Origin of the sequence: Thermopolyspora sp. NPDC052614 (genome assembly GCF_040678635.1) — a bacterium.
Lineage (GTDB): Bacteria > Actinomycetota > Actinomycetes > Streptosporangiales > Streptosporangiaceae > Thermopolyspora.
Genome location: NZ_JBFATZ010000006.1, coordinates 339458 through 397128, shown reverse-complemented (window position 1 = coordinate 397128; position 57671 = coordinate 339458). Strand labels below are relative to the sequence as shown.

At 71.2% G+C, this 57671-nt stretch carries 47 protein-coding genes (2 of these 47 running past the window's edge); 32 read left to right on the top strand and 15 right to left on the bottom strand.

The features are described 5' to 3' along the window. From AB0K60_RS16265 to AB0K60_RS16195, 15 genes are all read left to right on the top strand, one after another. Positions 1-225 carry the 3' portion of an ATP-binding protein gene (locus AB0K60_RS16265; protein WP_364054495.1) on the top strand. The gene continues 1365 nt to the left of window position 1, outside the view, so 225 of the gene's 1590 nt are visible here — the last part of the coding sequence; its start codon lies beyond the left edge, outside the window; its stop codon occupies positions 223-225. Next, positions 222-896, top strand: coding sequence for a response regulator (locus AB0K60_RS16260; RefSeq protein WP_364054492.1), 675 nt, complete (start codon positions 222-224; stop codon positions 894-896). The genes AB0K60_RS16265 and AB0K60_RS16260 overlap by 4 nt, the downstream gene beginning before the upstream one ends. A gap of 373 nt (positions 897-1269) precedes the next feature. After that, positions 1270-2196, top strand: a complete 927-nt coding sequence (locus AB0K60_RS16255) for a DUF6282 family protein (protein ID WP_364054489.1) — start codon at positions 1270-1272, stop codon at positions 2194-2196. Continuing rightward, positions 2193-3128: a 3-keto-5-aminohexanoate cleavage protein gene (locus tag AB0K60_RS16250; protein ID WP_364054486.1), complete on the top strand. Its 936-nt coding sequence runs from the start codon at positions 2193-2195 to the stop codon at positions 3126-3128. The genes AB0K60_RS16255 and AB0K60_RS16250 overlap by 4 nt, the downstream gene beginning before the upstream one ends. 21 nt (positions 3129-3149) lie before the next feature. Further along, positions 3150-4067 (top strand): hypothetical protein, encoded by a 918-nt coding sequence (locus AB0K60_RS16245; protein ID WP_364054483.1) that lies wholly within the window; start codon positions 3150-3152, stop codon positions 4065-4067. A 183-nt stretch (positions 4068-4250) separates the two neighbouring features. Continuing rightward, positions 4251-5030, top strand: coding sequence for an SDR family NAD(P)-dependent oxidoreductase (locus tag AB0K60_RS16240; protein ID WP_364054480.1), 780 nt, complete (start codon positions 4251-4253; stop codon positions 5028-5030). Between the two features lie 245 nt (positions 5031-5275). Beyond that, the gene (locus AB0K60_RS16235; RefSeq protein ID WP_364054477.1) at positions 5276-6136 is read left to right on the top strand and encodes an ABC transporter permease; all 861 of its coding nucleotides are present in this window, start codon (positions 5276-5278) and stop codon (positions 6134-6136) included. After that, entirely contained in the window at positions 6133-7005 is an 873-nt protein-coding gene (locus tag AB0K60_RS16230) for an ABC transporter permease (RefSeq protein ID WP_364054474.1), read from the top strand. Before AB0K60_RS16235 ends, AB0K60_RS16230 begins: the two co-directional genes overlap by 4 nt. Positions 7006-7012: 7 nt before the next feature. Continuing rightward, positions 7013-8146: an ABC transporter ATP-binding protein gene (locus AB0K60_RS16225; RefSeq protein WP_364054471.1), complete on the top strand. Its 1134-nt coding sequence runs from the start codon at positions 7013-7015 to the stop codon at positions 8144-8146. A gap of 264 nt (positions 8147-8410) precedes the next feature. Further along, entirely contained in the window at positions 8411-9487 is a 1077-nt protein-coding gene (locus tag AB0K60_RS16220; RefSeq protein ID WP_364054468.1) for an extracellular solute-binding protein, read from the top strand. 64 nt (positions 9488-9551) lie between these two features. Then, positions 9552-10331 (top strand): helix-turn-helix domain-containing protein, encoded by a 780-nt coding sequence (locus AB0K60_RS16215; protein ID WP_364054465.1) that lies wholly within the window; start codon positions 9552-9554, stop codon positions 10329-10331. Next, a complete protein-coding gene (locus AB0K60_RS16210; RefSeq protein WP_364054462.1) occupies positions 10318-11295 on the top strand; it encodes a cyclase family protein in 978 nt (325 codons plus the stop codon). The genes AB0K60_RS16215 and AB0K60_RS16210 overlap by 14 nt, the downstream gene beginning before the upstream one ends. A 246-nt stretch (positions 11296-11541) precedes the next feature. After that, positions 11542-12774, top strand: a complete 1233-nt coding sequence (locus AB0K60_RS16205) for an iron-containing alcohol dehydrogenase (RefSeq protein WP_364054459.1) — start codon at positions 11542-11544, stop codon at positions 12772-12774. Further along, entirely contained in the window at positions 12771-14249 is a 1479-nt protein-coding gene (locus AB0K60_RS16200) for an NAD-dependent succinate-semialdehyde dehydrogenase (protein ID WP_364054456.1), read from the top strand. The genes AB0K60_RS16205 and AB0K60_RS16200 overlap by 4 nt, the downstream gene beginning before the upstream one ends. Before the next feature lie 198 nt (positions 14250-14447). Further along, the gene (locus tag AB0K60_RS16195; protein WP_364054453.1) at positions 14448-15032 is read left to right on the top strand and encodes a hypothetical protein; all 585 of its coding nucleotides are present in this window, start codon (positions 14448-14450) and stop codon (positions 15030-15032) included. Between the two features lie 50 nt (positions 15033-15082). Here AB0K60_RS16195 and AB0K60_RS16190 read toward each other — a convergent pair whose 3' ends face one another. Beyond that, positions 15083-16642 carry an MDR family MFS transporter gene (locus AB0K60_RS16190; RefSeq protein WP_364054862.1) on the bottom strand — a complete coding sequence of 520 codons (1560 nt, stop codon included), beginning with the start codon at positions 16640-16642 and terminating at the stop codon, positions 15083-15085. Positions 16643-16787: 145 nt separating this feature from the next. Here AB0K60_RS16190 and AB0K60_RS16185 point away from each other — a divergent pair, with 145 nt between their 5' ends. Next, complete coding sequence (locus AB0K60_RS16185; RefSeq protein ID WP_364054450.1) at positions 16788-17384, top strand: TetR family transcriptional regulator; 597 nt, start codon at positions 16788-16790, stop codon at positions 17382-17384. Positions 17385-17466: 82 nt separating this feature from the next. Here the strand turns inward: AB0K60_RS16185 and AB0K60_RS16180 are convergent, their stop codons facing one another. After that, entirely contained in the window at positions 17467-18369 is a 903-nt protein-coding gene (locus AB0K60_RS16180; RefSeq protein WP_364054447.1) for an ion transporter, read from the bottom strand. A gap of 313 nt (positions 18370-18682) precedes the next feature. Between AB0K60_RS16180 and AB0K60_RS16175 the strand changes: the two genes are divergently transcribed. The 5 genes from AB0K60_RS16175 (at position 18683) to AB0K60_RS16155 (ending at position 23618) form a co-directional block, all read left to right on the top strand. Further along, positions 18683-19633 carry an ABC transporter ATP-binding protein gene (locus tag AB0K60_RS16175; protein ID WP_364054444.1) on the top strand — a complete coding sequence of 317 codons (951 nt, stop codon included), beginning with the start codon at positions 18683-18685 and terminating at the stop codon, positions 19631-19633. A gap of 65 nt (positions 19634-19698) precedes the next feature. Continuing rightward, a complete protein-coding gene (locus AB0K60_RS16170) occupies positions 19699-19866 on the top strand; it encodes a hypothetical protein (protein ID WP_364054441.1) in 168 nt (55 codons plus the stop codon). Positions 19867-19874: 8 nt separating this feature from the next. Continuing rightward, the gene (locus tag AB0K60_RS16165) at positions 19875-20693 is read left to right on the top strand and encodes a hypothetical protein (protein WP_364054438.1); all 819 of its coding nucleotides are present in this window, start codon (positions 19875-19877) and stop codon (positions 20691-20693) included. A 355-nt stretch (positions 20694-21048) separates the two neighbouring features. Beyond that, on the top strand, positions 21049-21750 hold the full coding sequence (locus AB0K60_RS16160; RefSeq protein WP_364054435.1) for a response regulator transcription factor: 702 nt from the start codon (positions 21049-21051) through the stop codon (positions 21748-21750). Between the two features lie 323 nt (positions 21751-22073). Beyond that, entirely contained in the window at positions 22074-23618 is a 1545-nt protein-coding gene (locus tag AB0K60_RS16155; protein WP_364054432.1) for a HAMP domain-containing sensor histidine kinase, read from the top strand. 197 nt (positions 23619-23815) lie between these two features. Here the strand turns inward: AB0K60_RS16155 and AB0K60_RS16150 are convergent, their stop codons facing one another. Together AB0K60_RS16150 and AB0K60_RS16145 are read right to left on the bottom strand one after the other, a co-directional pair. Next, positions 23816-24061, bottom strand: coding sequence for a hypothetical protein (locus AB0K60_RS16150; RefSeq protein WP_364054428.1), 246 nt, complete (start codon positions 24059-24061; stop codon positions 23816-23818). A 45-nt stretch (positions 24062-24106) separates the two neighbouring features. Continuing rightward, complete coding sequence (locus AB0K60_RS16145; protein WP_364054425.1) at positions 24107-25474, bottom strand: S8 family serine peptidase; 1368 nt, start codon at positions 25472-25474, stop codon at positions 24107-24109. A 234-nt stretch (positions 25475-25708) separates the two neighbouring features. On the opposite strand from AB0K60_RS16145, the gene AB0K60_RS16140 reads away from it, so the two are divergent. Beyond that, positions 25709-27763, top strand: a complete 2055-nt coding sequence (locus tag AB0K60_RS16140) for a spermidine synthase (RefSeq protein WP_364054422.1) — start codon at positions 25709-25711, stop codon at positions 27761-27763. A 155-nt stretch (positions 27764-27918) separates the two neighbouring features. Here AB0K60_RS16140 and AB0K60_RS16135 read toward each other — a convergent pair whose 3' ends face one another. Together AB0K60_RS16135 and AB0K60_RS16130 are read right to left on the bottom strand one after the other, a co-directional pair. Then, entirely contained in the window at positions 27919-29556 is a 1638-nt protein-coding gene (locus AB0K60_RS16135; protein WP_364054419.1) for an LCP family protein, read from the bottom strand. 293 nt (positions 29557-29849) lie between these two features. Next, positions 29850-31496, bottom strand: coding sequence for a neutral zinc metallopeptidase (locus tag AB0K60_RS16130; protein ID WP_364054416.1), 1647 nt, complete (start codon positions 31494-31496; stop codon positions 29850-29852). A gap of 176 nt (positions 31497-31672) precedes the next feature. Between AB0K60_RS16130 and AB0K60_RS16125 the strand changes: the two genes are divergently transcribed. Beyond that, positions 31673-32542 carry a LysR family transcriptional regulator gene (locus AB0K60_RS16125; protein WP_364054413.1) on the top strand — a complete coding sequence of 290 codons (870 nt, stop codon included), beginning with the start codon at positions 31673-31675 and terminating at the stop codon, positions 32540-32542. Between the two features lie 61 nt (positions 32543-32603). Here the strand turns inward: AB0K60_RS16125 and AB0K60_RS16120 are convergent, their stop codons facing one another. From AB0K60_RS16120 to AB0K60_RS16105, 4 genes are all read right to left on the bottom strand, one after another. Further along, a complete protein-coding gene (locus AB0K60_RS16120) occupies positions 32604-34109 on the bottom strand; it encodes an aspartate aminotransferase family protein (protein WP_364054410.1) in 1506 nt (501 codons plus the stop codon). A gap of 349 nt (positions 34110-34458) precedes the next feature. Continuing rightward, positions 34459-35517 carry a T3SS effector HopA1 family protein gene (locus AB0K60_RS16115; protein WP_364054407.1) on the bottom strand — a complete coding sequence of 353 codons (1059 nt, stop codon included), beginning with the start codon at positions 35515-35517 and terminating at the stop codon, positions 34459-34461. A gap of 314 nt (positions 35518-35831) precedes the next feature. Further along, positions 35832-37244 carry a HAMP domain-containing sensor histidine kinase gene (locus tag AB0K60_RS16110; protein ID WP_364054404.1) on the bottom strand — a complete coding sequence of 471 codons (1413 nt, stop codon included), beginning with the start codon at positions 37242-37244 and terminating at the stop codon, positions 35832-35834. A 69-nt stretch (positions 37245-37313) separates the two neighbouring features. Further along, positions 37314-37988, bottom strand: a complete 675-nt coding sequence (locus tag AB0K60_RS16105; protein WP_364054402.1) for a response regulator transcription factor — start codon at positions 37986-37988, stop codon at positions 37314-37316. 189 nt (positions 37989-38177) lie between these two features. Here AB0K60_RS16105 and AB0K60_RS16100 point away from each other — a divergent pair, with 189 nt between their 5' ends. The 4 genes from AB0K60_RS16100 to AB0K60_RS16085 all read left to right on the top strand — a co-directional run bounded on the left by AB0K60_RS16100 (position 38178) and on the right by AB0K60_RS16085 (position 42708). Then, a complete protein-coding gene (locus AB0K60_RS16100; RefSeq protein ID WP_364054399.1) occupies positions 38178-39380 on the top strand; it encodes a DUF2092 domain-containing protein in 1203 nt (400 codons plus the stop codon). A 403-nt stretch (positions 39381-39783) separates the two neighbouring features. Beyond that, positions 39784-40662, top strand: a complete 879-nt coding sequence (locus AB0K60_RS16095; RefSeq protein WP_364054396.1) for an ABC transporter ATP-binding protein — start codon at positions 39784-39786, stop codon at positions 40660-40662. Then, positions 40649-42004, top strand: a complete 1356-nt coding sequence (locus tag AB0K60_RS16090; RefSeq protein WP_364054393.1) for an ABC transporter permease — start codon at positions 40649-40651, stop codon at positions 42002-42004. Before AB0K60_RS16095 ends, AB0K60_RS16090 begins: the two co-directional genes overlap by 14 nt. Before the next feature lie 224 nt (positions 42005-42228). Continuing rightward, the gene (locus tag AB0K60_RS16085) at positions 42229-42708 is read left to right on the top strand and encodes a hypothetical protein (RefSeq protein ID WP_364054390.1); all 480 of its coding nucleotides are present in this window, start codon (positions 42229-42231) and stop codon (positions 42706-42708) included. 76 nt (positions 42709-42784) lie between these two features. Here the strand turns inward: AB0K60_RS16085 and AB0K60_RS16080 are convergent, their stop codons facing one another. From AB0K60_RS16080 to AB0K60_RS16070, 3 genes are read right to left on the bottom strand one after another with little or no spacing between them, the layout of a single operon-like run. Beyond that, on the bottom strand, positions 42785-43594 hold the full coding sequence (locus tag AB0K60_RS16080) for an ATP-binding cassette domain-containing protein (RefSeq protein ID WP_364054387.1): 810 nt from the start codon (positions 43592-43594) through the stop codon (positions 42785-42787). Positions 43595-43613: 19 nt separating this feature from the next. Next, entirely contained in the window at positions 43614-44414 is an 801-nt protein-coding gene (locus AB0K60_RS16075) for an ABC-2 family transporter protein (protein WP_364054384.1), read from the bottom strand. Positions 44415-44416: 2 nt separating this feature from the next. Next, a complete protein-coding gene (locus tag AB0K60_RS16070) occupies positions 44417-45088 on the bottom strand; it encodes an ABC-2 family transporter protein (RefSeq protein ID WP_364054381.1) in 672 nt (223 codons plus the stop codon). Positions 45089-45743: 655 nt separating this feature from the next. Here AB0K60_RS16070 and AB0K60_RS16065 point away from each other — a divergent pair. Then, the gene (locus AB0K60_RS16065) at positions 45744-47396 is read left to right on the top strand and encodes a protein kinase (protein ID WP_364054378.1); all 1653 of its coding nucleotides are present in this window, start codon (positions 45744-45746) and stop codon (positions 47394-47396) included. Positions 47397-47766: 370 nt separating this feature from the next. Here the strand turns inward: AB0K60_RS16065 and aceA are convergent, their stop codons facing one another. After that, on the bottom strand, positions 47767-49074 hold the full coding sequence (aceA, locus tag AB0K60_RS16060) for an isocitrate lyase (RefSeq protein ID WP_364054375.1): 1308 nt from the start codon (positions 49072-49074) through the stop codon (positions 47767-47769). A 395-nt stretch (positions 49075-49469) separates the two neighbouring features. Between aceA and AB0K60_RS16055 the strand changes: the two genes are divergently transcribed. After that, positions 49470-50939 carry a helix-turn-helix domain-containing protein gene (locus AB0K60_RS16055; RefSeq protein ID WP_364054372.1) on the top strand — a complete coding sequence of 490 codons (1470 nt, stop codon included), beginning with the start codon at positions 49470-49472 and terminating at the stop codon, positions 50937-50939. Positions 50940-51304: 365 nt separating this feature from the next. Then, on the top strand, positions 51305-52531 hold the full coding sequence (locus tag AB0K60_RS16050; RefSeq protein WP_364054369.1) for an acyl-CoA dehydrogenase family protein: 1227 nt from the start codon (positions 51305-51307) through the stop codon (positions 52529-52531). 203 nt (positions 52532-52734) lie between these two features. Here AB0K60_RS16050 and AB0K60_RS16045 read toward each other — a convergent pair whose 3' ends face one another. After that, positions 52735-56913 (bottom strand): CHAT domain-containing protein, encoded by a 4179-nt coding sequence (locus AB0K60_RS16045; RefSeq protein WP_364054366.1) that lies wholly within the window; start codon positions 56911-56913, stop codon positions 52735-52737. Between the two features lie 236 nt (positions 56914-57149). On the opposite strand from AB0K60_RS16045, the gene AB0K60_RS16040 reads away from it, so the two are divergent. After that, positions 57150-57551 carry a hypothetical protein gene (locus AB0K60_RS16040; protein ID WP_364054363.1) on the top strand — a complete coding sequence of 134 codons (402 nt, stop codon included), beginning with the start codon at positions 57150-57152 and terminating at the stop codon, positions 57549-57551. Next, positions 57552-57671, top strand: the 5' end (the start) of a protein-coding gene (locus AB0K60_RS16035) for a hypothetical protein (protein ID WP_364054360.1). Its footprint extends 894 nt past the window's final position; the window shows 120 of its 1014 coding nt (coding positions 1-120); its start codon is at positions 57552-57554; its stop codon lies beyond the right edge, outside the window.

Here is a 57671-nt window from a genome sequence, read left to right as displayed (position 1 = left end):
GGCCCCGGCATCGCGCCCGAACTCGCCCGGGAGGTGTTCACCCGCGGCTTCACCACCAAGGCCGCGCAGGGTGGCGAACGCGGCATCGGCCTGGCGCTTACCCAGCTCGTCTGCCGCCGGCGCGGCGGCGAGGTCGCGGTCACCAACACCGCGGACGGCGCCATGTTCATCGCCCGCATGTCCGTCGGACGGCACGCCCGCGAGAGGATGGGAGTCTCCCGATGATCGACGTACTGGTCGTGGACGACGACTTCATGGTGGCGAGGGTCAACAGCGGCTTCGTCAACCAGGTCGACGGCTTCCGCGTGATCGGCACGGCCTCCACCGGCGAGCAGGCCCTCGAACGCATCACCGAGCTGCGCCCCGACCTGGTGCTGCTCGACCTCTACCTGCCGGATTTGTTCGGCTTGGAGGTCATCACCCGCATGCGCGCCGCCGGGCACGACTGCGACGTCATCGTGATCAGCGCCGCCCGCGAGCTCGACACCGTACGCCGCGCCGCGCGCCAAGGCGTCACCAACTACCTGCTCAAACCCTTCGACTTCGACGACCTGCGGATCCGGCTGGATCGCTACGCCGCCCAGCGCGCCGGCCTCGGCACCACGGTCATCACCAGCCAGGCCGACGTGGACCGGCTGCTGTCCGCGGGCGGCCCGCCCAGGTCCGCCGCGCTGCCCAAGGGCATGAGCATCGAGACGGCCGAGCTGGTCAAACGGGCGCTTCGCGAGGCCGGCGACACCCTGTCGGCGACCGAATGCGCCAACCGGGTCGGCATCTCCCGCGTCAGCGCCCGCCGTTACCTCGAACACCTCGCCGCCGTCGGGCACGTCGAGGTCTCCCTGCGCTACGGCGGCACCGGCCGTCCGGAACGTCGCTATCGGTGGCGCCGGGCGTAGGCCGGACGGCGATCGGGGGACGGGCGTCGCGGCCGGGCGCGGACGTGCGCGGGCGCTCGGCGCGTGCGTGAGACCCGGCTGCCCGTTGGTTCGCAATGCAATGCTTCGTTTCGGATAGTGAAGCGTGAGCGACTCCAGTGGCCCGTGTGGCGTGCCGCTTTCGCGTCCCCCTTGGGGTCTGTCGCCCGTTTGTCCGGATCTGGACAGCGGGCCGCAACGGGCGCGAAGAAGCGCCGACCAGGGGATGACCAGGGCGGATGCGCAGCCCGCGCTTCTTCCGGAGATGGCCGTTCGCTCCTTTTGCGGCATAGACACGACACATCGGTGTTACGTATCATGAACGGCCAGTTCATACTCCGCACTTTTGGAGCGCATGTTGCTTGCAGCCGAGGATGCCAAGCCCGTTCCCCCCGCCGTACTCAAGGTCCTGAACGGTGCCGTGGACCTGCACTGTCACTCGGGACCCAGCCCCTTCCCGCGACGGCTGAACCACGTCGAGGCCTCCTACGACGGGGCGCGCATCGGGATGCGCGCGATCCTCGTCAAGTCGCACCATCACAACACCGTCATGGACCTGCTCGCCATGAGCACCTGGCTCGCCGACGCGCCCACCCCGGTGTACGGGGGGATCGCGCTCAACAGCGAGATCGGCGGCATGAACCGTTCGGCGGTGGCGATGAGCCTGCGGATGGGCGGTCGGTGCGTGTGGGCGCCGACGACGTGCGCCCGTCAACACATCGATCACCACCACCACGGGGGCCAGTTCCCCGCCGCCGGCGTCGACCTGCTCGAATCGGAGGTGTCGGTCTTCGACGCGTCCGGGGCGGTGTCGGCGGACACCGAGGCGGTCGTGGACATCGTCGCCGAGACCGACACGCTGCTCACCGGCGGGCACCTGGACGTCGAGTCGATGAAGGCGCTGTTCGAGGTGGCCCAGCGCAAGGGCGTACGGCGCCTGCTCGTGCAGCACCCGGACTTCATCATCGGCGCGTCCGAGGAGGACATCGAGGAGCTGATGCGGTTCGGCGCCTACATCGAGCACGAGATCGCGATGTACCACCCCGAGGTGACCGCCATCGGCTGGCCCGTCGAGCAGCTCGTGAACTGGATCGACCGCGTCGGCCCCGAGCGGACCGTCATCTCCTCCGACCTCGGGCAGCAGGGCAACCCGCTGCCCGTCGACGGCTACATCTACCTCATCGGGGCGCTGCTCGACCACGGCGTGCCGGAGAAGGACATCCGCCGGATGATCGCCGCCAATCCCGCGTTCCTGCTCGGGCTGGAGGAGGCGCCGGAATGATCGCCGCCGACCGTGTGATCATCAGCGTGGCGGTGACCGGATCGGTGCACGTGCCGTCGCAGAGCGACCACCTGCCGATCACGCCGGAGCAGATCGTCGCGGAGTCCCTCGCCGCGGCCGAGGCGGGGGCGGCGATCATCCACCTGCACGCCCGGCACGCCGAGGACGGGCGGCCCGCGTTCGAGCCGAGCGTCTTCGAGAAGATCATCCCGCCGATCGCCGAGGGATGCGACGCGGTCATCAACATCTCGACCGGTGGGGCGTCGTCGATGACGATCGAGGAGCGGCTCGCCGGGGCGACCCGGTTCAGCCCCGAGCTCGCCTCGCTCAACATGGGGTCGATGAACTTCGTGTCCTCCGGCATCGCGGACCGGATCACCCACTGGAAGTACCCGTGGGAGAAGCCGTACGTGGAGAACACCTACGGCCACCCCTTCATCAACACCTTCAAGCAGATCGAGTACGCGCTGCGGGAGCTGGGCGAGCGCGGCGGCACCCGGTTCGAGTACGAGTGCTACGACATCGGCCACCTCTACACCCTCGCCCACTTCGCCGACCGGGGGCTCGCCAAGCCGCCGTTCCTCATCCAGGGGGTCTTCGGCATCCTCGGCGGCATCGGCGCCGACCACGCCAACCTCACGCACATGGTCGCCATCGCCGACAAGCTCTTCGGCGACGACTACCACTTCTCCGCCTTCGCCGCCGGACGCCACCAGATGCGGTTCTGCACGCACAGCGCCTGGCTGGGCGGGCACGTACGCGTCGGCCTGGAGGACAACCTCTACATCGGCAAGGGCGAGAAGGCGACGAGCAACGCGCAGCAGGTGCGCAAGATCCGGGAGGTCCTCGCCGACCTGGGCAAACAGATCGCCACCCCCGCCGACGCCCGCCGGATGCTGGCCCTCAAGGGCGCGAAGAACATCACGCTGTAACGGCTAGGAGAGGCAACCCCCATGACGATGTACGCCAAGGACGACCTCCGGTCCCAGTTGGCGAGCACCCCGCCCCCGCAGGCCGCCGTTGACCCGTCCACCCCCATCCGGGCGGCCCAGTACCTGGAGTTCTCCGCGTTCGAGCCCGGCGAGGTCGGCCCGGCCGGGAGCCGGACCTGGCTGGCGCGCGGGCAGAACGCCGTGCTGGCGTGGATCGACGCCGTCGCCGGCGACCGGTTCGCCCGCGAGGGGCAGCCCGACGAGTACGCCGTCCTGCTGTATTCCGACAGCGCCTCCATCCGGGTCACCGCCGCGGGGGAGGAGCAGGAGGTGGGCGAGGAGGCGTTCGTCGTGGTGCCGCCGGGGGACAGCGTCGTCGAGGCGCTCACCGACGGCCCTGTCATTCGCGTGTTCTCCACGCTCGCGCGGGATCTGAGCGACGCGGCCCTCAACGCCGCCGCCTACGCCGAGCCGGACCCCCGCTGCGCCCCGCTCGTGCCGTGGCCGGACCCGGTGGACGGCTTCCGGCTGCGCGTCTACCGGCTCGCCGACACGCCGATCACCGAGGGACTGTTCGGCCGGATCTTCCGTACCACGAACCTGATGGTGAACTTCCTCGCCGAGGAGCCCGCGCCCCGCAACCCGCTCAAGCTCTCCCCGCACTCCCACGACGACTTCGAGCAGCTCTCCCTGGGGGTGAAGGGGGAGTTCGTCCACCACATGCAGTACCCCTGGGGGCCGGACTCGACGACGTGGCGGCCCGAGGAGCACGGCCGCGTCGGCACGCCGTCGCTCACCGTCATCCCGCCCCCGGCGATCCACACCACCCAGGGTGTGGGCCCGTACCAGCAGCTCATCGACATCTTCTCGCCGCCGCGCAAGGACTTCTCCGCCCGCCCCGGGTGGATCCGCAACGCGGACGACTACCCGGCGCCATGATCGCACCACCTGCCGCCGGGGCGATCGAGGCCGCGCGACAGGGACGGGCCGCCGATGGCGAGTGAAAGCCGTCCCGGATCGGATCCGGCAGCCCTCGCGCCGTACCGGGGCGAGCCCATCGCGTTCCGATAGCGGCCCGGCGCCCGCGCATCACCTCTTATTGATAAGCGAGAAGGAGACATCTTGTCCGATAACCAACGCGTGGCCCCCGGAGTCGGGCTGCTCGCCGGGAAGGTCGTGCTCGTGGTCGGTGGCAGCACCGGCATCGGGGCCGATGCCGTGCGGGTCTTCGCCGAGGAGGGCGCGTCCGTCATGGTCGCCGCGCGGTCGCGGGACACCCTCGCCGCGCTCACCGAGGAGCTCACCGCCGCCGGTCACGACGTCGCCTACACGGTCGGCGACGTCAGCGTCGGCGCGGACGTCGCGCGGTTCGTCGACGACACGCTCGCGCGGTGGGGCCGGCTCGACGGCGCGTTCAACAACGCGGGCATCAACCAGCTCGGCCGGCTCGACGAGGTCACCGAGGAGGACTTCGACCGCGTCATGGCGGTGAACGTCAAGGGCGTGTGGCTGTGCCTGCGCGAGGAGATCCGCGCCATGCGCGACAAGGGCGGGTCGATCGTCAACACCAGCAGCGTGGGCGGGTTCCGCGGCAACACCGGCCTCGGCGCGTACCAGGCGACCAAGCACGCGGTGATCGGCCTCACCCGTACGGCGGCGCACGACAACGGGCCGCTGGGCATCCGGGTCAACGTCATCGCCCCCGGCCCGACCGAGACGCCGATGTTCGTCAAGTGGCGGCGCGACGACCCGGCGGCCGTCGAGCGCCGGATCGCCGCCGTACCGCTGCGGAAGGCCGGCACGACGACCGAGGTGGCGAACGCGGCGGCGTGGCTGCTGAGCGACCGCGCGAGTCAGGTCAGCGGCGTGGTCCTGCCCGTCGACGGCGGGTACAGCGCCTAGCTCCGAAACGATCGCGACGAAACTTTCACGATGCGGAAGGCAGGCGCGACGACCGAGGCGGCGGGACGCCGCGGCGTGGCCGCCGGGCGATCGCGCCGTTCAGGTGGGCGTCGTCCGGGCGGCCGACGGCGGGCACGGCTCCCGGCCCTCTCTGAAATGTTCACGATCCGGACACAAGAATTGTGATATGAACAACGGCTTGCTTTACTGACCGCCTGAGCCGTACGAGCTGGAAGGGGACGAGGATGTCCTCGAACAAGATCAGATGGTCGAGTTGGCCCCTGCTGGTACCCGCGCTCGCCCTGCTGGCCGGGATCCTCCTGGTGCCGCTGGCCGGCACGTTGATCCGCAGCGTCTCGGACCCCGAGTGGACGCTGGCCAACTACGGCAACCTCTTCACCGACGGCGTGACCCTCACCGTGCTGTGGCGCACGGCGGTGACCGCCGCCACGGTGACGATCGCCACCCTGCTGATCGGGTACCCGTATGCGTACCTGATGACCCGGGTGGGCCCCCGCGCCCGCGGCCTCCTCCTGGTGATCGTGCTGATCCCCTTCTGGACGTCGGTGATGGCACGGAACTTCGCGTGGATCATCATCCTGCAGGACGGCGGGCCGGTGCAGAGCCTGTTCGCGTTCTTCGGGGCCGACGACGTCGTCTTCTACGGCACCACCGTCGGCGTGACGATCGCGATGACCCAGGTGATGCTGCCGTTCATGGTGCTGCCGCTGTTCAGCACCCTCGGCGCCATCGACCGCAGGCTGCTGCTCGCCGCGCGCGGGCTCGGCTCGTCGCCGACCGCCGCGTTCTGGAAGGTGTTCTGGCCGCTGTCCCGCGGCGGGGTGATGGCCGGAGTGATCCTGGTGTTCACGCTCAGCCTCGGGTTCTACGTGACCCCGGCGCTGCTCGGGTCGCCGCAGGAGTCGCTCGTCGCCCAGCTGCTCGCGCAGCGCACCACCCTGCTGCTCGACTTCGCCGCCGCGGGGGCGCTCGGCATGCTCGTGCTCGTCGTCACGCTCGTGCTGGTGGCGTGGGCGAACCGGCTGGGCGGCACGGTGTCCGCGATCGGCGTGGTCGCGGGCGGTGGAACTGGAGGGCGTCGATGACCGGCCCCAATTTGGCCGGCCCCGTGATGACTCGGGACCCGGCGACGACCGGCGTGCCGGCGGCGGGCCGCCGCCGATATAAGAAGGTCGATCCGATCCCGTGGTGGCTCAAGGCGTTCGGCGGGCTCGTCGTCGTCTTCTTCATCCTGCCGACGCTGTTCGTCGTCCCGATGAGCTTCAGCGACGCGGCGACGTTCGAGTTCCCGCCGCGCGGCTTCACCTGGCGGCTGTACGAGAACTTCTTCACCAACCCGATCTGGCTGGAATCCCTGGGCAACTCGTTCCTGGTCGCCACGCTCACGGCGGTGCTGGCCACGACGGTGGGAACGGCCGCCGCCGTGGGGCTGTCGCAGATGCGGGGGAGGGTGGCCGCGTTCGTCCGGACGCTGCTGATGGTGCCGATCGTCGCCCCGGCGATCGTCGTCGCGGTCGCGGTGTACATCGCCTTCCTCGGCTGGCAGCTCACCGGCACGGTGCTCGGGTACGTGCTGGCGCACACGGCGATCGCGGTGCCGTACGTGCTGGTGTCGGTCACCAGCGCGCTCGGCGGCTTCGACCAGCGGCTGCTGCGGGCCGCGGCCTCGCTGGGATCCTCGCCCGCGCGGGCGTTCGTCCGGGTGACGATGCCGCTGATCAGCCGGGGCATCCTGACCGGCGCGATCTTCGCCTTCATCGTCTCGTTCGACGAGGTGGTGCTGGCGCTGTTCCTGCGCTCGCCGTTGTTCCAGACCATGCCCGTGCAGATGTACAACAGCGTGACCGTCGAGATCGACCCGACGATCTCGGCGGCGTCGAGCCTGATGGTCGTGGCCGTGACCATCATCTTCCTGCTGCCCCAGCTGCTTCGCGGCAGGGGTCGCCGCCGATAGGAGAACCATGACGACGACACCTGAGACGGCGGCGCGTACCGCCGGATCGTCGGCCAGGAGCGGCACCGAGATCCGCCTGGACCATGTCACCAAGGACTTCGGGCTCGCGCACCCCGCGGTGGACGACATCTCGCTCACCATCCAGCCCGGCGAGTTCATGACGCTCCTCGGGCCGAGCGGCTCGGGGAAGACGACCACCCTGAACCTCATCGCCGGGTTCGAGACGCTCACCGTCGGCACGATCTCGCTCAACGGGACCGACGTGAGCGACGTGCCGCCGCACCGGCGCAACCTCGGCATGCTGTTCCAGAACTACGCGCTGTTCCCGCACCTGACGGTGGCGCAGAACGTCGCCTATCCGCTGCGCGAGCGCAAGATGCCCAAGCAGGAGATCGCCCGCAAGGTCGCCGAGGTGCTGGAGCTCGTGCAGCTCACCGGGCGCGACGACCACCATCCGTCGCAGCTGTCGGGCGGGCAGCAGCAGCGGGTGGCGCTGGCGCGGGCGATCGTCTTCGAGCCCAGGGCGCTGCTGCTGGACGAGCCGCTCGGCGCGCTCGACCGCAACCTGCGCTCGGCGCTGCAGGCGGAGATCCGCCGCATCCACCGCGAGGTCGGGTCCACGTTCGTCTTCGTGACGCACGACCAGGAGGAGGCGATGAACCTCTCCGACCGCATCGCGCTGTTCAACAACGGGCGCATCGAGCAGGTCGGCACGCCGCAGCAGTTGTACGCCTCGCCCGAGACCCTCTTCACGGCGAGGTTCCTCGGCGACTCCAACGTCTTCGAGCTCGGGCAGGGCGCCCCCGGCGGGAGCGTCGTCTGGGACGGCGAGACCTGGGGCATCGACCCCGCCACCGTCTCCCCGCATCCCGGCGTGCGCGCGAACAGCGCGATCGTCGTACGGCCCGAGGACGTCGAGGTCGCCGCCGGGCGCGACGAGGTGCCGTCCGGGGCCAACGCGGTGCGGGCCACCGTGCGCGACGTGGAGTACATGGGCTCGTACCGGACGCTGCTGCTCTCCATGGGCGAGCGGGGGCTGCCGGGCCGTACCCGGGTCAGCCCGCTGCGCGGCGACTACGCCATCGGCGACCGGATCGTGGTGTGGTGGCGGCCGGCGTCGCAGCGGATCGTCGCGGCCTGACCTGCGCGCCTGCCGTCGGCCCGGCCGCCTGAGGCGCTCGGAAACGCGCCGCCGCCCTGCCGCGGCGCGTTCCTTCCGCATGTCTTCAGACCCCCTGTAAACCCGCATTGTGAACTCGCATTACGGTTTATGCACAAACATGAACGATCATGGTGCGGACTCTGTACCTCTCGGGATATGACCGGGTACTTTGTTCGCATCTCGGGGGCCATGAATCGCATTGTGAACAATTTTGGCGACAGAATCCTCATGAGAGGTAAGATCATGGTTTCTCGATCAAGAACCGCCCTCGCGGGCGCCGGTTTCACCGCGGCCGTCCTCCTGCTCGCCGCCTGCGGCGGCGGTGGCGGCGCGGCGGGCACGGACGCGTCCGGCGGGCCGGTGCGGCTCACCTACGTCTCCTACGGCGGGTCGGGCCAGGACGCCCAGATCAAGGCGTTCCAGGAGCCCTACACCGCGGCGCACCCCAACGTCACCTTCGTCAACTCCTCGCCGGCCGACGTCGCCCAGGTGAAGGCGCAGGTGACCTCCGGCGTCGTCCAATGGGACGTCGTCTCGGTGGCGCCCGCCGCGGCCAAGCAGCACTGCGGCACCCTGTTCGAGAAGCTGGATCTGAGCGGCCTGAACGAGCAGGACTACATCCCCAACACGCTCGGCGAGTGCTACATCGGCAACTTCGCCAACGCCAGCCCGTTCGCCTACAACGCCGACAAGTGGCCGGACCCGGCGACCGCGCCGAAGACGATCGCCGACTTCTTCGACACGGCGAAGTTCCCCGGCAAGCGCGGCGTCATCACCAACCTGCAGAACGGCATCCTGGAGTACCCGCTGCTCGCCGAGGGCGTCGATCCCGAGAAGCTGTACCCGCTGGACGTCGACCGCTCGCTGGCCAAGTGGGCCACCATCCGCAAGGACACCCTCTTCGCGCCGAACGTCGGCGCGCTGCAGCAGGCGGCCAGCTCCGGACAGGTCGACATGTTCCTGCTGTCGGACTCCCGGCTGATCGCGCTGCTGAACGAGAAGAAGAACATCAAGATCGTGTGGGACAAGACCGTGGTGTCGGTCAACGGGCTCGCGGTGCCGCGCGGCTCCAAGAACAAGGCGACCGCGAACGACTTCCTGCGATCGGTGGTGCAGCCCGACCCCGTCGCGACGATCACCGAGATGCTGGGCACGGTGCCGGTCAACCGCAACGCCAAGCCGAACCTGACCGAGAACGGCAAGGCCGTGGAGGTCTACGGGCCGGTCAACACGGGCACGACCGTGGTCCAGGACATCGACTGGTACGCCCAGAACTGGGATGCGATCACCACCAAGCTCAACAACTGGCTGGTGAGCTGAGAGTTGTCTCACATGCTCGCCTCCCGTTTCGACCCGGGTTCTCCATGTGAACTAGAGTTCAGCCATGGCGAACATTGACGGGAGCGGCGAGGCCTCCGGCTCCGACATCCAGGCGGTCCAGCGGGTCGGGCAGATCTGCGCGCTCTTCGGCCCGCACACGACCGAGCTGACGGCGGCGGACGTCGCCGAGCGCCTGGGTCTGAACCGGACGACGGCGTACCGGTACTGCGCCTCGCTCGTCACCGCGGGCATTCTCGAACGTGGGCACCGCCGGGGCACCTTCGTCCTGGGCGGCCTGATGGTGCAACTGGGGATCTACGCCCTGGGGCGGCGGCGCGTCGTGGAGATCGCGCCGCCGTACCTGGCGGAGCTCACCGCCACCGTCCGCATGACCTCGGTGCTCGGCGTGTGGGGCGCGCGGGGACCGGTCGTGGCCCTCGTCAACGAGGACCTCAGCCGGACCCTCGTCGTGACGGTGCACGCCGGCACGCAACTCGACCACAACTCCTCGCAACTGCGGGTCTTCCTCGCCAACAAGGACCAGCAGGCGTTCGAACGCGCCACCGAGGGCATGTCGGCGGCCCGGCGGGCGGAGCTGGAGGCGGGGGTCTACATGGCCCGCCGCAACGGCTACAGCATCACCAGCCACCCCGACGGGCTCTTCGCTGCGGCGGCCCCCGTGTACGACGAGTACGGCATCTGCGCCACCGTGGCGGTGCTCGGAGCCGACCAGATGGCCGATCTCTCGCCCGGGTCGCCGGCCCTCACCAAGCTCCTCAGCACCGCCGCCGCGCTCAGCGAGGAGCTGGGCGGCCAAGAGAGGAAACGTATTGCCGAACTATGACGAGCTCGCCGAGGCCGACGTCCCGGGGTCCAGCTGGGACGTCTTCGGACGCGACGACGAGCTGGGCACGGTCAACCTCCTGACCCCCGAGCGCGTGGCCGCGGCGGCCCGCCTGGTCCGCACGGGGCGGCGGTTCAACCTCGACTACCCGATCAACGCCTTCGAGCCGTATCCGACCGGGACCAGGCGGCGGACCGAGCACCACGTGTTCGCCAACAACGAGTTCCACCGCGACGACTGGCTCGACTCCTTCTACCTGCAGTCCACCTCGCAGCTCGACTCGCTGCGGCACATCGGGCATCCCAAGCACGGCTTCTACGGCGGGCTGCCCGCCGACCAGAACAACGAGACCTCCACGGCGCTCGGCATCCACGCCTGGGCGCAGGCGGGGATCGCCGGGCGGGGCGTCCTGCTCGACGTGCCGCGATTCTTCGAGCGGGAGGGCCTGCCGTACGACTGCGAGCAGACGATCGCGCTCGACGAGGTGACCCTCGACGCGATCGCGCGCTCGCAGGGCGTCACCTGGCGCGGCGGCGACATGCTGCTGCTGCGTACCGGCTGGGCGGAGAACTACGTCGCCAAGTCGCACGTCGAGCGCGTCGAGTTCAACCGGCGCAACAAATCGCCGGGGCTCGCCCAGCGGGAGTCGGTGCTGCGCTGGCTGTGGGACCACGAGATCGCGCTCGTCGCGGGCGACAACCCGGCGGTCGAGGCCGACCCGGTGATCGAGTCCGACTTCCGGTCCGGGGACGACCGGCCCCCGGAGCGGGGCGTGGACCACAGCGGGATGCTGCACCGCCCGCTCATCGCGCTGCTCGGCATGGCGATGGGCGAGCTGTGGAAGCTCGACGACCTCGCCGCCGACTGCGCGGCCGACGGGGTGTACGAGTTCTTCTTAACGTGCAAGCCGCTCAACCTGATCGGCGGCGTGGGCTCGCCGCCGAACGCGCTCGCCATCAAATAGCGGGCCTCCAACTAGCGGGCCTCGGGCGGAGAGGGCGGCGCCGCACATCGGCCGCCCATTAACCCCCCTCCCCGCGGTCCTCCCTTCGCCTCGTATCGGCCCTCCTCATCCGCCCCTCGACCATCGGCCCTCACGATCGGCCCCTCAACCACCGGCCCCTCACCACCGGCCCCTCACCATCGGCCCCCCATCATCGGCCCCCCATCATCGGCCCCCCACCATCGGCATCGCACCGGCAGGAGAAACATGAAAGACCTCATGGCCGGGACACTCCGGCTCCCGGCGCGCGTGCACTTCGGCTACGGGTCGCGCGCACAACTGAGCGAGGTGCTGCGCCTCAACGGCCGCCGGGTGCTCGCCGTCGTCGATCCGTTCCTGATCGACACCCCGATCTTCGCCGAGATGCTCGCGGCGCCGGCCGCCGACGGGTTCGACGTCGCCGTGTACAGCGACATCAGGCCCGAACTCCCGACCGAGTCGCTGGACGACGCGGCGGCGTTCGCCCGCGAGCACGCGCCCGACGTGATCCTCGCCGTCGGCGGCGGAAGCGCCCTGGACGCCGCCAAGCTCGTCGGGCTGCTCGTCACGCACGGCGGACCGCTCAGCCGGTACTACGGGGAGAACCTGGTGCCGGGACCGGTGCTGCCCCTCGTCGCCGTCCCCACGACCGCCGGAACCGGGTCGGAGGTGACGCCGGTCGCGGTGGTGTCCGACCCGGAACGCGAGACGAAGGTCGGCGTCTCCAGCCCGTACCTGATTCCCGTCGCCGCGATCGTGGACCCGGAGCTCACCCTCGGCGCGCCCCGCAGCGTGACCGCGTTCGCGGGCATCGACGCCCTCGTGCACGCGGTCGAGTCGTTCACCGCCGCCCGGTTCGAAGGGACGTGGGACGGCGGCCTTCCCGTCTTCACCGGCAGGAACGCGTTCACCGACATGATCGCGCTGCGCGCGGTGGAGCGCCTCGCGCCCGCGCTGCCGGTGGCGGTCGGCGAACCGGGCAACCGGCGGGCGCGCGAGGACGTCGCCTTCGGCAGCCTGCTCGGCGGCATCTGCTTCGGGGCGACCGGCACGCACCTGTCGCACGCCCTGCAGTACCCGATCGGCGCGTTCACCAAGACGCCGCACGGGCTCGGCACCGGGCTGCTGCTGCCGTACGTGCTGCAGGCCTGCCTGCGCGAGCCCGAGGCCGTCGAGCGCATCGCCGCGGTCGGCGTCGCGCTCGGATCCACGGCGGCCACCGACGACGGCAGGGCCGGGGACGCCATCACCTCGATCGCCGCGCTCAACGACGCGATCGGGGTGCCGCCGTCGCTGCGGGAGATCGGGATCATCCGGGAGCAGTTGCCGCAGCTCGCCGAGCTGGCGTCGCGCTCCACCCGCCTGATCGCGATCGCGCCCATCCCGGCGCCGCCGGAGACGCTGCTGGAGATCCTCGAACACGCCTACACCGGCGACCTCACGGAACGGAGCGAACCATGACTCACCTCGCCGACCCCTTCGTCGCCGACCTCTTCGTCGCCGACCTCTTCGTCGCCGACCTCTTCATCGACGGCGTGTGGCGCCCGGGCGGTGGCGGCGAGCGCTTCGACGTCATCGACCCCTCCGACCTGTCGGTGATCGCCCGCTTCGCCGCCGCCACCGAGGACGACTGCATGGCCGCCGTCGACGCCGCCGCTGGCGCGCAGGATGCCTGGGCGGCCACCGCGCCCCGCGAGCGCGGCGAGCTGCTCCGCGCCGCGTACGAGATCCTCACCGCGGAGGTCGAGCGGTTCGCGGAGATCATCGTGCGGGAGAACGGGAAGTCCTGGTCCGACGCGATCGGGGAGGCGAACTACGCCAAGGAGTTCTTCCGCTGGTTCTCCGAGGAGGCCGTGCGCATCCCGGGGGAGTATCGCCTGTCACCGGCCGGGGACAAGCGCATCGTCGTCGACCGGCAGCCGATCGGCGTCTCCCTGCTGATCACGCCGTGGAACTTCCCGGCCGCGATGGCGACCCGCAAGCTCGCCCCCGCGCTGGCCGCCGGATGCACGACGATACTCAAGCCGGCCCGGGAGACCCCGCTGACGGCCGCGTACATGGTCGAGGTGCTGCGCCGCGTCGGCGTCCCCGCCGGCGTCGTGAACCTGGTGACGCCGGTCCCCACCGGCCCTCTCGTCGCCAAGATGATCAACCGGCCGGAGGTGCGCAAGCTCTCGTTCACCGGATCGACCGAGGTCGGCCGCGACCTGCTGCACGCCTGCGCCGACACCGTGGTGAGCACCTCGATGGAACTCGGCGGAAACGCCCCGCTCATCGTGCTCCCCGGCGCCGACATGGACGAGACCATCGAGGGCACCCTCATCGCCAAGATACGCAACGGCGGCGCGGCCTGCACCGCCGCCAACCGCGTCTACGTCCACAGCTCCCGCCACGACGAGTTCGTCGAGCGGATGACCGCGGCGCTGTCCGCCCTGTCGGTCGGCCCCGGCCTCGACCGCAGCCGTCAGGTCGGGGCCCTCGTCTCGGTCGCCGAGCGGGACAAGATCGCCGATCTCGTGGACGGCGCGGTCGCCGACGGCGCGACGCTCGTCTGCGGCGGCAAATCCTCCGAACTCGGCGCGTTCTACGACGTCACGCTCCTGACCGGCGTACGGCACGGCACCCGCATCAACACGACCGAGATCTTCGGCCCGGTCGTCGCGGTCGTGCGGTACGACGACGTCGACGAGGCCGTGCGCATGGCCAACGACACCGAATACGGCCTGATGGCCTACGTGTTCGGCGAGGAACGCGAGGCCATGGCCGTCGCCCGCCGCCTGGAGGCGGGCATGGTCGCGATCAACCGCGGGGTCGTGAGCGACCCGGCGGCCCCGTTCGGCGGCGTGAAGCAGAGCGGCCTCGGCCGGGAGGGCAGCTCGGAGGGCATCCTCGAATTCCTGGAGGAGAAGTACATCGCCCTGAACCCCCTCCCGTAGTCCGCACGCGCCGCCGGGACGCGCGTGACCGCCCGGCCCCTCGCCGTGACGCCGGTCCCGTGCCCGGTGCCGGCGCGAGCCGATCTAGCATGGTGACGGGGCCGGGCCTCCCGGCCGGGGGTGAAACCGCCGCCGTGGGAGGGGAATCGCGGGTCGCCGGGACCGCGGACGGTGCGGGCCCAGAAGTGGGAGGTCATCGTGCCGGATTCGCCACCGGCCGCGCCGTTGTCGCCCGGGGAACTGCGCGGGTGGGCCAAGGCGCGCAGCCGCGAGCGCCGCATCAGCGTGTACGAGGCCGAGAACCAGATCGCGCGCGAGTACGGCCACTGCTGCTCGTCGTCGATGCTTCAGCACATCCGGCACCACGAGGCGGCCGGGTTCGAGCGGGCGCTGCTGTTCGCCGACGCCGAGGCGCTGGAGCGGGAGTTGCGTGCCGATCCGGGGGCGGCGACCAGGCCGTTCCAGGGGCTTCCACCGTTGTTGGCGCTGCTGCGGCGGTCGGTGGGCTGCCGATTCCACGCCGACGACGACGTGCGCCGGTGCGCGCGGCTGCTGCTGGACGCGGGGGCCGACCCCGGCAGCCGGAGCGGGAGCATGAGCGCGCTTGAGCAGGCCGTGCATCGGGTCGATCCCCTGCTCGTGCGGATGCTCGTCGAGCGCGGGGCCGTCGTGGATGAGGACGTCTTCCACCTGGCGTGCGACAACTGCGGCGACGGGTGGACGGACGGCCCGGAGGCGGCGATCGCCGACCTCCTCTGGACGTACTTCAAACCGTCCCGATGACGGCGACGGCCCGGCCGATCGGGTCGGCCGGGCCGTACGGGGGAAGGTCGTCAGTTCGCGTCGGCGCGGGCGGTGGCGGCGGGAGCCGTACCGGCGTCGTCGTCGGCGGCGGGGGCGAGGTCGAGCGTGTCGCGCAGGCGGACGCGCGGCAGGAACAGGGCGGCGATGAGGCCGAGCAGGGCGATGCCGATCGAGACCAGGAAGATGTGGCCGGTCGCGTCGCCGTAGGCCGCGCGGACGATGAGCTTGATGGGCTCGGGCAGGGCCTCCAGGTTGAGGCTGCTGCGGCCGGACGAGGCGGACGGCTTGATGCCCATCTTGGCGAGGCCCTCGGCGATGCCGGTCGCGACGCGGTTGGCGAGGATCGCGCCGAGGACCGAGACGCCGATGGTGCCGCCGAGCGAGCGGAAGAACGTCAGCGCGCCGCTCGCCGCGCCCAGTTCGTGCAGCGGCACGGTGTTCTGCAAAACGAGCATGAGGTTCTGCATGGACATGCCGACGCCGATGCCGACCGCGGCCATGGCGAGCATGACGAACCACAGCGGGGTCTCGTGGTCGAGGGTGGAGAGCCCGGCGAAGCCCAGGGTGAGCACGACGAGGCCGGTGATGATGTACGGCTTCACCACGCCGCTCTTGGAGATCATGCGCCCGGAGATCGTCGAGGAGAACAGCACGCCCGCCATCATCGGGATGGTGAGCAGGCCCGCCTCGGTGGGGGTGTAGCCGCGGCCGATCTGGAAGTACTGGCCGAGGAACACGGCGCCGCCGAACATGGCCATGCCGACCGCGAGGCTGGCGAGGATGGACAGGGCGGGGGTGCGGCGGACGATGATGCGCAGCGGGACGATCGGCGCGGGGACCCGCGACTCGACCCAGACGGCGAGGGCGAGCAGCACGAGGGAGCCGCCGACCATGGCGCCGGTCTGCCAGGAGATCCAGTCGAAGTCGTTGTCGACGAAGGTGACCCAGATCAGCAGCAGGCTCACGCCGGCCGCGATCAGGGTGGCGCCCAGGTAGTCGATCTTCACGTCGGTACGCCGGACGTCGGCGATGTGCAGGGTCTTGCTCAGCAGCAGGAAGGCGGCGATGCAGAACGGCACGGCGATGAAGAAGCACCAGCGCCAGCCCAGCCAGGAGGTGTCGGCGATCAGGCCGCCGAGCAGCGGGCCGGCCACGGTGGCGACGGCCATCACGGCGCCGAGGTAACCGTTGTAGCGTCCGCGTTCCTTCGGGCTGATCATCGCGGCGATGACCACCTGCACCAGCACCTGCAGGGCCCCCATGCCGAGCCCCTGGATCACGCGGAAGCCGATGAGCTGCCCGGTGCTCTGGGCGAGGCCGCAGGCGAGCGACCCCAGCATGAAGAACACGACGGCGATCTGGATCAGCAGCTTCTTGCTGAACAGGTCGGCCAGCTTGCCCCAGATCGGGGTGGTGGCCGTGGAGGCGAGCAGTGAGGCGGTGACCACCCAGGTGTACTGGGCCTGCGTGCCGTTCAGCGACCCGACGATCTGCGGCAGCGCGACCGACACGATGGTCGCGCTGATCATCGCCACGAAGAGGACGAGGAGCAGACCGCTTAGGGCTTCGAGTGTCTCCCGGCGCGACATCGGCTCCGGAGGTGCGGCCGTAGCCGTGGGTGCGCTCACGTGTAAGGCCTTTCCTTGGTGTTGGAGGTACGTGGACCAGAATATATGCTCAATGGGAAAAGTTGCGCACCGGGCATGCTTTAACTCTGGATAGACTGGCTCGATCATGAACACCACGCTGGGCCTGCGGGAACGCAAGAAGGCCGAGACACGGCAGGCCGTGCACGAGGCCGCGCTACGCCTGACCGTCGAGCTCGGGCTCGACACCGTCACCGTCGAGGCCATCGCCGACGCGGCCAACATCTCCCGGCGTACCTTCTCCAACTACTTCGCCGGCAAGGAGGACGCCGTCCTGTACGGCGAGGAGCGGCGTTACCACCTCCTCATCGAGCGGGTCCGCGCCCAGCCCCCGGAGCTGCCGCCGTGGGAGGCGCTGTGCGCCGCCGTCGACGAGCTGTGGCTGGAGATGGGCGAGCCGGACCGCGAGTGGGCCCTGCGCACCCGCCTCGCCAAACGCCACCCGTCGCTGCTCGCGCGCCAGCTCGCCAATCAGTCCGCGCTGGAGCGCGAACTCGCCGACGCCGTCGCCGAACGCTGCGGTCGCGGGGAGGCCGCCTGCGTCCAGCCTCGGGTGCTGGCGGCGGCGTTCATCGTCGCCCTGCGCCTGTCCATGCACATCTGGATCGAGGAGCAGGAGCGCCGCACTCTGCGTGAGGTCATGGCCGACCTCTTCGAGCAGATGGCGCGGCCCTTCACCGCCTGACTCCGCGCCCCGGATCCGGCCGGTCCGGGGACACCCGTCAGCGCCCGACCCGTCAGCGCCTCACCCGTCAGCGCCTATCCCGTCAGCGACCGCGACGGCGATCCTTCCTGTTTGACGCCCGCCGGTTCCCGTTGCCGTTCCCGCCGCCGTTTCCGTTGCCGTTTCTATTGCCGTTTCCGGCGCCGTTCACCATCGCCCCGGCCTGGGCCGTCGCCACCGCGGCATGGCCGTTCAACTCGCGCATCTCCCGGAGCTCGGCGCGTAGTTCGGCGATCTGGGTGAGGATCGCGTCGTCCACGGCCTCCTCCGCCTTGTGCTCCTCCTCCATCGCGTTGACCACCACCGCGATGAACAGGTTGAGCACCACGAAAGTGCAGATCAGGACGAAGACGATGAAGAACACCCACGCCATGGGGTGCTGGGCCATGACCTCGCGGGCGATGTCGCTCCAGGCGTCGCCGGTCATCATCTGGAACAGGGTGAACAGCGACGTCGGCAGGTCGCCGAAGAACTCCGGCGAGGTGGCGCCGAACAGCTTGGCGGCCATCACCGCCGCGACGTACAGCACCAGGGCGAGCAGCAGCGCGATCGAGGCCATGCCGGGGATCGCGCTCAGCAGCGCGGCGACCACCCGCCGCAGGCTCGGCACCGCCGAGATCAGGCGCAGCGCCCGCAGGATGCGCAGCGCCCGCAGCACCGACACCTCGCCGGCCGCCGGTATGAACGAGATCGACACGATGGCCGCGTCGAACAGGTTCCACGGATCGGTGAAGAAGCGCAGCCGGTAGACGTACAGCTTGGCGAGCATCTCGACCACGAAGACGTACAGCGCGATCTGATCGAGCACGTGCAGGTACCAGCCGTAGCGATCGACCATCGTGGCCGAGGTCTCCACCCCGAGCGTCGCCGCGTTGAACAGGATCACGCCGATGATCAACCGCTGGAACCAGCGTGCCTCCACCACCTGCCGAACCCGCTCGCGCACCGGCACTTGCCCCCCGAACCCTCCGTACCGCGATCAATGCGGAAGATCTTAACGAACAGCTCCTTATCGCCTTGCCTGTGGGAGCGGAAGCGCCGCGCCGTCTGGGAATGTCCTGGGAGCGTTCGTCGGCACGTCCCGGGCGGGGGACCTGTGACCTGCCGCGCGCCCGGCACCCGGGCGCGACCCCTCACAGAAAACTCCCAGAACCTCCCCGATCACGTTCAGCCCGCCTCGGCACGCTGGCCGCGAAGCCACTTGAACCGAGAACGGGAGACATATCAATGATCGTCGTCGGGGCCCGCGCGGAGGGCCGATGATCCAGGTGCGCGGGCTGACCAAACGCTACGGGCCGGTGCCGGCCGTGGACGATCTCACCTTCGACGTACGGCCCGGCGTCGTCACCGGCTTCCTCGGCCCCAACGGGTCGGGCAAGTCCACCACCTTGCGGGTGATCCTCGGGCTCGACGCGCCGACGGCCGGGACCGCGACCATCCGGGGCCGCTCCTACACCGGCCTGCCCGTGCCGATGCGCGAGGTCGGCGCCCTGCTCGACGCCGGTGCGGTGCATCCGCGCCGCAGAGCCCGCGACCACCTGCTGTTCCTCGCCCGCAGCAACGGCCTGCCGGCGTCCCGCGTCGACGAGGTCCTGGACATGACCGGCCTGGAGCGCGCCGCGAGGCGACGGGCGGGCGTGTTCTCGCTCGGCATGCGCCAGCGGCTGGGCATCGCTGCCGCCCTGCTCGGCGACCCCGAGGTGCTCATCCTCGACGAGCCGGTCAACGGGCTCGACCCCGAGGGCATCCGCTGGATCCGGGCGCTGCTGCGCGGCCTCGCGGCCGAGGGCCGTACCGTGCTGCTCTCCAGCCACCTGATGAGCGAGATGGCCCTCACCGCCGACCACCTGGTGATCATCGGCCGCGGCCGGCTCATCGCCGACGACGGCCTGGACGCCTTCACCGACGCCGGCGGCTCGGTCCTGGTCCGCACCCCCGCCGCGCCCCGGCTGCGGTCCCTGCTCACCGGCGCCGGCGCCACGGTACGACCCGGCCCCGACGGGGCGCTGACCGTGCGCGGCCTGGACGCCTCCCGGATCGGCGACCTCGCGGCCGCCGAGGGCGTGCCGCTGCACGAGCTCACCCCCCAGCGGGTCTCCCTGGAGGACGCCTACATGGCGCTGACCCAGCAGGCCGTGGAGTACCGGGCCACGTCCGAGCCGCCGCGTCAGCCGGACCGCGAGCGGGCCGAGGCCGGAGCCGTGCGATGAGGCGGATCAGGACCGCCGCGCGGGAGCGGGCGGGCGTCGGCGCGCGAAACGGAGGACGCACGAACATGACGGCGGACGTGGCGGCGGACATGACGGCGGACATGACGGCGGACATGGCGGCGGACATGGCGGCGGACATGGCGGCGGACATGGCGGCGGACATGGCGGCGGACATGGCGATGGACATGGCGGCGAACACGGCACGGCATGCCGGAACAAGGGGTGCGGAATGAGCCAGACGATGCACGACAGGACAACCGCAGTCGGCGTGGCCGCGGGCCGGGCGGGCTTCGCCGAGGCGGTGCGCGCCGAATGGGTGAAGTTCCGCACCGTCCGCGGCACCGTGATCGCCACGCTGGTCACCATCACCGTCGGGGTCCTGTTCGGCTTCCTGCTCGGATCCAACACCGTGCGGAGCTACCTCGAGTCCACGCCGGCCGAACGGGCCGATTTCGACCCCATGATGGCGACCCTCCGGCCCTTCATCATGGCGATGATCGCCGTCGCCGTCATCGGGGTGCTCGCCGTCACCTCCGAGTACGCCTCCGGCACGATCCGGGTGAGCGCGGTCGCGGTCCCGTCGCGGCCTCGGCTGTTCGCCGCCAAGACGGCGGTGGTCGGCGCCGTGGTCCTCGCCGCCGGGCAGGTCACCACCTTCCTGGCATTCTTCGTGTCCCAGAGCGCACTGGCCAGGGCGAACCTCCCGTCCCTCACCCTCGCCGGACCAGGGGTCATGCGCGCGGTCGCCGGCGGCGGCCTCTGCCTGACGCTGATGGCCCTGTTCGGCGTCGCGATCGGCTTCCTGGTGCGCTTCACCTCGGGGGCGGTCGCCATCACCACGGTGGTGACGATCCTGCCCGCGCTGGCGGACGCGCTCTTCCCGGAATGGCTGCGGGACCTCGTCGTGAAGTACTGGCCGTCGAGCGCGGGCCTCCGCATGGCCGCACTCCGTCCCAACCCGGACCTGCTGACTCCGGGGGCCGGGTTCGCGTTGCTGAGCGGCTACGTCGCCGTGTTGCTCCTGATCGCCCTGACCGCGTTCCGCACCCGGGACGTGTGACCGGGCCATGCGCGGCGATCAGGATCCGCCCCGGCGTGCGGGCGGCGCGACCTCCGGTCACACGCGCACGCCTCGGCGTGGCGGCCCCACGTCCCGCGCGGCCGCCCCCTCCCGGTCGGCACATTCGACATGCGCGGCGACGTGCTGCTGGCGGCTCTGCTGGGGCCGATCGTGGGGGTCGTCGCCGGGGTCGTGGCCGGTTACGGCGGCTGTCCGCGGACGTGGCAGCGCTCCGGCGAACCTCGTCGAGGCGGGAAGGGAGGCCGCCGAATCGACCTATGCTCGGGAAGAACCGGTAGGTACGGCGTCTGGAAAAGGCGACGCCGATGACGAGTAGGCTCGGGGCGGTCCAACAATGATCACGTCGTCGTCCGGGGAAGAGCGGCTGCTCGTCGTCGACGACGAGCCCACCGTGCGGGAGCTGCTCTCGGCCACCCTGCGCTTCGCCGGTTTCACCGTGGCCTCGGCGGCCACCGGCGGCGAGGCCCTCGACGCGGCCCGCGCGCAGACGCTGGACCTGGTGCTGCTCGACGTGATGCTGCCGGACATGGACGGCTTCGAGGTGATCCGCCGCCTCCGCGACCTGACGCGACCCGCCGTACCCGTGTTGTTCCTCACCGCCCGCGACTCCCCGGAAGACAAGATCAACGGCCTGACGCTGGGCGGCGACGACTACGTCACCAAGCCCTTCAACCTGGAGGAGCTGATCGCCCGCATCCGCGCCATCCTGCGCCGCACCGGCTCACCCGGCGCGGACACCCTGGTCGTCGGAGACCTGGAGATCGACACCGAGGGCCACCAGGTCCTGTGCTCCGGCCACCCCGTACGGCTCTCGCCCACCGAGTTCCGCCTCCTGCACTACCTCGCGGTCAACGCCGGCCGCGTCGTCTCCAAGGCCCAAATCCTCGAACGGGTGTGGCAGTACGACTTCGCCGGCGACTCCAGCATCGTCGACACCTACGTCAGCTACCTGCGCCGCAAACTCGACACCACCGACCCCCGGCTCATCCACACCGTGCACGGCGTCGGCTACGTCCTGCGCGCTCCGCGTCGATGAGTCCGCACGACGAACCCGCGCACGATGGGCCCGCGCAGGATGAGTCCCCGAGGCCGGGTCGGCGCGACGAACTGGCGCAGGATGAGTCCCCGAGGCCGGGTCGGCGCGACGAACTGGCGCAGGATGAGTCCCCGAGGCCGGGTCCCCGCGACGAGCCCGCGCAGGATGAGTCTCTAAGGCTGAGTCCGCGCGACGACCCGACCGGCGAGGAGCCCCCGCCCGAAGGCGTCACGAGGAGACGCTTGATGGGACGGCGAGGCCCACGTCCCCGTCGCGGCCGTGCCCGTTCCAGGACCGGAAGACGGCCGCCGGAGTGGTCCGGCATGGGCGCACGCGACCGTCCCTCCACCCGATCCGCGGGGAGAAGACCAAGGATCCCGCGATGGGCGCGGTTCGCGAACCGGTCGCTGCGGGCGCGCCTGCTGCTGCTGACGATCGCGCTGCTGGCGGCGGGCCTGCTCATCGGCGGCGGGCTCGTGATCGGGACCCTGCAGACGCTCCTGCAGGACAGGGTGGACAAGCAGTTGCGCCCGATCGCGTCGATCGCGTCGCTCGTGCCGATCGACGTGTTCAGCGGGTACGCGTCGCGGGTGCCCCAGTTGAACCTGGAGGAGAACTTCGACCTCATCGCCGACATCTCGATCACCTACCTCGCGCCGGACGGCGCGGCCCTGCGAACGGCGCGGCTGCCCAGAGAATCGGACGCGCCCGGCCCCGAGCTGCCCCGCCTCGACGCCGCCGCCGTGGCCGCGCGGGCCGGGAAGCCCTTCGACGTGCCGGCGACGAGCGGGGGCGGCCGGTGGCGAGTGATCGCGCTGCCGCTCGCCCCGAGAAGCGGGACACCGGTCACCTCGCCCGCGGAAGGCGTCGTCGTCGCCGCCTCGCTCGACCGGCTGAACGCGACCGTGCTGCGCATGCGCGCGATCAGCGTGGGCACGGCGGCGGTGCTGCTCGCCCTGCTGGCCGTCGCCGGCTGGTTCGCCGTCCGGGCCGGGTTGCGCCCGCTGCGGCGGATCGAGGAGACCGCCGCGGCGATCGCGGCCGGGGACCTGTCCCGCCGCGTGCCCGAACTGGCGTCGCCCACCACCGAGGTGGGACGGCTCGCGCGGGCGCTGAACGTCATGCTCGGCCAGGTGGAACTGGCGGTCGCCGCCCGCGCCGAGTCCGAGGCCCGCATGCGGCGCTTCGTCGGCGACGTCAGCCACGAACTCCGCACACCGCTGTTCGGCATCAAGGGCTTCACCGAACTGCACCGAATGGGCGGCCTGACCGAACCCGGCGACGTCGAGCGCACCATGCGCCACATCGAGAGCGAGTCCACCAGGCTCGCCCGCCTGGTGGAGGACCTGCTGCTGCTGGCCCGCCTCGACGAGGGCGGCGACGCCCTGCCCATGGACCTGGCCCCGATGGACCTGCGCACCCTCGCCGCCGACGCCCGCCTCGACCTGCGGGCCCTCGACCCGTCCCGCCCCATCGAACTGGCCGGCCCGCACGGCGGCCCGCCGTCCTCCGCCCCCGTCCTCGGCGACGAGGCCCGCCTGCGCCAGGTGGTCACCAACCTCGTCGGCAACGCTGTCGCGCACACCCCACCCGGCACCCCCGTCCGCATCGGCGTCGGAACCGTCGGCGACCAGGCCGTCCTGGTCATCGAGGACGACGGCCCCGGCCTCACCCCCGACCAGGCGGCGCACGTCTTCGACCGCTTCTACCGCGTGGACGACTCCCGCAGCCGAGCCGATGCCGGCGGCGCCGGACTGGGCCTGTCCATCGCCCGCTCTCTGACGACCGCCCACGGCGGCCGCCTGGAACTGCGCACTGCCCCGGGCCGAGGCGCGGCCTTCTCCGTCGTCCTCCCCGTCGCCAGGTGACATGAGCGCAGGGCCCTGGTATCAAAACAACAGTATTCTCAGGGCTAAGGAATTCTGGGTAAACCTGCGCTAACTGGCGGCGTGGCCGGGGTGAGCAGATGTGCGACGCATTTCCTGGTGCGGGCAGCTCCCGTGTGGAGGACCCGTTGCCGCCCGGCTCCGCCGGGCACCTTTCCTCGGCGGGGTTTTCGCGCGGCTTACTGGGGCGGGCCGAACGGCTCTATGCGAGGGTCGGCGTAGGTGCCTTCGTCCTTGTCGGCCTTGTCGGTGGGGTTGACCTTGCGCGCCGCCTCGTCGGTGACGCGCAGGCCGTACAGGCTGCGGGCGGGGTCGATGAGTACGAGGCCGTAGCCGGTGTCGACGTCGTTCTCCGACAGGCCCAGCTTTTCGGTGGCGGTGGCGAGGGTGGCACCCTTCGGAAGCCGGACCGTCATCATTCGCATGCCTTCACGCTACCCGCGGCCGCCGCCGAAACCCAGGGACGAAGGTCATACTGTCCGTTCGGTTCGTTTTACGCGGCGGCGGAGTGCGGCCAGCGCGCCCGCCGGGTCGAGGATGCCGTAGCCGTAGTCGTAGTCGAAGCCCACGTCGCTGCGGTCGTCGGCGGTACGGCGCAGCAGCGTGCGCAGCTGGGCGGGGGAGAGCTTGGAGGCGGGCCAGCGGGTGCGGATCGCGGCGACGACGCCGGCGGCGACCGGGCAGGCGGCCGAGGTGCCGGAGTCGGGGGAGTCCTCGCCGAAGGCCTTGGAGCCGGAGAAGTGGGTGTAGGTGCACAGGTCGGGCTTGCGGTCGCTGAGGCGGCCGGGCCCCTGGGAGGAGTAGCCGACCCGCTTGCCTTCGGTGTCGACGCCGCCGATGGACAGGACCCGCTCGTGGGAGTTCGCGCCGACGATCGGCCGGTCCGGGTAGGCGCACCTGCCGTCGCTGCATTCCCGGCCGCAGTTGCCCGCCGCGAACAGCACGTCGGCGCCCGCCTGCTCCAGGCTGCCGACGATCAGGTTGAACGGGTGCGCCGGGTTGTCGGAGTAGTTGCCGGGATGCCCGGCGGGGAAGTCCCAGCGGGGCGAGAACGAGCCCCAGCTGTTGCTCACCACCAGCGAGCGCGACTCCGCTGGCATCGCCTCCAGCACCGTGCGCAGGTGCGCGAACGCGGCCACCGCGTCCGACAGCAGGCCGTCCAGCGCCGAACCGCCCGGCCGCTGCGACTGCAGGACCGGGATGTCGAGCAGCGTCGCCCTCGGCGCGGCGATCAGGGCGTCGAACGCGCACATCGTGCCGTGGTCCACGAGGAACTCCCCGGGCGTCTCCTCGACGCCCTCGGGCACCCAGCTCCGCTGGCGGTCCAGCGTCACCTCGCGGCCCAGCACGGTCTTTAGGTGCTCGGTGTTGACGCCGGTGTCGGTGATCGCCAGGGCGACCCCCGACCCGTCGTACCCCTCCGCGAGCAGCTCGGCCGTGCCCAGCAGCTCGGCCACCCGCGTCCAGTCGCCGAGCGGCGGGTCGCCGCCGCAGGTGAGCACCGGGGAGATCACCGGGTCGGCGAACACTCCCGTCACGTTCCGGTGGGCCGAGGGCAGCAGGGCGGTGCGCGTGGTCAGCTCGTCGTCGCCGATCTCGCCGCGCACCAGCACGGTCGCGTCCTGCGGCGCCATCGAGAACACCACCCGCTGCAGCGACAGCGGATCGCCGTCGGCCGCCGCGGGCACCGGCCGGGGCACGGCGACGGGGGTGAAGGACTCGTCCAGCACGACCCCCGGCAGCCGGTCGGCCACGTCGGCCGCCGAGGCCGTCACACCGGGGTCGGCGACGGCGGCCACGACATCGGGGGAGGGGCGGAGCTGGATCATGACCCGCATTGGGACACCACCGTGGATCTAGGGGGCAGCGAACGACCCAAGATTCCTGCATGCCCGTGGCCCCCGTCCAGTGGGCCAAAACGGGCATGACCCCTGGTTGCAGGTAAAAGCCCGACAAAATTCCGGTTGTTTTTCGCTTACAGAAGAGCGCCTTGTCCCCAGGGTGGGACCGTTATCCACAGGGTGGCTCACCTGTTTCCTCCGGTCCAACCATTCCGAGTAGCGTCTGTTCGCATGATTGCTCAGGCAGACGCGGCCCGGCCGCTAGGAGACCCCGCCGACCCCGCCACCGCCCACTGGCTACCGGTACGGCCACGCCTGGTCGTCGCCAGCGCCTTCATGCTCTTCCTGGAGCTGGCGCTGATCCGGTGGACGGGATCCAACATCGTCCACCTGAGCTACTTCACCAACTTCGTGCTGCTCGGCTCGTTCCTCGGCATCGGCCTGGGCTTCCTGCGGGTGGGCCGCACCACGCGCCGGCCGTACTACTCGCCGCTGGTGCTCGCCGTGCTCGTGCTGATCGTGCTGCGCTTCCCGGTCACGGTGGACCGGGAGACCGACGGCGTGCTCTACTTCACCAGCCTGAGCACCACCGGGCCGCCCGCGTGGGTGATCCTGCCGATCGTGTTCGCGGCCGCCGCCGTCGTGCTGATGGGCCCGGCCGAGCTGGTCGGGCGCTGCTTCCCGCTGCTGCCCCGGCTCGACGCCTACCGGTACGACCTCATCGGCAGCCTGAGCGGCATCGCGCTGTTCACGCTGCTGTCGTTCCTGAGCGCGCCGCCGGTGGTGTGGGGCGTGCTCGCCGCGGTCGCGTACGGCGTGCTGCTGAGCTCCCGGCCGCTCGGCCGCGATCTCGCCCTGGTCGTCGTGCCGTCGCTGGTGGTCGTGGCCGCCCTGGCGGTCGAGACGCTCACGGCCGGCGCGCTGTGGTCCCCGTACTACAAGGTCACCTACCGCGAGGTCGAGCGGGGCGGCGTGCAGGCGCTGCGCATCGACGTCAACGGCATCCCGCACCAGGAGGCGGTTCCAGCGCAGGCGCGGCTGAAGATGGAGGCCCAGTACGGCCTGCCGTACGAGCGGGCGGTGGCGGCGGGCCGGCTCGACGACGTGCTGATCGTCGGCGCGGGCAGCGGCACCGACGTGGCGATCGCGCTGTCCAAGGGCGCCAAGCGGATCGACGCGGTGGAGATCGACCCCAAGCTGCGCGAGCTGGGCGCGGCCCGGCATCCGGACCGGCCCTACGACGACCCGCGGGTGACGACCACGATCACCGACGGGCGGGCGTTCCTTGAGCGCACCGACGCCAAGTACGACCTGATCCTGTTCGCCCTCCCGGACTCGCTCACCCTGGTGTCCGGCGCGAGTTCGCTGCGGCTGGAGAGCTACCTGTTCACGCTGCAGGCGCTGCAGGCGGCCCGCGAGCACCTCAAGCCCGGCGGGGCGTTCGCCATGTACAACTACTACCGGGAGCAGTGGCTGGTGGACCGGCTCGCCGCCACCGCGCAGGCGGCCTTCGGGCACCGGCCGTGCGTGGACACCGTGGGCGGCGGCCACCAGGCCGTGATCACCGCCGGGCTGACGCCCGCCGACCAGCGCTGCGCGGGCGAGTGGGCGGGCGCGGCGGCCGGGACGCCGCCGCCGGCCGAGGACGACCGGCCGTTCCTGTACCTGTACGGGCGGGGCATCCCGGCGATCTACCTGATCACGCTCGGGCTGATCCTGCTGGTGAGCCTCGTCGCCGTGCGGGCGGTCGCCGGGCCGTACCGGCGGATGCGGCCCTACGCCGACCTGTTCCTGCTCGGGGTGGCCTTCCTGCTGCTGGAGACCAAGAGCGTCACCGGCTTCGCCCTGCTGTTCGGCACGACCTGGGTGGTGAACGCGGTGGTGTTCGCCGGGGTCCTGGTGGCCGTGCTCGCCGCCGTCGAGGTCACCCGCAGGTTCCGCACGCCGCCGCTGCCGGTGATGTACCTGGTGCTGCTCGTCGGCCTGGTCGTCGCCGCGCTGGTGCCCACCTCGTGGCTGCTCGGCCTGCCGGTCCCGCTGCGCGCCGTCGTCGCCGTGGTCGTGGCGTTCCTGCCGATCTTCGCGGCGAACGTGGTCTTCGCCAAACGCTTCGCCGACACCGCGGACGCCACCGCCTCCTTCGGCGCCAACCTGCTCGGCGCGGTGCTCGGCGGCTGCCTGGAGTACCTCTCCCTGGTGATCGGCTACCAGGGTCTGCTCGTGGTGGCCGGTCTCCTCTACCTCGGCGCCTTCGCGCTCATGCCCCGCGAGGCCCGCGTGGTCTAGCGGAGCGCGCCGCAGGAGACGAGGACACGAAACGAGGACACGAAACGGGCGTACGAAACGGGGACACGGAACGGCGTACGAAACGGGGACATGAAATGGGGACACGAAAGAGCCCCGGCCCTCGGCGGGTGTCGCCGGGGCCGGGGCTGGGCGGATCAGAAGTTGCAGAGTTCGGAGAGGGACTTGGCGGCCTTGTCGTTCGGGGTCGGCGTCTGACGGGGATTCGCGGTGCGGGACGCCAGGCCCGACGGGGAGGCGCTCGGGGCGGAGGCGGACGCCGAGGTGGCCGCGGAGCCGCCGCCCGAGGCCGAGGCGCCGGTGCTCGGATTGGCGCCCGAGTTGGCGCCTGGGTTGGCGCTCGGGCTGGAGCCGGCGGCCAAGGTGGCGCGGGAGGAGCGGGCGGACTCGACGATCGCCCTGCGGGTGAGCACCCGGATCTTGTGCCAGTCCGGGTTGCCGGTGTAGATGATCGGCGGCACGAACTGCAAGCTGGTGATCTTGGCGTTCTTGACCTTGACGCCCAGCGGGACCAGGTGCTCCAGCAGGTCGCGGGGGATGTCGGTCTTGAACAGCCGCTTGGCCGCCCTGGCGATGCGGGTGAAGTTCGCCAGCACCACGCTCGGCGTCGCCTGCTGGGCCAGCGCCCCGATGACGCAGCGCTGGCGGGCCATGCGACTGAAGTCGTCGCTGCCGACGCGGGAGCGCCCGTACCAGAGCACCTCCTCGCCGCTGAGCTTGCGGTACCCGGCCTTGATCGTGCCGGCGGTGCCGAACTTGCCGCCCCACTTGACGTCCTGCTCCACCCGGATGCGCAGCCCGCCGATCGCGTCGATGAGGGCGGCGAAGCCGTACATGTCGACCATGGCGTAGTAGTCGATCTTCATGCCGAGGGTGTGGCCGATGGCGTCCTTCAGCGCGTTCCAGCCCCGGTAGTGGCCGTGGCGCTGCACCTCGGGGTGGTTCTCGGTGTAGTACCAGACCTCGTTGAGCAGGCCCTGGCCCGAGTCGCCGAGGAAGCCGTTGGGGAACTTCTCGGCCAGCGGGCTGGTCTTCGGGAAGCGCACGTACTGCAGGTTGCGCGGCAGGCTGAACAGCACGGTGTTGCCGGTGCGGGTGTCCACGCTCGCCACCGTCATGCTGTCGGTCCGCACGCCGGTCCGGTTGCCCGCCGAGTCGCCGCCGATGAGCAGGAAGTTCACCCTGCGCTTGCCGTTCCACGGATCGTCGGCCTTCACCGGCGCGACCGTCGTGCCCGGATCCGGGGCGAAGATCCCGTTGGCGACCTCGCGGGCGGTCTGCACGCTGCTGGCCGTGAACGCGAACGGCGCCATCACCGCCACGCAGAGCACCCCGGCCACCACGCCGGCCACGACCTGGCCGTTGCGCGACAGACGCTGGGGCCGCAGCGAGACGAAGGAGTGCACCATCAGCGCGAACCAGGCCACCGCGCCCACGATGGCGCCCACGGTGACCCCGATCAGCGTGCTGTCCTTGACGGCCCAGCCGCCCAGGTCCTCCAGCGACCCCGAGGACAGCGCCACCGCGGCGGTGACGCCCGCCGCGACGAGCAGCACGGCGTAGATCGCCATCAGGATGTAGCCGAGGCGGCGTTTGCCCGCTCGCAGATGCGCGATGCCGGGCAGCACTGCCGAAAGAGCGGTCCAGCCGATGACGGAGGCGGTGGTGGGCGCCTTGGCGAAACGGGGAGGTCCGCTCGGCGGCCTCGTGCGGGGGCGTTTCCCGTCGCCGGCCCCGGCGGTTTCGGCCGGAGCTCGCTCAAGGCGTGTGGTCAACACCGCTCCTTACTGTTCGTATGCCGCACACGCCGGTTCCAGGGGCCGAGGTCGCCGTCGTCCGTACGGCCGGGCTCACGCGATGGCCCGGCCGGGCTCAGCCCGGCGTCCCCCGAGTACGCGGCCGACCTGGCCAAACCCCGGCAACCGTTTCCGTGGATTCACGGAATGGGCAGGATTCTAGCCCCCATACCTGGACAACATCGACGGAAGGCCAATATCAGGGAATCGGGTCGTAAAGACGAGATGAAGTCGTGATCTCGGTCTCAGCGGTCCCCACAGCCCCTCCCGCCTCACGAAACGGTGGTCGCGGACGCCCGCCAAGTGTTGCAGCGCTGCGTGCGGTTGTAGTCGAATCCCTGCCGGAACCACAGGTTGTTGTTCGCCGGGGAGCCGTGATCGCGCGGGTACCCCGGCTGGTCCCCGACCCGGGAGTGGAAGGCGTACAGCGTGGCGCGCCGCGCCGGTGGCACCGGATAGGTCGGGGCGACCGAGCGCATGAACATGCCGCCGAAGCAGGTCGCCTGCAGTTCCAGGCGGCGGCTCAGCGACAGGCGCGAGCTCTGCGACCCCGAGGCCAGCGTCTGCCGCCACCACGCGTCCGTCAGCCCCGTCAGGTACTGCACGTGGTGGCCGTACTCGTGGGCCATGACACTGATGATCACCCCGTGCCAGGAGCTGATCTGACCGTACCCCAGCGCGTCGCCCGAACCCCGCGCCATGGCCGAGGTCGAGGCGTAGATCGTGGTGTTGCGCGGGCAGTAGTAGGGCACGATGCTGCCGCGCGGCGGGTAGTCGCCGCACGCGCCGCGCCCCCGGCCGGCGGCGATCGCGTAGTTCGGCGGCGTGTGCCGGATGCCGATCCGCTCCAGCGCCGGGCCCCAGCCGCGGTTCAGGCACGCGGCCGTACGCAGGATCAGGCGCTTCAACTGGGCGTGGTCGTTGATGTTCGCCGACCCGGCCGGGCAGCGGACCGCGGGCAGCGCGCCCATGCGGTAGACGGTGTTGCCGCGCAGCGTGCGGTTCACCGTGCGCGTCCGGCTGGGCTCGGAGAGGTTCTCGCCGGTCTCGCCCTGCCGGGTCGCCTCGGCCGAGCGCCCCTCCGCCCTGCGCGCGTCGCCCGTGTTCCCTTCCCGGGTGCGCCGGGCGGCGTCGCCGGAGTCCCGGTCGGTGTCCGGCAGGTCGAACGGCGAGAGGCTCGGCAGCGTCACCGGGGCGACCGAGGAGGATCCGCCGTCGTCGTTCAGCACGTTCATGCCGATGATGATCAGGACGAAGACCCCGGCGAGCATGCCGAGGATGCCTCCGACGGCGGCCGCGGCTCCCGATTTTCGGTGCGGCGGGGCGTACCCCGGCGCGCCGAAGGGATGGGGCCCCGGCGCGTACGGCCCGGCCGCCCTCGGCGGCCCTCCGGGTCCGGGAGGCGGCGGCGGGTAGGGCGCCTGGGGAGACGGCGGCCCGTACCGTCCCGGGGGGCCGGGCTGCCACGCAGGCCCCGGAGGCGGGTACGGCCCCGCTGCGGGCTGACCTTGCGGCGGGTACGGCCCCGCCCCGGGCCGCCCCGGCGGCGGGTACGGTCCCGGGCCGGGCCGCCCCGGCGGCGGGGGAGGAAACGCCCCTCCCGACCCCGGGCCGGGCTGTGGCGGGTGGGGGCCGCCGGGTGGGAAGGCCTGCCCCGGCCCGCCCGGCGGAGGCGGGCCGTACGGCGGCGTCCCGGCCTGCCGCCCGCCGGGTGGCGGGGCCTCGGGTGGGCCGCCGGACGCGAGGAGCGGGTCGCCGCCGGGGGCCGCGACCGTGTAGGGAAGCGTGTGCCCGATGGGCGCGTTCCCCTGCGGCGGCGGCGCGGCGGGGGCGGGTCCCTGGGGCACGTTCCACGGAGGATTCATCGGCGAGGCGTTCCGGTCGTCACCCGGCGGCGGGTGGTGTCCGTTGTTCGCCACGCTCTGCTCCCTCTCCTCAAAACCCCCAGGTCGGTCTTTCATCAAATATGGGACACAAACGCACCCATGTCTCACCTGTCACGGATGTCGCATCAGTCGGTCGCGTAGGGTAATCAAGCGAGGTGATCTCTGCGATGTTCCGGAAACGCCGGGGTTCTGTGTCCTAGCTTCGTTTCATGAATCTGCAGCAGCTCCGATACGTGGTTGCCACTGCGGAGCACCGGACGATGACCGACGCGGCCCGGTCGCTGTACATCGCGCAGCCCGCTCTCTCCCGCGCGATCCGCGACCTGGAACGCGAGCTCGGCATGACCCTGTTCGCCCGCTCCGGGCGGGGAGTGGTCGTGACGCCCGAGGGGCGCAAGGTGGTGACCCTGGCCAGGGAGGCGCTGGGCGCCGTCAGCCAGATCGCCGCACTCGCCGCCGGCCCCTCGAACGCCGGAGCCGAACTTCGCATCGCCTCGACCACGGCCCTCCAGGCGGGCCTGTCGAGGTTCCTGGTGCCGAAGTACAACGAGGAGCATCCGGCGGTCCGCGTCACGCCCGTTCCCTGCGACGGCCGGGAGGGCGTGGTGAACGCGATCAGGGAACAGCGCGCCGAGCTCGGGCTCACCGAACTGCCGGTGCCCCCCGACCTGGTCGGCCACCCGCTCGAACGTCAGGAAATGGTGCTCATCGCGGCGGCGGATTGGAACCTTCCAAACCCCGTCCCTCTCACCCGTCTCCACGGGATGAAGCTGATCCTGCCCCCTGCGGGCACCCCTCGCCGCAGAGAGCTGGACCAGCTTCTCGCCGGTCTCGGGGTGATCCCCGCGGCCGCCCCCGAGCCCGACGAGCGGGTCGGCTGGGTGGGCGCCGTGCGCTCCGGACAGGCCGCCCTGCTCGGCCACCGTGGCCTGTCGGAGCAGGCCATGCGGGCCGGCCTGGCGATCCGGCCGCTCGATCCGCCCATCCGCAGGGTGATCGCGATCGTGCACGCACGGCGACGGCTGTCCACCGCCGCGCAGGACTTTCTGGCGATCGTGGAACGCGGCTCCGCCGCCTAGGGCCGCCCCTGGTGGCGACCCCGGCGGCGGGCGACGAGGCGTACGGCGATTTTGGACCGTTTCACGAATACAGAATCGCCAGAAAACGCACGAGAACGGCCTCGCGGGTGGGAGCGGGGAGTGCGTCGAGCACGGCATTGACCATAGCCATCTCCGGGGCCATCTCCGGAGTTCTCCCGAGGGCTTCCTCACGGCCCTCCTCCGGAACGGTCCCGGACGCCGCCCCCGGACGGCCGAGACCGGCCAGGTCGACCCCGGCCGACGCCGCCAGTTCGGCGAACGTCGCGTCGTCCATGTCGTCCAGCACGCGCGGATCGAGCGTCGCGACGAGCTCGGCCAGCCCTTCGGGCACCGGCGCGGGTCCCCGCGACCGTGCCGCGTCGGCCGACTCGGCGATGACCTTCAGCAGCGCCTCGACACCGGCGAGGGTGGCGCCGCTGACCGTGATGTGCACATTGGCCGGGATGCCGGCGTAGGAGAGCTGCGGCTGCAGGAACCAGCCGCGACGGCGCGCCTCGTCCGCCAGGACGAACACGTCGACGTCCTCGCCGGCGATCGCCACCAGCGACGCCGCCGGCTCCCCGAGCACCCGCAGCCCGGGGATCTCCGCGACGCCCGCGACCAGCCGCCGTGTGGCCTCCAGCGTCGCACGCCCCAGCTCCCGATACCCTTCCCGCCCCAGCGCCTGCAACGTCGCCCACGCCGCGGCGAGCGGCCCGGCCGAGCGCGAGCTCTGCACGGTCGCGTTGATGATCGTGTAGCCGGGCCACGCCGCCGAGGCGAAGTAGGCGCGCCGCCGCAGCGCCGGGTCGGCGAACAGCAGCACCGAGGCGCCCTTGGGCGCGTAGCCGAACTTGTGCAGGTCACAGGAGATCGACGTGACCCCCGGCACCGACAGGTCGAACGGGGGGACCTCGGCCCCCGCCTCGCGCAGCCACGGCAGCAGCCAGCCGCCGACGCACGCGTCCACATGGCACAACACGCCGCGATCCCGCGCCATCGCGGCGATCTCCGCAACCGGGTCGATCGCCCCCTGCGGGTAGGAGGGCGCCGACGCCACCACCAGGATCGTGCGCTCGTCCACCGCCCGCGCCATCGCCTCCGGATCGGCCCGGTAGGTGACCGGGTCGACCGGCACCGGCGCCACCTCCACCCCGAGATAGTGCGCCGCCTTATGGAACGCCGGATGCCCGGTCACCGGTAGCACCAGCCGCGGCGTGCCCGCCACCGGCCGCGCGTCCCTGGCCGCCTTCACCGCCAGCATGATCGACTCGGTCCCGCCGCCGGTGAAGATCCCCGGCGTTCCCGGCCCGCCGCCGAGCAGCTCCGCCACCGCCCCCACGACCTGCCGCTCCAGCGCCACGATGCTCGGGAACGCGGTCGGGTCGAGCATGTTCACCTCGAGCATCTCCGCGTGCGCCCGCGCCGCCGCCTCATGCACCTCCGGCCGCCCGGTATCGTACACGTAGGCGGTCACCTTCCCGCCGCGCACCGGCAGGTCCGCGCTCCGCATGCGGGTGATCTCGCTGATCAGTTCGTCGGTGCTCCGACCGTTCTCCGGCAGCATGGCCTCTCCTCGGGGGGCGTCTCACATCCGTCGGACATGGAACTCATCCGAGCGCCATTCTGTCCTGTGATGACGCCGCCTCCGCCGGTTCCGGCCGCCGGGCCGGCGGCCGCGTCCGTGGCCGGGATGCCGCGCGGGTCGCGGTCGCGATGGGTGCCGCAGGGGAGGCGTACTGCCGGCTTCAGGTCACCCCGGATCACTAAACCCGTTTCAACCTGGCCAGAAGGTCGGACTGGGCCCGCCTGCGTTGGCCGGAACACGGCCACCCCGCACTGTGGGCCGGCCTGGGATGCGATGGCCAAGGCCGCACATACCTGTCCTTACCAGCAAGCTTGAGGTTGAAAAGGGTTCACTTGGCCGCGCCTGTGAGACGCGGGGCGAGCGGCCTCGTCCGCCCTTTGCCGTGCAGGTGCGGGTTGTCCGGGTCCACACCCCCGGCCCCAAGTCCGGTCCTGACCAGCCCGATGAACTCCTCGGCGTTGGCGACATCGGAATTATTTGCGATCACCTTTTTGATGATCTCGGAGCGCGACTTGCTGAAACTGCTTTGCAGGCCGTGGTACTTGGGCTCCTCCGCCCAATAGATTCCGGGGGCGACGGATGATTCGAACAGGGGCCCCTCTGAGACGAATGCCTCTGAGGGCGCCGCCCCCGCCACGGTGGTGACGATCCGGTCGCCGACGACGTCATAACCTGCTTCCTGGAATTTGCCGAGCGTGTAATAAACGACGATCTTGTCGAGGTGGATCGTCCTCACAGGGTGACTCTCCGTGCTGAGCAGGACCTTGAATCCCCGGAAGTACGGTGAGATTCCCTTGTCGGTGAACAGCGGCAAGAGGCGCTGGGCGATACTCAGGCCGTGTATCTGCTGCGTCACGTTGACCACGATGCGGCGGGCGATGTCTTTCTGGCACTGATCGTTATCCGGCAGTGGATATTCGGCGTTGTCGAACTTCACAAAGTGACTATCGTTCAGCAACTCGTGCGCCGGCTTCTGGTCGACGGCGCCCTGTACCGTCAGCGTGTATCCGCCGGCTTTTGCCGCGTTCGCCAGTTCTGCGATGGTCTCCTGAGCCGTAGGCTGTTGCAGGTATCCAGACTCCCCCATGGCGACCAGGTCATAAGGGTCTTTCTGCTCAAGATTAACGTCGGTTTTTCTCTTTCCCTCGCTGTAGTACTCCTGGTAAATCGTCTTCAGCTTCTCCTCGTCTGCCTGCCGGGCGGAGGCCGCAGCCTTCTCGATCGCGGACGCCGCCTCCATGTCCATCTGGAACGTCCGCCGCCAACTGGCCGCCGCCGCTTGAAGGCGAAGCCGTGTCTCCGCGAATTTGGGGTTCCCGGTCTGCGGGCCTGGGTCGCTGGACCTGCGTTCGTGTTTCTTTTTCGGCTGCTCCATCGGTTGATCCACCTGGCCATCCTCCTTCGCCGGTTCTCGGTTCGCGCCTTTCGGCGGGCCGGAGAAGTCCGTCCTGTGGCATGGGCATCGCATCGGCGATTTGGCGTGACGCCGCCCACGACCTCCTCCTTGAGCACCCCAATGGTTCCGTATTCGGAGGTGTCCAGACACCTTCTATAAAGGTAGTATTTTTGTATCCTACTTGACTGTGGAAGCGTCCATATATAGTGATGTCAACATAGGTTTGGGTGGAAAGTCCGATATCATCGGATATTCCGAAAACCGCGTTGGGAGATCGGCCGTCCCCCTGAGCCGTGTCACCAGCCTCACGGGAAGGAACGGCCGGGGCGCCGCGAATCCTCCTCGCGCGGCAGGGGAAGGTGGACGACGGCGCGCAGGCCAGGGGCGGCGTCATCGAGGGAGACCCGGCCGCCGTGCGCCTGTACGGTCTCCCGGACGATGGCGAGACCGAGCCCGGCGCCGCCCTCGTCGCGGCTGCGGGCGCTGTCCAGGCGGGTGAACCGGTCGAAGACGCGCTCGCGGTCGGCCTCGGGGATGCCGGGCCCGTCGTCGGCGACCGTGAGGACCGCCTCCGGGACCGGGCCGGCGATGGCGCGCAGGCTCACCTCCACCTTCGAGCCGGCGTGCCGTACCGCGTTGTCGATCAGGTTGGTGAGGACGCGGCCGAGGTCGATCGCGTCGCCGTACACGATGATCGGGCCGAGGGACTCGACCGTGACGGCGACGCGGGCCTCGGCGTAGCGGTCGGCGGTCTGCCGGGCCAGGTCGTCCAGGTCCACGGGGTCGCGCCTGGCGGGGCGGCCGCCGCTCTCGTCGAGGCGGGCCAGGGCGAGCAGGTCCTCGGCGAGACGGGACAGGCGCAGGGTGTCCTCCAGCACGCCCGCGGCGGTCTCCGGCCAGTCCTGCCGGTCCGGGTGGCCGAGGGCGACCTCCAGTTGCAGGCGCATGCTCGCCAGCGGGCTGCGCAGCTCGTGCGCGGCGTCGGAGACGAGGGCGCGCTGCCGGGCGTCGGCCGCCTCCAGCCGGGCGAGCATGTCGTTGAGCGTGGTCGCCAGGCCGTGCACCTCGTCGTGCGACTCGGGCACCGGCAGGCGGCGGGAGCGCACCCGGCCGCTGATGTCGGCCGCGCCCCGGCGCAGCGCCTCGATCGGGCGCAACGTCCGCCCGATGATCACCCAGCTCGCGGCGGCGAGCAGTACCATCAGCAGCGGCGTGCCGACGACCAGCAGCCTGCGTGTCGTGGCGACGCTCGTCACGATCTCGCCGAAGGGCCGCGCGACGATCACCGTCCGGCCGTGGTCGGCGCTGTGCACGACCACGCGCAGCGGGTCCGGGATGCCGTACGGCCTGCCGTCCAGAAACAGCGCCTCGCCGTCGCCCCGCCGCAGCTCGGCCGCCCGCGCCCGCGCCGAGAGCAGCGGCACCAGGCGGTCCGCCCCGGCCGTGGCGTACGTGATCCGCCCGGTATGGTCGAGCACCTGCACGATCGTGCCGCCCGGCGCGTCCACCGGATCGGTGAGCCGCCCGGTGTCGACCAGCGACACCACCTGTCTGGCCTGCTGGTGGGCCGCCTCGTCGGTGGTGGCGATCAGCGCCTGCCCGAGCACCCCCAGCAGCACGGACGCCGCGGCGGCCAGCGCCAGCGCCAGCACCACCGACGCCGCCGCCGTCAACCGGAACCGCAGGCTCTGCCGCCGCCACCACCTCAGCACGGCCACGACGCGTCGATTCCGTCCGGCGCCTCGCCGGGCGCGTCGTGGATCTCGGGCGCGGGCGCGCGGCGCATGTCAGCCGCCGTCGCCGGAGAGGCGGTAACCCGCGCCGCGCACCGTCTTCAGCGCGTTGCGGCCGAACGGCACGTCGATCTTGCGGCGGAGGTAGCCCACGTACACCTCGACGACGTTGGGGTCGGTGTCATAGGCGTCCCACACGTGCTCGAGGATCTCGCTTTTCGACACGACCTCGTCGTGGTGGCGCATGAGGTACTCCAGCAGGGCGAACTCCCGGGGCGTCAGCTCCACCTCGGTCCCCCCGCGGGTCACCCGGCGGCTCGCCGGGTCCAGGGTGAGGTCGCCCGCCGTGAGCACGCTGGGCCGCCGCCGGGATCCGCGGCGCAGCAGGGCCCGCAGCCGGGCCACGAGCACCACGTACGAGAACGGCTTGGTGAGATAGTCGTCGGCGCCGAGATCGAGCCCGTCGGCCATGTCGTACTCGCCGTCCTTGGCCGACAGCATCAGGATCGGCACCCAGTTCTCCTCCGCGCGCAGCTGTTTGCACACGTTGTAGCCCGACAGCTTCGGCAGCATGATGTCGAGCACGACCACGTCGTAGTCGCCGATCCGGGCCAGGTGCAGCCCCTCCTCACCGTCGTAGGCGAGATCGACGGCGAACCCCTCGGCCTGCAGCCCGCGCTGGAGCGCGCCCGCCATGCGCCGCTCGTCCTCGACGACGAGTACCCGCATCGTCCCTCCCGTCCGATGGTGCTCCCCATCCTGACCTGGTCGCCTGAGATCGCGCTGAACGTGGCTGAGAACTCTCTCAGTTTGTCTCAGCTTCGGCACAGGATGCGTCCGCCAGGCTCGGAGGCATCGAGGGATTCAGACGTACCGTAAAGGAATGACATGTCCCCAGAGATACGCAGGAGCCGGGCGGTGAGATGGGGCGTCCCCGTCGTGGCGGTGGCCGTCGTCGGAGCGGCGGTCGGCGCGGGACCGGTGATCGCGGCCGTCCAGGGTGACCCGACCCTGCCGGAGCGCACGGCCGAACAACTGCTCGCCGACCTGGTCGAGGCCGGCCGGTCGGGCACGGTGCCGCCGCTGTCCGGGACCGTCGTGGAGACGGCCTCGCTCGGCCTGCCCGCGCTGACCGCGCTCGGCGGGTCCGAGAGCTCCCCGGCGTCGCTGCTCGGCGGCGTCAACCAGATCAAGGTCTGGTACGGCGGAGCGGGCAAGGTGCGACTCGCCCTTCCCGGCCGCATGAGCGAGACCGACCTGATCATCAACGGCGACCAGGTGTGGCTGTGGGAGAGCGCCACCAACACGGCCACCCGCTTCAAGACCCCCGACGTCGAGCGACGCGGCGGCAAGGACACGGAGGGGCACGGCCCGCTCGGCGGACGCCCGTCCGGCACGGCGAGCCCCCTGCCCACCACGCTCACCCCGCAGGAGCTGGCGCGCCAGGTGCTGGAGAAGGTGGACGACGACACGGCGGTCAGCGTCACCAACACCGAGCGCGTCGCCGGGCGCGCCGCGTACCAGCTCGTGATCGCGCCCAAGGACGAGGCGTCCCTGGTGAAGGAGATCAGGCTGGCGGTGGACGGGGAGACCCTGGTGCCGCTGCGCGTGCAGATCCTCGCCGACGGCGCGACGGAGCCCGCCCTAGAGGTGGGCTTCAGCTCGGTGACGTTCACCCCGCCCGCGTCGGAGATGTTCGCCTTCACGCCGCCCGCCGGGGCCAAGGTCACCGAGAAGACGCCCGACGCCGCGCGGAAGGGGCACGAGGCGTCCGACGCGGAGAAGAAGGCCGAGCACAAGGCCCCCGAGGGCGTCAAGCGGATCGGCGAGGGCTGGACGACCATCGTGTCGGTGCCGATGACCGAGCGGGAACTGCTCAGCGGCGACCGCCCGGGCGGGAAGGGCCCGCAGGGTGATTCGGCCGAGGCGCGTCAGGCCCGGGAGAACGCCCAGCAACTCCTCAAGACCGTCCTGGCGTCGGCCAAGCCGGTCAGCGGCGCCTGGGGGAGCGGCAAGGTGATCGAGACCAAGCTCGTCTCCATCCTGATCACCGACGACGGCAGGGTGCTGGCCGGGGCGGTCACGCCCGAGGCCCTGGTCGAGGCGGCGGGCAAGAAGTGAGCGTGCGCGACCGGCGAGCCCACGGGCACGCAGCCGACGCCGGTGCGCGCCCGGAACGGGAGACGACGTGACACGGGTGGCGACGGGGGCCGGGACTCGGACAGGGACTCGGACAGGGCCTCGGACGGGGGCGGAGCCCCCGTCGCCGCCGGAATCGCCGTCGGAAGCGGGGACGACGGGCTCCGCCGCAGCGCCCCCGCAGTCACAGACGAAGCCGCAGTGGGGGGCACGGAGGGTGACACACAGTGGGGCACCCGATGGGGCACTCGATGGCGCATTCAGGGGGACATTCAGGGGGGCATCCAGGGAGGCACGGACGGCGGCGGCACCCGCGTCCCCGTCCGCCCCCGCGGGCCACGCGATCGTCACCCGCGGCCTCACCAAGCGCTTCCGCGGCGGCCAGGTGGCCGTTGACGCGATCGACCTGGCCGTGCCGGCGGGCTCGGTGTTCGGGTTCCTCGGCCCCAACGGATCGGGAAAGACCACCACGATCCGGATGCTGCTGGGCCTGATCGCCCCGACCTCGGGCGAGGTCGAGTTGCTCGGCGTGCCGATGCCCGCCGGGCAGGCGCGGGCGCTGCCCCGGGTGGGGGCCGTCGTCGAGGGCCCGGCCTTCTACCCCTACCTGTCGGGAGAGGCGAACCTGCGTCGGTACGACGCCGCCGATCCCACCGCCGACCCGTCGACCGCCCGCGCCCGGATCGGCGAGGCGCTGGAGCGGGTCGGCCTCGCCGCGGCGGCGCGCAAGCGGTACCGGACCTATTCGCTGGGCATGCGCCAGCGGCTCGCCATCGCCGCCGCCCTGCTCGGCCCGCGCGATCTGCTGGTGCTCGACGAGCCGACCAACGGGCTCGACCCGCAGGGCACCCGCGAGGTGCGGGCGCTGGTGCGCGAGATCGCCGCCGACGGCACGACCGTGTTCGTGTCCTCGCACCTGCTCGCCGAGGTCGAGCAGATGTGCACGCACGTCGGCGTTATGCGCACCGGCCGGCTCGTCGCCCAAGGCGCCATCGAGGATCTCCTCGGCGCGGGCGCCGCCCGGGTGCGGCTGACGACCGGTGATCCCGAGTGGGCGGTCCGCGTACTCGGCACGATGGGCCTGACCGACATCCGCGCCGCCGGCGACGAGGTCACCGCCGACGCGGGAACGATGGCGCCGGAGGACATCATCGCCAGGCTGGTCTGCCAGGACGTGGCCGTACGCAGCTTCGCCGTGATCACGCCGAGCCTGGAGGACGTGTTCGTGGGACTGACGGGGGAGGGCTTCGATGTCGAGGGCTGAGACCGCGCACGCGGCCACCGTGACCGGCGACCCCGCCCTGGTCGCGCCCGCGTCGGGGACGGGCACGGCCGTACGGCGGGGCGACGACCCGGCCACAGGCGTGCCGCAGGACGCCAGGACAGGTTCCGATCCCGGGACGCGGGCCGGGGTCGGAACCCATAACGGTGCCGAGCCCAGTGCTCAGGCCGAGGACCGGATTGAGGCCGGGACGCGGGCCGGGGCCGGAACCCATAGCGAGGCCGAATCCAAGTCTTGGGAGGACCATGCCGAGGCGGCGAGGGCCGGGGCCGAGGCCGAGGGCGAGGCAAGTACGAGCGCCGGTCCCGGAGCCGGGCCGGAGATCAAGGCCGCATCGGCGGATGTGACACCGGGCGGGCGCGCCCCCGCGAGCCGGGCACACAGCCCCGCGGAGGAGCCCGTCGCCGAGGTGATCGGCGACGGGGACGCCGCGCGACGGTCGGCCGGGCAGACCACGGTGGACGCCGCGCCGGCGGCGACAGCCGGCCGGGCCGCCGGTGGCGTGCGGGCGTTCGCCCGGCTGTTCGGCTCGGAGTTGCGCCTGCTGTTCCGCAGGCCGCGCAATCTGGCGGCGCTCGGGGCGCTGGCGGCGGTGCCGGTGCTCCTCGGGGTCGCGGTGCGGGTCGCAGGGCCGGGCGACGGCGAGGGCGGCGCGCCGGCGATCGTCACCCAGATCGCGGGCAACGGCCTGGTCCTCACCTTCGCCGCGATGTTCTTCCTGGTGCCGCTGCTGCTGCCGGTCGCGGTCGCGGTGGTCGCGGGCGACTCGATCGCGGGGGAGGCGAACTCCGGGACGCTGCGCTACCTGCTCACCGCCCCGGCGGGCCGTACCCGGCTGCTGGCGGTCAAGTACTCCTCGGTGGTGGTGTTCAGCCTGGCCGCGAGCCTGACCGTGGCGGCGTCGGCGCTCGTCACCGGGCTGCTGATGTTCCCGTCCGGGCCGATGATGCTGCTGTCGGGCGTGACCGTGCCCTTCGCCGACGGGCTGCTGCGGGTGTTGATCGTGATCGGGTACGTCACGGTGGGCATGGCGGCGATCGGCGCGGTCGGGCTGGCGATCTCGACGCTGACCGAGGCGCCCATCGGGGCCATCGCCGCCACCGCGGCCCTCGTGATCGTGGCGCAGGTGCTGCAGGCGATCCCGCAGCTCGCGGCGCTTGAGCCGTACCTGGTGACGAGCCACTGGAACGCCTTCGACGGCGCGTTGCGTGAGCCGATCGCGGTGGGGGAGATGCAGACGGGCCTGCTGGTGTTCGCCGCCTACATCCTGGTGTTCGGTTCGATCGCGTGGGCGCGGTTCACCAGCCGCGACGTGACCAGCTGAAAGATCCACCCGCCGACCGGCGCCGAGGACCCGGTCGTGCCCCGCCGCACCGGCTGCACGGTGGGGCACGACCGTTTTCCTTCTCGATCTTCCCCACGGGGAAGTGCGCCAGGTGACAGAATTTTCGGGCTCCGGCTAATGCCTGTGGGTTTGGGGCCTTTGTCGCTACTGTGGCCGCGACCACATCAGCGCACCCCCGGGCGCTCTCCTGCGAGGTGGTGGATATGCGGCACGTCTTCGGTTTCCTGCTTGGCATCCTGGTCACGGCGGCACTGTTGTTCGGCACGGGCTGGGCCACGCAGGGAGCCGTTCAGGGGGCGGCGAACCTCATCGCCCCGGTGAACCAGACCCAGGTCCTCGTCGCCCTGGGGGCGATCGCGGCGACCGGTCTGGTGCTGGGCCTGGTGCTCGTGGCCCGGTTGTCGCCTTTGACGGTGTTCGTCCCGTCGATCGTGCTGCTTGCCTGGACCGTCGTGTACGTCCTGGACGTCACCCGCGCCATGAACCTCGCTCCGGTGGCGGGGAACCTGCAGCAGGACCTGGTGCGGGCCGGCCGGGGCATGCAGACCCTGCTCGCCTCGGGGATCTACCTGATGCTGGGCATCGCGTTGTTCATCCCGGTCCTGATGCCCTCCCGCTGGGCCGGGCCCGAGCATGACGACGACGACTTCGACGACAACCGGGAGCAGTCCGGCTACTACTGATCCACCCCCGCCCAGATGAGCCCAGATGAGCCCGGATCAGCCCGGCCTCGGCGGGACCGGGCCGGACTCGGCGCGGTCAGGCGTCGGCGGCGGCTCCCGGCTTCGCGCGGTCGCCGGTGGCGCCCAGGTAGATGCGGGCGACCACGTCCTCGATGGAGGACTCCCCGGGGGCGGTGGCGCGCAGTTCGTCCACGGTGCCGTCGAAGCCGAGCCGGCCGTGGTCGATCAGCATCACGCGGCGGCACAGCCGCTCGATGTCGCCCAGGTCGTGGGTGGTGAGCAGCACGGTGGTGCCCTGCTCGGCGTTGACCTCGCGCAGGAACCCGCGCACTGCCGCCTTGCTCACCACGTCCAGGCCGATCGTCGGCTCGTCGAGGACGAGCACGGCCGGGTCGTGCAGCAGCGCGGCGGCGATGTCGCCGCGCACCCGCTGGCCCAGGCTGAGCTGCCGTACCGGGGTGTCGATGAAGTCGCCGAGGTCGAGCCGCTCGCGCAGCTCGGCCAGCCGGCGCCGGAACCGTTCTCGATCTACTTTGTAAAGGAGGCCGGTCAGCTCGAAACTGTCCCGCAGTGGAAGATCCCACCACAGGGTGGTGCGCTGGCCGAACACCACGCCGAGGTTCCGTGCCAGCGTCGTACGCCGCCGGGATGGGTCGAGACCGGCGACCCGGATGCGGCCGGTCGTGGGCGTGAGGATGCCGATCAGCATCTTGATCGTGGTGGACTTCCCCGCGCCGTTCGGGCCCAGGTAGCCGACGAACTCGCCGGGCCCGATGCGGAACGACAGCTCGCGTACGGCCTCGACGACGCGGCGCTCCCGGCGCAGCCGTCCCGGCCTGCGGCGGCGGATGGTGAAGGTGCGGCCCACCCCGTCCAGCTCGATCACCGGCGTCAACTCCCCGTGGTCAACTTCCCGTGGAACGATAGCGGCGCAGCCCCGCCCGCCAGGCGAGCGTCGCGAGCAGGGCCATGATCAGTGCGGCGACCGGCGAGGCGAACCGCAGCGCGTACGGCAGGCCGAGCGGGTCGGCGTGGTCCAGGACGTAGAGCCCCGGCTGCCAGTTGACGAACGCCAGCGGCACGATGAACGTGACGCCCCGCACCAGCTCGCCGCCGTACACGCTGAACGGGTACTGGGTGAGCTGGTTGCCGCCGTAGGTGAAGGCGTTGGCCACCTCGGGCGCGTCCACCAGCAGGAACTGGGCCGCGCCGGCGATGGTCCAGATGGCGATGAAGATGACGAGCCCGCATAGGATCATCACGGGGATCATCCACGCCCGCGACCACGGCACGCCGAGCTGCGGCAGTGCGATGCCGAGCACGACCACGGCCTGCCCGAGCCGCCCGAACCGCGGCGGCGAGAAGCTGTCCGCGGCGAGCTGCACGAACGGGCTGACCGGGCGGATCAGCATGGTGTCGAAGGCGCCCGACTTGATGTACGCCCCGATCTTGTCGGTGTTCCCGGCCAGCATGTCGGCCAGGGCGAAGGAGACGCCCGCCGTGCCGTACAGGAACATGACCTCCGGGAGGGTGAAGCCGCCGAGTCGCGTGGTATGGGCGAAGATCACCCAGATGGCGGCGATGTCGAGGCCGTTGACCACGAAGGAACCGGCGGTGAGCAGGGCGAGGGACCCCCGGTACTGCGCGGCGGCGCGCATCCAGGTGACGACGAGCAGCAGGTACATGCGCACGTTGGTGGCGATCACGCTCAGCCTCCCTGGATGACGACCTTGTGGCGCACCGCCCGGGTGGCGAGCGCGCCCGCGCCCAGCAGCGTCGCCGCCCACAGCGCCTGGAAGACGAGCGCGGCCGGGACGTCGGCCTTGCCGAGGTAGACGTCGGCGGGCACCTGGACGACCGCGGCCCAGGGCAGCGCCTGCGCGACGGCGCCGAGCCAACCCGGGAAGATCACCAGGGGGAGGATCATCCCGCTGAAGAACAAGGTCATGATCGTCGAAATCGACTGCACGCCGCGGTCGTCGATCACCCAGCAGGCCGACAGGGCCACCAGGTAGCGCAGGGCGAAGCTGACGATCACCGCGAGGACGAAGCTGATCAGGAACGCCGCCCAGGTGAGCGGGTCGGCCGGGGTGGTGATGCCGAACAGCGCCGCGCCGACCAGGGTGGGCGGGATGCTGCGGACGAAGAACAGGTACGTGGCGCGGCCGAAGTCCTCGGCGAGCGTCCACAGTTGCAGGGACGCCGGGCGGATCAGGTCGATGGCGACGTCGCCGGAGCGCACCCGCTGGGAGAGTTCGAGGCCGCCGCCGAAGACCTGCATGGGGCCGATGAACGCCTGGGTGAGGAAGCAGAAGGTGACGGCGTCGGCGACGTCGTATCCGGCCAGGTCCGGGCGGGCCTGCCACAGGGCGATGAGCACGTAGGCGCGCAGGATGCCGAAGACGGTGTTGGTGAAGGCGCCGGCGAACGCGGCGGCCCGGTAGGTGGCGTGGCGGCGGAAGCCGTACCGGAACAGGCGTAAATAAAGGGCGAAGGTCGGGCACCTCCAAGGGGGACGGGAGCCTTGCGATTGTAGTGAGCGATCGCCGGTCGGGAAACGTGATTTTCCGCGCCGGGGGGCTCGGTGGCAGGGGACGGGGTGCGGGATCTTTCATCGGCGTCCGTTGTTCGGCGTCTGCGGGTCCGCTGTCAGACGGTCCGAAACGAGGACCGGGACGCTGCTCGCCGCCGGGATTCTCGGCGAGTGGAGGGCCGGTATCCGGTCATAGCATGATTTTTTCTGCCCTGTTATTGGGCGCCGGTGGATGGGATGAAGTGCGACCGGATATCGGCCGGGGCGGGGACAACGCGGTCCGAGCCTGGCCGCGCTTTTGTGACAACCGAGTCATATGTCCATGCAGGTCACACCTGTCATATCCACACCGGTAGGACCTTCCATAACAATGGCTCCTTACCTGAGGGGATGATTTTCCTTACCTGGCCATGCCGCTTGTGACCGGTAAGCCACCCGCGCCTGCCGTGCGGGCCACAGTGTGCTGTGCGGGATATCCGTCCGGAGAGAGGTCAATTTCCCGATGGCGAGTGGCGGAACGGGCCCCGGCGGCGGCGTGCCCCCGGGCGTGCGCCCGCTCACGGTCGGAGACCCGGTCATCATCGGCAGGTACCTGCTGCTCGGGCGGCTCGGCCTCGGCGGCATGGGCGTGGTGTACCTCGCCGAGCATCCCGGCGGCGGTCTCGTCGCGCTCAAGACGCCGCAGACCGTGCACCTGGCCGATCCGGTGTTGCGGGCGCGCTTCGCCCAGGAGATCGCGTTCTCGCGGCGGATCGTGCCGTTCCAAACGGCGGCGGTGATCGAGGACGGGGTCGATCGGGACCGGCCGTATCTGGTCACCGAGTACATTCCGGGCCCGGCGCTCTCCCAGGTGGTCGCCGCGCGTGGGCCGCTCATGCCCGATCTCGCGTACGGCGTGGCCCTCGGCGTGGCGGCGGCGCTCGTCGCCGTGCACGAGGCGGGGCTGGTGCACCGCGACCTCAAGCCCGGCAACGTGCTGCTGTCGACCGCCGGGCCGTACCTGATCGACTTCGGCATCGCGTTGGACGTGGACGCGGCCGCGTCGCACACCCAGGCCGGGCGCATCATGGGCAGCCCCGGCTGGGTCGCGCCGGAGCGGCTGCTCGGCGGGCGGGCCACGCCCGCCTCCGACATCTTCGCCTGGGGATGCCTGGTCGCCTATGCCGCGACCGGGCACCACCCCTTCGGCTCGGGCGACGCCGACGTGCTGGCCCGGCGCATCATGGTCGAGGAGCCGAGGCTCAGCGCGGTGCCGCGGCTGTTGCGGGCCCCGGTCACGGCCGCGCTCTGCAAGAATCCCGCGGACAGGCCCACCGCCAGGGAACTCCTCGGCGCGCTGCTGGCCGCGGGCGGGGCGGGGGCGCCGGACGACCTGCGCGGCGCGGTCGCGTACGTGCTGGAGGAGATCTGGCGGCCGGTGCCGTACCCGCGTGGGGCGGCCATCGTCGCGCAGGGGAAAGAGACGGGAAAGACTTCGGCTGCGATCGGGATTTCGGCCGGCCGGAACGGGAAGGGCACGGCGGAGGGGAGACCGCCGCGTCGTGGAATGCCAAGGCGCGGCGGCCGGGTGAGCGCCGGCCTCGCCGCTCTCGCCACCGTCTCGCTCACCGCGCTCGCCGTCATGGCCGTCGGCGCCGACGGGCGTCTGGACACGGGCTGGGGCGTGCCCGAGCGCATGCCGTACGTGGTGCCCGGAGGCGCTGGGCCGGTCGAGCCCGGGCGGTTCATGCGGCCCGGCGGGTCCGCCCCGACCACGGTGAGGCCGGACGGCTCGCGTCAGGCCGGCTCCGAATCCCCCGGCGAGCCGGAACCGGAGGCCGTCGCCGGGAAGAATCGCGATGCCCGGCCGCTGGAGGAACCTGCGATGTCCCCCGTGCTGACCCGCCCGCCCGGCAGGGCGCGCGGATCGGGCCTGCCGTCGCCGCCGGTCATCCGCCCGCCTGTCATGCCGCCCACCCGGGGCGTCGGCGTGCGTCCGCCGTGCCACAGGGGGCCGGGACGCCCCTGCGGGCCGGGGAATCCCGCGACCGGGTTCCCCAGGCCGACCGGCGGCATCACCCAGATTCCCGCCACGGGAGACGGCGAGTCACCGGACCCGGCCCCGACCGAGACGGCGACCGCATCGCCGACGTCCGTGCCCAGTCCCAGCACCTGAGCCTCCCGTGGCGCGGAGCGAGCCCGTGCGGCCGACGCGTGGGCGGCGACCACAAGGCCGCGCACCCCTTGGCGCTCTCTGGGCTGCGTGGGGGAGAAGGGAGCGGCGCCCCGGATACGCACCCGCTCGGACGGCCGTCACGACCATGTTGAGCAGGACCGGGCGTGGCCTCGGCCCCACCGCGTCATCCGCGAACCGCCGACCAGGGCGACGCGCCGTTGTCGGTCTGCTGGGGACCGGGCGACCAACGGTGCCCTCATCCCCTGACAACGTGAATCGGCCCGGCCGAGGGATCCAGGGCCGGGCCGATTTCGTTGGGGTATCCCCCGATCGGGGTGGGCGTCGATCGGAGGCGTCGGACGATCGCCGATCAGTGCGCGTGAGCGAACTGCTCCTCTTCGGTGGAGCCCTTCAGCGCCGTCGTGGAGGAGTCGGGCGAGATCGCCGTGCTGACCAGGTCGAAGTAGCCGGTGCCGACCTCACGCTGGTGCCGCGTGGCGGTGTAGCCGCGCTTCTCGGCCGCGAACTCGCGCTCCTGCAACTCGACATAGGCCGACATGCCCTCGTGCGCGTAGCCCTGGGCCAGGTCGAACATCGAGTAGTTCAGCGCGTGGAAGCCCGCCAGCGTGATGAACTGGAACTTGTACCCCATGTGGCCGAGTTCCCGCTGGAACTTGGCGATCGTGGACTCGTCCAGGTGCGCCCGCCAGTTGAACGACGGCGAGCAGTTGTAGGCGAGCATCTGGTCCGGGTAGTGCGCCTTGATCGCCTCGGCGAACTCGCGCGCCACGGTGAGGTCGGGCGTGGAGGTCTCCATCCACAGCAGGTCGGCGTACGGCGCGTAGGCGAGGCCGCGGGCGATGCACGCAGCGATGCCGTTGCGCACCCGGTAGAAGCCCTCCGCGGTGCGCTCGCCGGTGACGAACTCCTGGTCGCGGGGGTCCACGTCGCTGGTCAGCAGGGTCGCGGCCTGGGCGTCGGTCCGCGCGATGACCAGGGTGGGCACGTCGCACACGTCGGCGGCGAGCCGCGCGGCGTTGAGCGTCTTGATGTGCTGGCCGGTCGGGATGAGCACCTTCCCGCCGAGGTGTCCGCACTTCTTCTCGGAGGCGAGCTGGTCCTCCCAGTGCACGCCCGCGGCACCCGCCGCGATCATGCCCTTCATCAGCTCGAAGGCGTTCAGCACGCCGCCGAAGCCGGCCTCGGCGTCGGCCACGATCGGCGCCATCCAGTACGGCTGCCGCTGCCCGTTCGCCGAGTCCGCCGCCTCCGCCCAGGCGATCTGGTCGGCGCGCATCAGGGCGTTGTTGATCCGGCGCACCACGGCCGGCACCGAGTTGGCCGGGTACAGGCTCTGGTCGGGGTAGGTAGCCCCGGCCAGGTTGGCGTCCGCGGCGACCTGCCAGCCGGACAGGTAGATGGCCTTCAATCCCGCCTTCACCTGCTGCACCGCCTGGTTTCCGGTCAGCGCGCCCAAGGCGTGCACGTAATCCTCGGTGTTCAGCAGTTCCCACAGCCGCTGGGCGCCGAGCCGGGCGAGAGTGTGCTCCTCCAGAACGGAGCCGCGAAGGCGAACAACGTCTTCGGCCGTGTAGGTCCTCTCGATGTTCTTCCAGCGCGGGTTGGTCTCCCACTCTCGCCGCAGCTCGTCTGCGGCTCCCTTGAGGCGATCGTTCATCGGTAACTCCCTTGGTCGTCCCCTGGGGCCTGTTTCGAGTCTGTGTGTGACCGGTCCACAACATCAAGGTGACTAGTCCAGAAGAATGATAAAATTTTCTGTTTAGCGAAGATTTGCTGGCATTCAGTGGAGAAGAACAGCGAAGTTTCTGCTATGGACTAGACCAATTGTTGTGACGTGGGTCACGCGAATCGCGCTGCGATGCCGTACGGATGAGGCGAGGAAGGGCGTGGCGCACGGGAGTCGCGGCGGAGCGCGGACGGCGGCCGGAGAAACCGCGGCCGGCGGGGTGCCCGGAGTGCCATGCGGCCCGAGCGGGCGGCGCTCCGCGTGGGCTGCGGTTCGGGCGATGCCGAGACTAGAAGAAAGCCGGATTTTTCACCTAAGATCTGGGCATGGCGTCCTTGGTGGGTGAAGAACCGCTCTCTTTGACGCAGGAGCTCGATCTGCTGGCGTTCGGCCAGCGCCTGCGGCACCTGCGCAAGCAGCGCGGGCTGACCCTGTCCGAGCTCGGCGAGAGGGTCTCCCGCGCGCCGAGCCAGTTGTCGCTGCTGGAGAACGGCAAACGCGAGCCGAAGCTGTCGCTGCTGAAGTCGCTCGCCGCCGCGCTCAACGTGCCCGTCGAGGAACTGCTGCGCCGCCAGGCCCCCAACCGGCGCGCCCAACTGGAGATCGCGCTGGAGGAGGCGCAGCGGGACCCCATCTACGCCGCGCTCGGCCTGTCGAAGCTGAAGGTGTCCGCGCGCGTCCCCAACGACGTGCTGGAGCACCTGCTCGCCCTGTACGAGGAGCTGAAGGCCCGCCAGGCCAAGGGCACCGCGACGCCGGAGGAGGCCCGCGTGGCCAACGCCGAGCTGCGCCGCAAGATGCGCGAGCAGGGCAACTACTTCGCCGAGATCGAGCAGGCCGCGGGTGAGGCGCTGGCGGCCGTCGGCTACCGCTCCGGCGCGCTGTCGCAGAGCACGGTGATGGCGCTCGTCACCCACTTCGGGTACACCGTGCACACCGTGCAGGACCTGCCCCGCTCCGTCCGCGCGATCATGGACCTGCGCAACCGGCGCATTTACGTCAAACATCAGCAGGTGGGCATGCACAGCCCGCGTACCATCCTGCTGCAGACCCTCGGCCACCTCGTGCTCGGCCACCACAAGCCCCGCGACTTCGCCGACTTCCTGCGCCAGCGCACCGAGGCCAACTACTTCGCCGCCGCCGTGCTCGTGCCCGAGCACGCCGCCGTCGCCTACCTGAAGGAGGCCAAGCAGAACCGGGCGCTGTCCGTGGAGGACCTGCGGGACGTGTTCGCCGTCTCCTACGAGATGGCCGCCCACCGGTTCACCAACCTGGCCACCCACCACCTGGACCTGGTGTGCCACTTCGTACGCAACGACGCCGGGGGGATCATCTACAAGGCGTACGAGAACGACGGCATCGTCTTCCCCGCCGACGAGCAGGGGGCGATCGAGGGGCAGCGGCTGTGCCTGCAGTGGTCCGGCCGGCAGGTGTTCCGCTCGCCGGACAGGTTCTCGGTGTACTACCAGTACTCCGACTCGCCGACCGGGAGCTACTTCTGCGTCGCGCACGTGGACCCGTCGCGGGAGCGGGACTTCGCCATCACGCTGGGCGTGCCGTACCGGGAGTCGCGGTGGTTCCGCGGACGCGAGACGACCAACCGCACCAAGTCGAACTGCCCCAGCGGTGACTGCTGCCGGCGTCCCCCCGCCGAGCTGGCGCAGCGCTGGGAGGGCTACGTCTGGCCCTCGGCCCGCGCGAACTCCCACGTCCTGGCGGCCCTGCCGCCCGGCTCGTTCCCCGGCGTCGACGACACCGACGTCTACACCTTCCTCGAACAGCACTCCGGGACCTGACGAGCGCACCCGCCCGGCCCCTCCGGGAGGCGGCACCGCCGTGACCGCCCGCCTCCCGCCCCTCGCCGGCTCCGCGAGCAGATCCGACCGTGCCGCCCGCCGTCGCCGGCCCCCCGAGGCGGCCCCCTCGCGAGCGTCCGGCCGATGCCCGCCTCCCGTCGGCCCGGCGAGCGGCCCCGCCCGCAGGCGTCCGCGTAATTCGTGGTAATTAGGGGATCAGTCCAGTAAGCGTCACCCGGACGCTCACCGGCGGGAGACCTCGGTACGCGGACTCCGCCGGCTGACCGGCCGCGCCTCGGCCACTCCGCCGAGGCCGTACCCGGACTGGGGGAACGGGCACAGAACCTGCGAGGAGATTTCCACGAATGACCGAAACCGCGACCGGGTTCTGCCCGGAGCCGAGCGAGGACGTGCGCGAGGTGCGCGACTGGGTGCACGAGTTCGCGGCGTCGGTGATCCGCCCGGCCGCCGCCGAGTGGGACGAACGCGAGGAAACCCCTTGGCCGATCATTCAGGAGGCCGCCAAGATCGGCCTGTACTCGCTCGACTTCTTCGCCCAGCAGTGGTTCGAGCCCAGCGGCCTCGGCATCCCCGTGACGTTCGAGGAGCTCTTCTGGGCCGACGCCGGCATCGGCCTGTCGATCACCGGAACCTGCCTGGCCGCCGCCGCCGTCTCCACCAACGGCACCCCCGAGCAGGCGGGCGAGTGGCTGCCGGAGATGTTCGGCACCGTGGACGACGTCAAACTGGGCGCCTTCTGCGCCTCCGAACCGGACGCCGGCAGCGACGTCGGCTCCATCCGCACCCGCGCCGTGTACGAGGAGGCCACCGGCGACTGGGTGCTCAACGGCGTCAAGAGCTGGGCCACCAACGGCGGCATCGCCAACGTCCACGTGATCGTCGCCTCCGTCGACCCCGCCCTCGGCACCCGCGGCCAGGCCTCCTTCATCGTCCCGCCCGGCACCCCCGGCCTCTCCCAGGGCCAGAAGTTCAAAAAGCACGGCATCCGCGCCTCCCACACCGCCGAGGTCATCCTCGACGAGGTCCGCGTCCCCGGCTCCTGCCTCATCGGCGGCAAGGACAGACTCGACGCCCGCCTCGCCCGCGTCCGCGAAGGCGGCAAAAGCGGCGAACAGGCGGCCATGCGCACCTTCGAAACCACCCGCCCCGCCGTCGCCGCCATGGCCGTCGGCATCGCCCGCGCCGCCTACGAGTACGCCCGCGACTACGCCCGCGAACGCGAACAATTCGGCCGCAAAATCGGCGAAAACCAGGCCATCGCCTTCCTCCTCGCCGACATGGCCACCCGCGTCGACATCGCCCGCCTGCTCACCTGGCGCGCCGCCTGGATGGCCCGCAACGGAAAACCCTTCAACCAGGCCGAGGGCTCCATGGGCAAACTAGTGGCCGGCGAAACCGCCGTCTGGGTCACCGAACAGGCCATCCAGATCCTCGGCGGCGCCGGCTACACCCGCGACCACCCCGTCGAACGCTTCCACCGCGACGCCAAGATCTTCACCATCTTCGAAGGCACCTCGGAGATCCAACGCCTCATCATCGGCCGCGCCGTGACGGGTTTGCCCGTACGGTGACCTCTCCGTACCGAGACGGGGGCGACCGGCCGCTTCGCGAGAATGACGCAGCCGCGGAGGCCCCTCGCCGGTGAGCGGGTGGAACCGGCCGTCACGGTCCTCGGCTCGTCCGGAGCGGATCCGCAGCGCGGTACCCAGGTTGCTCAGCCGTCCGGCGAGATCCGGATGGTCGGCAGGGTGGTGTCGGAATCATCATCGAGGGCTCAGGCCCCGGCGTGGATGTAGCCGGCCCACAGCGAGGGCAGGTGGGGATACCGGTCGCGGGCGGCGCGGATTGTGTGGTGGAGCGCGTGGGCCGACCGCGCCGGATCCAGGCCGTCGCCGTCGTCCAGCGCGGTGTAGAAGGCGTCGGCGACGTCCACCGCGAAGGCGTCGTTGACCTCCCACAGGGTGCCGATGACCCGGGGAAAGCCCGCGAGCTGGAGGGCCGAGACCAGGTGGATGGACTCATCGAGCAGGCGCACGTCGGCGGTGAAGGCGGTACGGCACGCCGAGAGGTACGCGAGCCGCGCCCGGTCGAGGTGGACCGCGTTCAGGGCGGCGACGGTGAGCGGCTCGGTCCGGTGGTCGTGCAGAAGCAACCGGCTCCGGGAGGGGTCGGCGGGATCGCTGACCCCGTGGCAGGCGAAGTGCGTGATCGCGCACTCGGGCAGATGGGAGAGGACCTCGGCCCTGGTAGGAATGGGCGTCGCCGTTCCGGCGCCGGAGGGTGGGGGCTCGACGAGCAGCACCGGCCCGGGCAGGCGGGCGCGCAACAGTTCCGCCTCGGCGGCCACGTGCTCCAGTGGCGCGGCGACGCCCGGAGTGTCGGGCATCGCCACGATCAACGACTTGGTTTCCTGCGCGGGGTCCCGGGTACGACCACGCGCGTACCCCAGGGCGCGCACCGTCGGGGTGTACGAGGAGACGACGCGGTCCATGACCGTGTGCCCTGAGGGCGTTCCCGGAGCCGTGACGTGATGACCGGCGGCGTGCAGCGGGAGCAGGCCGAGGATGCCTCCCGGCGCCCACCAGACCCGCGGCCAGACGCCGTCCTCCGGGGGAAGGTCGTGGCCCAGCGTCCGCAGGACGGGCTCGGCGACGGTGTCCCACAGCCATCGCAGCGTGTCGTGCAGCCGGTTCTGGGCCGCTCGCCGTTGGGCGAAGGTGAGCCGCAGGTCGGTGGTGCTCGGCAAGGCGGAGTGGAAGGCGGTGACGTGCTCGATCAACGTGGCGGGTGACAGGTCGGGCAGGGGGCGTACGGTGATGTCGTTCTCGGTCAGCAGCAGCGCGTCACTGCGGTGGTCGGCGACGTTGATGATCACCACGGGCCCTTCGGCCGCCTGAGCGTGCAACTCCCGCAAGGCCGGTGGCAGGGCGAACGATTCGAACCCTGGTAACGAGCGGATCTCCTCCATCAGGGCGGCCAGGTCGGCGGCCGTGCGACGGCGATCGTCTCTCCCGGCCGTGACGCCGGGCCGGTCGTATCGGTCACGCAGCTCGGTGAAGCGGATCGCCAGGCGGGGGTGCCGCTCGTGGAGGTCGGTGAGGTCGCCGCGGGTGTCCAAGGACTGGCTGAGCAGGACACCGCGGCCCGCCTCCAGCAGGGCCAAGGCGCGGCCGACCCGTCGATCCTCCGGCAGACTCGGGTCGGAGAGCGCCAAGGCGGCGGCGTCGGCGGCCAGCCCGGCGAACGCGCGGAGCGCGTGCTGCTGGTCACCGCGTTCCAGGCGGCGGGGGGCCACCTCGGGGAGCAGCCGTACCGCCTGTTCCAGCAGACCGGCCGCCCGGCTCACCCGGGCGGGCATGTGGGCGGCCATGCGGGCGGGCGTGTGGGCGGGCATGGACAGCGAGGCGCCGTGGCGGGCGGCGCCGATCCGCAGGGACGGCGCCGCCGTGGCGAGGCCGGCCGCCCGCTCGAAGCACGCCGTCGCCTCGTCGGCGTCGGCGTGCGCCTCGTCCCGTCCGTGGCGGGCCCGCAGCGCGAGGCCGAGGTTGATCAGGTAGGCGGCCAGATCGGGGTGGTCGGAGGGAGCCGGTCGCACGGCCTCGCGTCCTGCCCGCACCGCCTCGTCGATGTCCGCCGGTGCCCCGGCTCGTTCGAAACGGGCGCGCAGCGCCAGGGTCAGGTTGCTGAGATACATCGCCCGGTCGGGGTGATCGGGTGCGACGAGCCGTGCCGCCCGGCGTCCCGCCTCCACCGCGTTGTCCAGGTCGGCGGGCACGCCGGTGTCTTCGAATCGCGTCCGCAACGCGATGCCGAGATTGTTCAGTTGTCCGGCGCGTTCCGGATGATCGTCCGGAGTGGCCGCGGCGGCGGCGCTCGCCGCCTCCACCGCCTCGTCGATGTCCGCTGAGACACCGGTCCGTTCGAACCGCGATCGCAAGGCCAGGGCGAGGTTGCTGAGGCGACCGGCCCTGGCCGGATGACCGGTCGGGGTGGCCGCCACGGCGCCGCGGCCGGTGTCCACCGCCTCGTCCAGGTCCGCCTCGGCGCCGGTGCGTTCGAACCGGATCCGCAGCGCCAGGCCCAGGTTGCTCAGCATGGCGGCGCGGTCGGGGTGGTCGGCCGGCGTCGCCTCGACCGCGGCGCGTCCGGCGTCCACCGCGTCGTCGAGGTCCGTCTGCGCGCCGGTGCGTTCGAATCGCATGCGCAGCGCCAGGCCCAGGTTGTTGAGACAGCCGCCACGGTACGGGTGATCGGCGGGGCAGGCCGCCACGGCGGCGCGCCCCAGCTCCACCGCCTCGTCCAGGTCGGCGTCCGCCCCGCCGTGTTCGAATCGCATGCGCAATGCCAGGCCCACATTGCTCAGGTACGACGCCCGTTCGGGATGGCGAGGGTCAGACGATTCCACGGCGGCACGGCCCGCCTCGATCGCCTCGTCCAGGTCGGCCGTCGACCCCGCCCATTCGAACCGGGTCTGCAGTACCAGGCCCAGGTTGCTCAGGTATCGCGGCCGCTCCGGATGATCGTCGGGGACGGCCGCCACGGCGGCGCGGGTGACCCGTACGCTCTCGTCCAGGTCGGTCCGCAGCCTCGTCCCCTCGAATCGGGTCTGCAGCGCGCCGCCCAGGTCGCTCAGGTATCGCGGCCGCTCGGGATGTCCGTCGGGGGTCGCCGCCACGGCGGCGCGCATGGCCGATATCGCCTCGTCCAGGTCGGAGGGCGGCCCGATTCCCCGTACGAACCGGTCGTGCAACACGCTGCCCAGATTGCCGAGGCGACCGGCGCGACCGGCGTGGTCGGCCGGCGTCGCCGCCAGGGCGGCGCGCGCCCACCGCACCGCCTCTTCCAGATCCGCCGTCGCCCCGGTGCGCTCGAACCGGGCCCGCAGTGCCAGGCCCAGGTTGCCGAGGCGCCCGGCACGGTCGGGGTGGTCGGCGGGGGTGGCCTGTACCGCCGAACGTCCCGCCGACACCGCCTCGTCGGCGTCCGCCAGGTTCCCGGTCTGCTCGAACCGGGCCTGCAGCGCGGTGCCCAGATTGCTCAGGTACATGCCGGGATCGGAATGATCGCCCGGGAGTGCCCGGACCGCCTCGCGCCCGGCCTCCACCGACTCGTCCGCGTCCGCCTGCACGCCCGTTCGCTCGAACCGGATCCGGAGCGCGACACAGAGATTGCTCAGACGGCCGGCACGCTCGAGGGCGTCGGCGGGTGTGGCCGCGACGGCCGCACGCGCCGCCTCGATCGCCTCGTCCACCTGCGGTAGAACCCCCGTCAGCTCGAACAGGCTCCGGAGGGCGAGGCTCAGGTTGACCAGCAGCCCGGGGCGCTCGGGGTCGTCGGCGGGAGCGGCCGCCATCGCTTGGCGCGCCAGTGTGACCGCCTCGTCCGCGTCGGAGGGTTCCCCGGTCCGCTCGTGGCGCATGCGCAGCGCGATGCCGAGATTGCTCAGGTGCATCGCCTGGTCGGGATGACCGGCAGGGGTGGCGGCCAGGGCCGCGCGTCCGAGCCGTACCGCCTCGTCCACATCCGGCGGCTCCCCGGTCCGCTCGAACCTGATCTGCAGCGCGATGCCAAGGTTTCCCAGCATCACGGCGTGGTCGGGGTGCCCGGGGGACGCGGCGTCGACGATGCGCCGCCACAGGTCCGCGGTGAACGTGATGAATTCCAGATCCGGGCTGTCCAGGGCCTGCCCCAGCACTTCCACGGCAGTGGGCGCCGCCCGGACGGCGAGTTCGGGCAGCAAAGGTTCGGGAAGGTCTGGAACCCCCGAGATGAAACACGGGGTGAGCATGTCCAAAGCGGCGTCCAGCTCCGCGGCGTCCGGCCCCTCGGGAAGCGCGTTGTAGCGATACCAGCGCAGCAATCCCAGCACGAGATACGCGTTGAGGTCGCCGTCGTCCGCGTCCAAGAGTTCGGTGAGGCGAGATGCCTCGACCAGCGCGTCAGGCTCCAGCACCGGGGCCCAATCCCGCTCGGCGTCGACCCGTCGCAGACGATCGCGAATCGCATTGATGTACCACTGTGAATCCTGCAAGGATTCCACCGCGCTTCCTCACCTGAACCAACGACAGGGTAGCCGAAACGCGCCCACGTGACGCAAGAATTACTTGATACGCTAATTCGAGGGGATTCTGCGGACTGCTCTGTGGAAAACGGGCAATTGTACGTTTTTTCGCCGCGATAAGGTGATGGATGGCCGACTTGACCTCCGACGACACCAGACGCACGCGTGACGCCTTGGCGTACGCGTGCGACCATCTGGAGGAACTCCGCGAGGACCTGGGCGACGACCCGGCCGGTTCCGCGCTCCTGGACCGCCTGCTGAGCCGGATCCGCGGCAACGGAACGATCGCAGATGTGCTCGATGAGATACACGCCGCCCTGCAGGCGGCCGGAGACGCGCTCGGGCTGTACGGCCGGGTGCCCGGCCACCAGGGCGATCGCGGAATCGACCTGGCCGGGCTCGGCTCCGGGCCGCTGGAGATCGTCTACCTGTGTCCGATCGGCCGCTGCTCCGGCCACCAGACCCAGGCCGCCGGATCCCCTCCGCGTTGCGGCATCAGCGGCGAAGAACTACGCCGGGAACGCCTGTAGATGGGCGACTTCCTGGGCGAACTCGGCAAGAAACTCGCCGAACGCTGGCTGACGCTGCTCGTGCTGCCCGGCGTCCTCTACCTGGCCGTCGCCGCGACCGCCCACACCCTCGGCCACGGG

Excerpts from the sequence above, each read along its gene's own strand:
- AB0K60_RS16260 (WP_364054492.1), top strand. The coding sequence starts at position 222 with ATGATCGACGTACTGGTCGTGGACGACGACTTCATGGTGGCGAGGGTC.
- AB0K60_RS16255 (WP_364054489.1), top strand. The coding sequence starts at position 1,270 with ATGTTGCTTGCAGCCGAGGATGCCAAGCCCGTTCCCCCCGCCGTACTC.
- AB0K60_RS16250 (WP_364054486.1), top strand. The coding sequence starts at position 2,193 with ATGATCGCCGCCGACCGTGTGATCATCAGCGTGGCGGTGACCGGATCG.
- AB0K60_RS16245 (WP_364054483.1), top strand. The coding sequence starts at position 3,150 with ATGACGATGTACGCCAAGGACGACCTCCGGTCCCAGTTGGCGAGCACC.
- AB0K60_RS16235 (WP_364054477.1), top strand. The coding sequence starts at position 5,276 with ATGTCCTCGAACAAGATCAGATGGTCGAGTTGGCCCCTGCTGGTACCC.
- AB0K60_RS16230 (WP_364054474.1), top strand. The coding sequence starts at position 6,133 with ATGACCGGCCCCAATTTGGCCGGCCCCGTGATGACTCGGGACCCGGCG.
- AB0K60_RS16225 (WP_364054471.1), top strand. The coding sequence starts at position 7,013 with ATGACGACGACACCTGAGACGGCGGCGCGTACCGCCGGATCGTCGGCC.
- AB0K60_RS16220 (WP_364054468.1), top strand. The coding sequence starts at position 8,411 with ATGGTTTCTCGATCAAGAACCGCCCTCGCGGGCGCCGGTTTCACCGCG.
- AB0K60_RS16215 (WP_364054465.1), top strand. The coding sequence starts at position 9,552 with ATGGCGAACATTGACGGGAGCGGCGAGGCCTCCGGCTCCGACATCCAG.
- AB0K60_RS16205 (WP_364054459.1), top strand. The coding sequence starts at position 11,542 with ATGAAAGACCTCATGGCCGGGACACTCCGGCTCCCGGCGCGCGTGCAC.
- AB0K60_RS16200 (WP_364054456.1), top strand. The coding sequence starts at position 12,771 with ATGACTCACCTCGCCGACCCCTTCGTCGCCGACCTCTTCGTCGCCGAC.
- AB0K60_RS16190 (WP_364054862.1), bottom strand. The coding sequence starts at position 16,642 with ATGTCGCGCCGGGAGACACTCGAAGCCCTAAGCGGTCTGCTCCTCGTC.
- AB0K60_RS16185 (WP_364054450.1), top strand. The coding sequence starts at position 16,788 with ATGAACACCACGCTGGGCCTGCGGGAACGCAAGAAGGCCGAGACACGG.
- AB0K60_RS16175 (WP_364054444.1), top strand. The coding sequence starts at position 18,683 with ATGATCCAGGTGCGCGGGCTGACCAAACGCTACGGGCCGGTGCCGGCC.
- AB0K60_RS16170 (WP_364054441.1), top strand. The coding sequence starts at position 19,699 with ATGACGGCGGACGTGGCGGCGGACATGACGGCGGACATGACGGCGGAC.
- AB0K60_RS16165 (WP_364054438.1), top strand. The coding sequence starts at position 19,875 with ATGCACGACAGGACAACCGCAGTCGGCGTGGCCGCGGGCCGGGCGGGC.
- AB0K60_RS16160 (WP_364054435.1), top strand. The coding sequence starts at position 21,049 with ATGATCACGTCGTCGTCCGGGGAAGAGCGGCTGCTCGTCGTCGACGAC.
- AB0K60_RS16155 (WP_364054432.1), top strand. The coding sequence starts at position 22,074 with ATGGGCGCACGCGACCGTCCCTCCACCCGATCCGCGGGGAGAAGACCA.
- AB0K60_RS16150 (WP_364054428.1), bottom strand. The coding sequence starts at position 24,061 with ATGCGAATGATGACGGTCCGGCTTCCGAAGGGTGCCACCCTCGCCACC.
- AB0K60_RS16145 (WP_364054425.1), bottom strand. The coding sequence starts at position 25,474 with ATGCGGGTCATGATCCAGCTCCGCCCCTCCCCCGATGTCGTGGCCGCC.
- AB0K60_RS16140 (WP_364054422.1), top strand. The coding sequence starts at position 25,709 with ATGATTGCTCAGGCAGACGCGGCCCGGCCGCTAGGAGACCCCGCCGAC.
- AB0K60_RS16125 (WP_364054413.1), top strand. The coding sequence starts at position 31,673 with ATGAATCTGCAGCAGCTCCGATACGTGGTTGCCACTGCGGAGCACCGG.
- AB0K60_RS16120 (WP_364054410.1), bottom strand. The coding sequence starts at position 34,109 with ATGCTGCCGGAGAACGGTCGGAGCACCGACGAACTGATCAGCGAGATC.
- AB0K60_RS16105 (WP_364054402.1), bottom strand. The coding sequence starts at position 37,988 with ATGCGGGTACTCGTCGTCGAGGACGAGCGGCGCATGGCGGGCGCGCTC.
- AB0K60_RS16090 (WP_364054393.1), top strand. The coding sequence starts at position 40,649 with ATGTCGAGGGCTGAGACCGCGCACGCGGCCACCGTGACCGGCGACCCC.
- AB0K60_RS16085 (WP_364054390.1), top strand. The coding sequence starts at position 42,229 with ATGCGGCACGTCTTCGGTTTCCTGCTTGGCATCCTGGTCACGGCGGCA.
- AB0K60_RS16065 (WP_364054378.1), top strand. The coding sequence starts at position 45,744 with ATGGCGAGTGGCGGAACGGGCCCCGGCGGCGGCGTGCCCCCGGGCGTG.
- aceA (WP_364054375.1), bottom strand. The coding sequence starts at position 49,074 with ATGAACGATCGCCTCAAGGGAGCCGCAGACGAGCTGCGGCGAGAGTGG.
- AB0K60_RS16055 (WP_364054372.1), top strand. The coding sequence starts at position 49,470 with ATGGCGTCCTTGGTGGGTGAAGAACCGCTCTCTTTGACGCAGGAGCTC.
- AB0K60_RS16050 (WP_364054369.1), top strand. The coding sequence starts at position 51,305 with ATGACCGAAACCGCGACCGGGTTCTGCCCGGAGCCGAGCGAGGACGTG.
- AB0K60_RS16040 (WP_364054363.1), top strand. The coding sequence starts at position 57,150 with ATGGCCGACTTGACCTCCGACGACACCAGACGCACGCGTGACGCCTTG.